We start from the raw sequence: 54,480 nt of genomic DNA on the forward strand, positions 1-54,480 counted from the left end.
TCAGAGTCGATCGCCGATGACAGAGCAACTGCCAATCTACTCATATGCAATCGCCCTCCCCCACAGGGGGGGAGGGAGAGTCCGTGACATGTTTTGAAATGCGATTCCCCGCGCCCTCACGCCTGTTTCACGTGAAACAAAACAAGAACGACACCCCTCAACCCCCGTCTCCCGAAGCCCCCTCGCCCACGGCTTCACACGCGAAGGGCGAAGGCGGCGCCTCGACGCCGCGCCAGCGGGCATAGGCCCAGGGGCGGTACCATGCCGCGCCCTCCGGCAGCCGCTCCGGCACGAGGTCGATCCCATGGGTGCCGAACGGCCCGCAGCGGCAGATCCGGGCAAAACCCATCCAGCCCCCCGGCCATAGCCCGTGCCGGGTGATGGCGGCGTCGGTATATTCGGAGCAGCTCGGCCAGTGGCGGCATTGGCGGCCGATCAGCCCCGACAGGGTGAGCTGATAGGCGCGGATCCCCCAATGCGCCGCGCGCCGGACCATGCCGTCAGGCGGCCTGCCGCTTGGCGGCGATCTGGTCGAGGGCGTCCACCACCGCGTCGAAGGTCAGGAGGGTCGAGGCGTGGCGCGCCTTGAACTCCCGCACCGGCTCCAGCACGGCAAGATCCGCCCAGGCGCCGTCGGGGGCCGGGCCGTTCTCCTTGAGCATCGCCCGCATGGCCGCGCGCACGCCGCGCAGCTCCTCGGCGCTGGCGCCGACCACGTGCCGGCCCATCAGCGACGAGGAGGCCTGGCCGAGCGCGCAGGCCCGGACTTCCTGGGCGAAGTCGGTCACCCGGCCATCCGCGCCGAGGACGAGATCCACCGTCACGGTCGAGCCGCACAGGCGGGAATGGGCGGTGGCGCTGGCATCCGGGTTCTCCAGCCGGCCGAGCCGGGGGATATCGGCGGCGAGTTCGAGGATGCGGCGGTTGTAGATATCGTCGAGCATCGGGTCCTCGGCCGTGGGTACAGGTCCCGTCGGGACGCTGCCGCGCGGTTCGCGCATTGCGCGTTGCCCCGCGAACGATGATATAGGCGCCTGACGGTCGCTTCGCGAGGAGGCGGACCGTCGACCAGGGTCGCGCCCACGGCCAAGGTGGTATCCACGGCTCTGGCCATTCCCGGGGCGCCGGCCTGAACCTTTTCAGGCCCGGGATCTTCCCTCACACGCCCGACGCGATTCCGCCGATGTACGCCAAGCCCGACAGCACCCCGATGAAGTCCCGCATTGCCCGGGCCGGAGATGCCATGGATGCCGCGCTCAAGTCCCTGTCCTATCCGAGCGACGGCCAGGGGTTTCACCGGAACGGGCAGGGTTTTCCCCCGAACGGGATTGACGGGCAAGGTCTAGACGGCATGCGCAATGACAATCGGCTGGTGGATGAGGCCCGTCCCGTCGAGGTCGCGCCGGAACCGGCCTCCGCCACCCGCGTCCCCGAGGGGATCGAGACCGGCCGCCCGAGCCGCGCCGAGGCCGAGGCCGCCGTGCGCACGCTCCTGCGCTGGGCCGGCGACGACCCGGCCCGCGAGGGTCTGCGCGACACGCCGGCCCGGGTGACCAAGGCCTACGAGCAGCTGTTCGGCGGCTACAGCGTCGATGCCGAGCAGCTGCTGGAGCGCGTCTTCGAGGAGGTCGAGGGCTATTCGGACATCGTGCTGGTGCGCGACATCCCGTTCCACTCGCATTGCGAGCACCACATGGTGCCGTTCATGGGGCTCGCCCACATCGCCTATTATCCGACCCGGGGCGTGGTCGGCCTGTCGAAGCTCGCGCGTGTGGTCGACACCTTCGCCCGCCGGCTGCAGACGCAGGAGACCATGACGGCTCAGATCGCCGACGTGATCGAGAGCATCCTCAAGCCCCGCGGCGTCGCCGTGATGGTGGAGGCCGAGCATCTCTGCATGGCGATGCGCGGCGTCCAGAAGGCCGGGGTCTCGACCATCACCAGCCAGTTCCGCGGCGTGTTCAAGGACGATGCCAGCGAACAGGTGCGCTTCCTGACCCTGGTGCGCGGCGGCGCCAAGTAGTCTACAGCACGCGCCGAGTCAGGGACCGCCTCTCTACGCCATGACCGCGAGCGACAGCGCCTTCGAGCCCCCCGGCCCCCGCGCCGCGGTTGAGGAAGGCTTGGCCTTCACGCCCCGCTTCGACCGGGACGGGCTGATCACCTGCATCGCGGTCGATGCCCGGGACGGCCGCGTGCTGATGCTCGCCCACATGAACGCCGAATCGCTGGCCCGGACGATCGAGACCGGCGAGGCGTGGTACTGGTCGCGCTCGCGGGCTGAGCTCTGGCACAAGGGCGCCACGAGCGGGCAGATCCAGCGCGTCGTCGAGATGCGGGTCGATTGCGACCAGGACGCCCTGCTGATCCGCGTCGAGGTCGGCGGCGACGGCGGCTGCTGCCATACCGGCCGGCGCGACTGCTTCTACCGCGCCGTCGTCCGGCAGCAGGATGGCCGCGCCGCCCTGGAGTTCGCCGGACGATGAGCGCGACCCTTGCCGCGACCGGGTGGCAAGATTGTCCCGCCGTCTCGTATTTCCAGCCCGGCGCCGTCGAGCCGATCCGGCCGCTGCCGAAGGCGGGGCCGCGGGTCGGGCTGGCGCTCGGGGGCGGCTCGGCCCGGGGCTGGGCCCATATCGGCGTGCTGCGCGCCCTGGAGGAGGCCGGCATCCATCCGACCGTGGTGGCGGGCTGCTCGATCGGGGCGGTGGTCGGCGCCTGCTACGCGGCCGGGCGCCTCGACCGGCTGGAGGCTTTTGCGCGGGCTCTGACTCGGCGCCGGGTGGTCGGGCTGATCGATCCGCGGCTGCCGGGTTCCGGCCTGATCGCCGGCAACCGCCTGCGCCAGCGGCTCCACGCCGATCTCGGCGAGCGCCGGATCGAGCGCCTGCCGATCCGGTTCGGCTGCGTCGCCACCGAGTACGGGACCGGCCGGGAGGTGTGCCTGACCGAGGGGCCGGCGGTGGACGCGGTGCGCGCCTCCTACGCGATCCCCGGCCTGTTCCCGCCGGTGAGCCATGAGGGCCGGCTGCTGATGGACGGCACGCTGGTCAACCCGGTGCCGGTGGCGCTCGCCCGGGCGCTCGGCGCCGACCTCGTGATCTGCGTGAACCTCAACGGCGACACCGGCGGCCCGGTGGTGCGCGAGGTCCCGGCCTACATCCCCCGCCGCGGCTTCCTGAGCGCGCTACGCGATCGCCTGCGAGGCTTCCCCCGCCCAGAGCCCGAGACCCCCGTGCCGGGCCTCGCCCGGGTGGTGCTCGACGCCTTCAACATCACCCAGGACCGGATCTCGCGCTCCCGGCTGGAGCGCGACCCGCCGGACGTGGCGATCGGGCCGGACGTGGCGAAGTTCGGACTGTTCGATTTTCACCGGGCGGATGAGGGGATCGCGCTCGGGTACCGGGCCGCGCGGGCGGCGCTGCCGCGGATCCGGGCTGTGGTGGCGGGGGCTGAGGCGCGGGCTTGAGGGCGTGCGGGGACGATTCCACCCGTCCCCTCCTTCGAAGCCTGCGCGGCCCTTCCGCAGGTACATCCTGATCCGAACCCGACACATGCCCTCCCTCCCCCCTCTGCGGGGGAGGGTGGCCCGCGAAGGGGGTCGGGTCGGGACGAAGTCCCGCGAGGGGGGGAGCGACGGTGCAGAATGAAACGCCGGCCTTCATGAAGGCTGCGCCCAGTCCGGAACCCGGGTCCCCTTGTAACAGCGCGCGGTGGTAGTGAAGGGCTGTTCCGGAAGGAACGCCCCACCCGGGGTGGGGGCCCGTCGGTTGGATCGTTTCCCCTCAGGCTGTCAGGGCTGCGGGAGAGCAGGATCGCCGACGGCTTCTTCCTCAGACCCGGATAGGTTGCCGGAACTTTGGGTTCGCTCTCCCGACCCGGCCTGACGCAGGGGCCACCCTCCCCCGCAGAGGGGAGAGGGGGATGCACGGATCCGTTCTTCGACGCGTCCATCACACACCGTTCGCCGCCCCCTTCCGCCCACCTGAGACGCGTGCGCGCAGGTGGAACGAACCTCGGCCGTGAAACTTTGGCCTCGGCGGGCGGCCGGGGGTTGAACGATGCGCGAGCTGGCGTGCGATGTGGCGGTGATCGGCGCCGGGACGGCGGGGATCGCCGCCTATCGCGCCGCCACCGAGGCCGGCGCCCACGCCGTCCTGATCGAGCGCGGCCCCGGCGGCACCACCTGTGCCCGCGTCGGCTGCATGCCCTCCAAGCTGCTGATCGCGGCCGCGACCGCCGCCCATGCGGCGCGCAACACCGATCTGTTCGGGATTCGCGTCTCGGATGTCACGGTGGACGGACCCGCCGTGATGGCCCGCCTCCGGTCCGAGCGCGACCGCTTCGTCGGCAGCGTCTTCGAGGGGCTGGACGGTTTCCCCGCGGAGGACCGCATCGATGGCAGTGCCCGGTTCATCGACGGCCGGACCCTGGCGGTCGGGGAGGATACGCGGATCCGGTTCCGGGCCGCGATCATCGCCACGGGGTCGAGCCCGACCGTGCCGAAACCCCTGCACGGTCTCGGCGAGCGCCTCCTCACCACCGATACCCTGTTCGAGATCCCCGATCTGCCGGACTCCCTCGTCGTCCTCGGGGCCGGTGCGGTCGGGATCGAGATCGCCCAGGCGATGGCGCGGCTCGGCGTCGCCGTCACGGTGCTCGATGCCGGCGACACGGTCGCGGGTCTGAGCGAGCCGGATCTCACCCGACAGGCCGCCGCGATCTTCGGCGGCGAGCTGGACCTGCATCTCGGCGCCACGCTGGAGCGGGCCGAACCGGAGGGCGACAGGGTGCGCCTCGACTGGACCGATCGCCATGGGCGCGGGCAGGTGACGCGGGCCGCGCGGATCCTGGCTGCCGCCGGTCGCGCGCCGAACCTCGGCGATCTCGATCTCGCCGCAGCCGGCCTGCATCGCGGCGAGGACGGTGTCCCGGCGTTCGACCACCACACCCTGGTCTGCGCGGGGGCGCCGATCCTGATCGCGGGCGATGCCGATGCCTGGCGGCCGGTGCTCCACGAGGCGAGCCGTCAGGGCAAGATTGCGGGCGCCAACGCAGCCGCCCTGGCGCTTGGGCGGCCGATCCAGGCGGTGGCGCCCTGGACGCGCCTGGCCATGGTGTTCACCCATCCGCAGGCTGCCGCGATCGGCGCGCCCTACGCGCCGGACGCTGACAACCGCGTGATCGGGGCGATGGATTTTTCCGATCAGGGCCGCGCCCGCGTCGAAGGCCGCAACCAGGGCGGCATCCGGATCTGGGCCGATCGGGACGGGCGGCTGCTCGGCGGCGAGATGTTCGGCCCCGCCGTTGAGCACCTCGCCCATCTCCTCACCGACGCGGTCGCGGACGGGCTCACCGCCCAGGATGTGATCGAACGGCCGATCTATCATCCGACCGTGGAAGAGGCGCTGACGACTGCGCTCACGAACCTGCCAAAGAAGAAAAACGGGTGCTGATCGTGTCGCGATCGCGAGCATTGCGCTCCGCCCATCTCATCGCCATACCCGTTTGATGATCTGCTTGGGTTCCTGATGCCGCCGAGTCCGGCCGACGACAGCACGATTGACCTCGATGCGCTCGCGCCCGATGCGATCGACCGCCTGGACCAGGGGGTGATCGGTCTGGACGCGGCCGGCGCGGTCGTGGCCTTCAGCGAAGGCGCGAGCGTGCTCTCGGGTTTCGCGCGCGAGGCTGTCCTGGGCCGTGACTATTTTCGCGATGTGATGCCCGGGGCCAACGTCCCGAATTTTCGGGGCCGCTTTCTCGCCGGTGCGCGCCGCGGTGCCCTGGACGAGCGGTTCGACTACGTGTTCGGCCGGGTGCCGCAGCCGCTGCGCGCCCGCATCCATATGCGCCACGGCACGATGGCGGGCGGGCCGCCGGTGACGTGGCTGACGATCGACCCGCTCGAGAGCCTGGGCGCCGGCCTGTCGCGGGAGGCCGTCCTGGCGGCGATCGGGCGGCGGGTCCGGGCCGAGCCGGTGGATGCCAGCCTGTGCGAGCGCGAGCCGATCCACATCCCGGGCTCGATCCAGCCCAACGCCGTGATGCTGGCCGCCGATGCCGGCACCCTGTCGGTCCTCGCCTATTCCGCCAATGTCGACGAGATCGTCGATCCGACCGCGCCGCCGCTCGCGGGGCGGCCGCTGGCCGAGATCCTGCCCGCGGGCTTCGTCGAGACCGTCCGGCGTCGGCTGGCGGAGGAGACCCTGGAGGACGGCCGCTCGGTGCGTGCCCGGCTCACCCTTCCGGGCCGTGACGCGACCTATTACGCGGTCGCCCACGCCCATGCCGGGCGGCTGATCGTCGAGCTGGAGCTGGAGCCGGATTCGGCCGAGGATTTCGCCACCGCCAGCCAGGTCGATACGGAACTCGCCGTCGGGCGCCTGCGGGAGGCCGAGACCCTCGCGGAGGCCGCCCGGATCGCGGCCCTGGAGATCCGGGCGCTCACCGGGTTCGAGGCCGTGCTGGTCTATCGGTTCGACGGGGACTGGAACGGCGAGGCGGTGGCCGAGGACAAGGTGCGCGACTGGTCGCGCAGCCTGCTCGGTCTGCGCTTCCCCGCCTCCGACATCCCCGCCCAGGCGCGCGCGCTCTACACCAAGGCCAGGAGCCGCTTCGTGATCGACCGCGACAGCGTGCCGGTGGGGCTGGTCTCGGCGGCGGGCGCCGGCAACGGCCCGATCGACCTGACCTTCGCGCAGCACCGGACGCTGTCGCCGATCCACCTGGAGTATCAGCGCAACCTCGGCGTGAACGGCTCCATGTCGATCTCCATCATGGTCGAGGGCCGCCTCTGGGGTCTGATGATCGGGCATCACCGCCGCCCGCACTACGTCACGCCCGAGACCCGCGCGGCCGCCACCGTGCTCACCGACGCCTTCGCCATGCGGGTGCAGGAGATCGAGTCCCGCCGGCTCTGGGCCGAGCGGCAGGCGCATCTCGACGTCGAGGGCCGCCTCGTGCGGCGGTTGACCCGCTCCGACGATTTCGTGGCCGCCCTGACCGAGGGCGGGATCACCCTGCTCGACCTGTTCAGCGCCACCGGCGCCGGGATCGTCTCGGGGGAGCGGGTCACGCTGATCGGCCGCACGCCGCCTGCGGAGCTCGTGACCGCGATCGCGGGCTGGCTGCGGGTGCAGGTGCCGGTGGGTGAGTACAGTTACAGCAGCAGCCGCTTCACCACCGAATACCCGGACGCGGCCCCGCATCGGGAGATCGCCAGCGGCCTGCTCGCCACCTTCGTGGACCAGTCGCGCGAAAACCTGCTCCTCTGGTTTCGCCCCGAGGTGCCCAGCACGGTCACCTGGGGCGGCGATCCGCGCAAGCCCGTGCTCGCCGGCAGCGGCCCGGTGGCGGTGCTGCCGCGGCGCTCCTTCGAGCGCTGGGTCGAGGAGCGCACGGGCTTTGCCGCCCCCTGGGCCGAGTGGCAGATCCAGCTCGCCGGATCCCTCGCGGAGGCGGTGGAGGGCGTGGTCCTGCGCCAGCGCCGCAAGATCGACGAGCTCACCAGCCTGCTCGCCGAGAAGGAGCGGCTGCTGGAGCAGAAGGACCTGCTCACCCGGGAGATCGACCACCGGGTCAAGAATTCCCTGCAGATCGTCTCGGCCTTCCTGCAGATGCAGCGCCGCCAGATCGCCGATGGCGAGGCCCGGCAGGCCTTCGCCGACACCTCGGCCCGGGTGATGAGCGTCGCCCGGGTGCATGACAGCCTGTATCAGGCCGAGCGCGTGGACGAGGTCGATCTGGGCCAGACGATCGAGAACCTGTGCAGCGACCTCGCGGAACTCGCCGGCGAGGGCCACGCGGTCGATCTCACCGCCGAGCCCGGCCTGATGGTGCCCTACCGCAAGGCGGTGGCGCTCTCGCTGATCGCCACGGAGCTCGTGACCAACGCCTTCAAGTATGCCGCGAAGCCGGCCGGCGGCGGCCGCGTCGCGGTCAGCGTCTCGGCCTCCGGTCCCGGCGAGGTGCAGCTCCGGGTCTGCGACGACGGCGGCGGCCTGCCCGATGACTGGGCCGACGCCAAGGCGCGCGGCAAGGGCTCGGGGCTCGGTATGAAGCTGATCCGGGCGATGCTCGACCAGATCAACGCCCGGCTCGACGTCGCCAACACGCCCGGCGCCTGCTTCACGATCACCGCGTGAGCCCCGACAACCCGATCCGGCGCGACGGCCTGCATGCGCGCCTGCGCGCCGCCACCGACCCGGCGCACCGCGCGCTGGAGGCCGGCCTCGACTGGCAGGCGCGGGTGGCGACGCTGCCGGGCTATCGCGACCTGCTGGCGCGGCTCCACGGCTTCCACGCCAGCTGGGAGCACGCGATCGGCGCGCAGCTCGCCGACGAGCCGTTCCTCGCGCCCCGGCGGCGCCTCGCGCTGCTCGCCGCCGATCTCGACCATCTCGGCCTCGCCCCGGCGGCGGTCGTGGCGCTGCCGCGACCTGAACCCATCGCGCTCGACGGCCCTGCGGCGGCGATGGGGGCACTCTACGTGCTGGAGGGCTCGACGCTCGGCGGCCAGCTGATCGGCCGGCACATCGCGGGCCTGCACGGCTTCAGCGAGACGGGGCTCACCTATTACCGCGCCCACGGCCCCCGGACCGGCGCCATGTGGGCGGCCTTCCGGACGCGGCTGGAGGATTTCGCCGACGATCCGGCGGCGGAAACCGCGCTGACCGGGGCGGCGGTGGCGACCTTCGCGGCGATGCGGGCGTGGCTCTGCGCGCCGCACGCCATGCCGGCCGCCGGCTGAGTCCGCGGGCTCATTCGGCCGCCAGCGCGTCCCGCTCCGCCTTCAGGTGGACGATCAGCCGCTCGGCGAGGCGGCTCGTCGGCCGACCGGCCGGCCGCAGCAGGAACGTCTCGATCGGCGCCTCGGGCCGGAACGGCCGCAGCACGATCGGCAGCCCGGTCAGCTCCCGGGCCGGCACCGGATCGACGATCGCGAGGCCGAGGCCCTGCGCGACGAGGCCGCAGCGCGCGGCGGTGTATTCGGCCATCATCTCGAAGCGTGGCGTCACGCCGGCTTCCGCGAAGGCCGCCTCGACGCTGGGTTGCACGGATCCGGCTCCGGCCGAGATCAGCGGCAGCCCGGCCAGATCCCGGGCGGTGATGACCCGCTTGCGTGCGAGGGCGTGCCGCCGCGGCAGCGCGCAGACGGCCGCCAGGGTAAGGAACGGTTCGGCCTCCACCGCCGCGTAGCCCGATCGCGGCCGTGCAAGGCCGAGGTCGCATTGCCCCGAGGCCGCCCAGGACCAGATCGTGTCCGGGCTCGGCACGTGGACCGCGATCCGGAGCCCGGGGCATTCCGCGTCGAGGCGCCGGAGCGCCCGGGGCAGGAGCCGGGAGGCCAGGGAAGGCTGGCAGGCGATCCGCAACGAGCCGGTGCCGCGCTCCCGGATCCGCCGGGCGGCGTGGTGCAAATGGTCCAGGCCCGCGAAGGTCTGCGCGACCTCATGCGCGAAGGCCTCGCCCTCCAGCGTCGGGATCGCGCTGCCATGGCCGCGCACGAAGAGCGGAAAGCCGAGATCCGCTTCGAGCTGGGTGATGGCCCGGCTGACATGGGGCTGACCGACGCCGAGGGCCTGCGCGGCCCGCGTCATGCCGCCGTGGCGGATCACGGCGCGGAACAGGTCGAGATGGGCCGGATTGATCATGCCGAGATTGCATGGACGCGTCGCCTCCGGGCATTTGACGGCATGGGCCGGACCGGCTGTCAATGCCGGCCCGATCCAGCCCCCGAAAGATCCGTCGATGCTCGCCCTTGCGTTCTCCGCCCTGCTCGCCGTCCTGGCGGGTGCCGGGCTCGTCGTGCAGCAGATCCTGAACGCGAACCTGCGGGTGGGGCTCGCCTCCGCCGCCTGGGCGGGGGTCGCCAGCTATACGGTCGGGCTCGCCTGCATGGCGCTCCTGGCCGCCACCCTGCGCGATCCCGTGCCGGCGGCGAGCATGGCCGGCCGCATCCCGTGGTGGACCTGGAGCGGCGGGCTGTTCGGGGCGCTGTTCATCGGGCTCGCGATCCTGCTCGTCCCGAAGCTCGGGGCCGCGACCTTCTTCGCGCTGCTGGTGACGGGCCAGATGCTCGCCTCGGTGCTGTTCGACCAGATCGGCCTGCTCGGCCTCGCGCAGCGGCCCATCGACCTGCCGCGCCTCGTCGGGGTGGGGCTGCTGATCGGCGGCGTCGTGCTGATCCGCCGGTAAGGGGCCGCGCCCGACCCTATCGGGCGCATCCTTTCCCGGACGCCTGGGATGCAGGGGGAGCTGATTCGAGAACCCGCACAGCAAGCGCCATGGAGCGGCACCGAATATGGACGCCGCACGTCTTTTCGCGCTGGATCTCGGGTCGCATTCCGCTGGCGCTCCATGCGCCCGGGGAAAGCGCGCCCGATCCTGCGAACGGGCGCGGGCAGCCCCTATGCCGTCTCGGCCAGCAGCCCGTCCACGAAGGCCGCGAGACCGGTGCGGCGGGCGCGCTTCAGCCGCTCGGCGGCCAAAATCCCCTGGAGCGCCCGGAAGGCGTTCTGCAGATCGTCGTTGACGATGACGTAATCGTACTCGACCCAGCGCTGGATCTCGGTCCGGGCATTGGCGAGGCGCTTCTCGATCGTCTCGGCCGAATCCTCGGCCCGGCGCTCCAGGCGCTGGCGCAGCTCGGCCATACTGGGCGGCAGGATGAACACCGTCACCACATCCTGGGCGAGCTTGGCGCGCACCTGCCGCGTGCCCTGGTAGTCGATGTCGAAGATCATGTCCCGGCCGGCGCCGAGCACCTTCTCCACCGGGCGGCGCGGCGTCCCGTAGAAATTGCCGTGAACCTCGGCCCATTCGAGCAGGTCGTCACGGGCGCGCAGGTCCTCGAAGGCCTCGCGGTCGATGAAGTGGTAGTGCCGCCCGTCGATCTCGGAGGGGCGCCGGGCCCGGGTGGTCACCGAGATCGACAGGTCGAGCGCCCAGGCGGGGTCCTGCGCCACCGCCCGCGTCAGCGTGGTCTTGCCCGCGCCCGAGGGCGAGGACAGGATCAGGATCAGCCCGCGCCGGGCGATGGAGTCCGAGACGCTGCCGGCCGGTTCGGTCATCGGCGGGGCTCCGCGGTGTTGCGCATCCGTATCCTCACGTCACTCGATGTTCTGGACCTGCTCGCGGAACTGCTCGACCACGGCCTTCAGGTCGAGTCCGATCCGCGACAGGCTGATGTCGTTGGCCTTGGCGCACAGGGTGTTGGCCTCGCGGCCGAATTCCTGGGCCAGGAAGTCGAGGCGCCGGCCGATCGCGCCGCCCGCCGCCAGGAGCTCGCGGGCGCTCGCCACGTGCGCCCGCAGCCGGTCGAGCTCCTCGCGCACATCCGCCTTGCCGGCGAGCAGCATCGCTTCCTGATGGAGCCGGTCCGGATCGAGTCCGCTGCTGCCGAGCGCCGCGATGGCCGCCTCCAGCCGGGCACGCACCGCCTCGGGCTGCCGGGCCGGGTTCTCCTCCGCGGCCTGGGTGAGCGCCGCGATCCGGTCGACCTGGGCGGTGACGACCTGTTCGAGCTGGCGCCCCTCGGCCCGGCGCGCCGCCACGAGATCCGCCACCAGCCGGGCCGCCCCCTCGGTCAGATCCCGGGTGAGGGCCGCGGTATCGGCCGTCTCGTCCTCGACCTCGACGACGCCCCGCAGGCCGAGCAGCCCGTCCATCGTGGCGGGGGCCACGCCCTCGGGGACCGGCACCCGCGCCACCGCCTGGGCGAGGCTCGCCAGCAGCGACTCGTTGATCCGCACCCGCGCGGCCGATTCCGGCTTGGTCAGGGTGAGGGTCAGCTGGCACTGGCCGCGGGAGAGGGCCTTCTGGAGGGCGGCGCGGGCCGCCTCGCCGGGGCCGTCCTGGCCGGCCGGCACACGGACGCGCACCTCCAGGCTGCGCCCGTTGACGCTGCGGACCTCCCAGGCCCAGTGGACCGATCCGGTCGCGCCCGCGATCCGGGCGAAGCCGGTCATGCTCGCGATCTGGGCCATGGCGAACCCCGTTGCGGAGAAGATCGGCGCCTGTAGCACGGATCGTCCCGCCGGGAAGAGGCGGTTGGGCGGTCGTGCCACGGATGACATGCGTGTGGACACCGGAACGGGGGCCAGGTCGCGGTCGTCCCGGCCGGCTAACCTGCGTCATGGCGTCGGCATCCGTCCACATCGGCTCGATCGCGGGGCCGTCGAGATCCTCAGCGTGAGGCCGTTCCCGAGGGAGAGCGCCGCCGCTCATCGAGAGGCATGCCATGGCGGCACCGGGCCTCCCGGCCGGCCCGGGTCCTTGATGGAATTTCCAAAAATACGTAATTTACGTAAAATGGTGGGGCGACCGATGCTGACCTTCGGAACCACGGATCTTCAGCGCAGGACAGCGGACGTTCAGAAGGCCGCTTTGAAGTCACCGGTCCTGCTGACCTATCACGACAAGCCCCGGTTCATCATGATGACCGTCGAGGAATATGCCCGGCGCCCGGGCGTCGATCTCGTGGCCGGGCCCGAGTCTTTGCCGGACAGTGCGGTGGCGCGTCTCCAGGCGATCGCGGAAGCGCATCCTGACGCCGAATGCGTGGTCGCTGGCGGCTTGGCAGCTTTGCTCGACGAGGAGACCGAGCGTGGCAGCCTCGCTCCCTGAGCCGGTTCCCGGGCTCGTCTTCCGCTACGATTATCTACGGCCCCGCCACCATGACGAAGGCGTCGAGAACCCGAAAGAGCGTCCGGCGTGCATCCTGCTGGTCCTCAAGGCCGGAGAGGTCCTGACCGGCGCGACTCTGATCGACGAGAGGTCCGGAAGAAACGTCGTGGACTACACGGCGAGCGAAGGCGACATCGTCATCGTCCCCATCCAGACCGACCCGCCGGATGCGGAGCACTGGGTATCGAACTCAGTCTGGACACCAAGGCTTACGTCGGCCTGCCCGGCGACAAGCCCTCTTGGGCCATCATCTCGGAGGTCAACATCGACCGGTGGCCGAATTCGGGACTGGGTCGCGTCCCCGGGACAGGTGCGTTCGCCTATCGACGGCACCTCCCGGGACCTGTCATGGCGGCCATCGCCAGAACCTTCCTCAAGCTTCGGGAGCGGAAGCTGGTTCGCGGGCTCACCCGTCATCCTTGACGGACAGGCCTGACGCTGGCCGACTTGCCATTCGCCGCCGGGAGGGACGCATCATGGGCGGTCCACGCCCCTGAATTGTCCATCTCGGACACTCGGAAGCGGGTCTTGAATGGCTCGCCGCGCCGATGCGCCTTCCTGTTCAGCAGCGTGGTGCGCGGCGGCCTCAGGCGTCGAACCTCAGCGCCGCCCCTTCGGTGCGGGCGTCGGCGCCGCGAGCGACGGCACGGTCTTGGGCGAGCCGAGATCGTAGCTGCGGTTCTTCAGCGGATCGAGCCGCGTGCCCTCGGAGGCGTCGAAGGCCCGGCTGGCCGGCGTGCTCGTGTCGAGGAAGGCGGCGTTCGTGCTCCCCGCGCCATCGCCGCCGGGAACGCCCCCCGGCGCGTAGGCCGAGGCACGGCCCGGGACGGCCGGATCCGGGCCCGGCTCGACCTTGTCGACCGCGTCCGGCGGCGCCTGCCGGCTCTTCTCCACCGCCCGCCACCGGGCGACGTTGCGCTGATGCGCCTCCAGCGAATCCGCAAACGCGTGGCCGCCGGTGCCGTCCGCCACGAAATAGAGGTCCTTGGTCCGGGACGGGTTGGCCACCGCCTCCAGGGCGGCCTTGCCGGGATTGGCGATCGGGCCCGGCGGCAGGCCCTCGATCACGTAGGTGTTGTAGGGCGTCGGCCGGTCGATCTCGGAGCGCATGATCCCGCGGCCCAGCGTGCCGCGCCCGCCCACGAGTCCGTAGACGATCGTCGGGTCCGATTGCAGCTTCATCCGCTTGTTCAGGCGGTTGATGAACACGCCCGCCACCCGGGGCCGCTCGTCGGCGCGGCCGGTCTCCTTCTCGACGATGGAGGCCAGCGTGACCATCTCGGCCGGGGTCCGCACCGGGACGTCGGCGCTGCGGCGGAGCCAGATCTGGTTCAGCACCTCGCGCTGCTTGGCCTTCATCAGGTCGATGATCTTCTGGCGCGTGGCGCCGCGCTCGAACTTGTAGGTGTCGGGCAGGAGCGACCCCTCCGGCGGGATCTCGTTGATCTCGCCGGTGAGCACGTCGTTGTCGTTGAGGCGGTTCACGATCTGCTCGGAGGTCAGGCCCTCCGGGAAGGTGATGGCGTGCTGGACCTGCCGGCCGGTGGCGATCGTGTCGAGCGCATCGGCGATGCTGGCATGGGCCTTGAACGCGTACTCGCCGGCCCGGAGCGCGGGCCGTCCGCCGAAGCGGGCGGCGAATTCGAACAGGCCGGTATGGTCGATCACGCCCTCGCGCTTCAGGGTCTCGGCGATCTCGGTGGTGCCGCTCGGCGGGATCACCACGACCTTGTCGGCGCCAAGCGGCCCCGCCTCGCGCACCTGCCGCTGGAACAGCGTGATGCCGATCATCGCCGCGATGGCGATGACCACCGCGAAGGTCAGCGCGCCGCTGACGACGCCGACGAAGCCGCTGCGCTCGCGCTCGGGCCGCTCCGGGGGCGGGGGCGCGACGGTCGGCTTGATCGCCTCGCCGGGCGAACGCGGCGAGAGCCGCTGCGGCAGGGCGGGCTCGTCCGTCGGATCCTGCACGATGCGTTCGGGCGCGGGCAACTTTGAGCGGCGGAAGAACATCGGGATCCTGTCTGGGTCCGCGCGGCCCGTCACGCATCGCGGGCCGGGATCGGCTGCCCGCAACCGGGTGCGCACGTCGAGGCCTGCGACCCTAGCCGGGTTTGTGGCGAAAATGCCGTTCCGCGGCGCGAAACGGTACGGATCGCCGCAGTCAGCCGGGAGGCTGGCAGGTCGCGCAGAAGAAGGTCGAGCGGTTGGCCTGCACGATCCGGGTGATCGCGCCGCCGCAGCCCGGCCGACTGCAGGCGAGGCCGACCCGGTCGTAGACCCGGAAGGCGTGCTGGAAGGCGCCCGCGCTGCCATCCGTGTGGGCGTAGTCGCGCAGGGTCGAGCCGCCGGCCTTCACGGCCTCCTCCAGCACCTGCACGATCGCCTTGGCGAGCGCATTGGCCCTGGGGGTCGGCCGCCCATCGGGTCGCGCGAGGCTGCCTGCCGGGGTCTCGGGATGCAGCCGCGCCCGGTGCAGGGCCTCGCAGACATAGATGTTGCCGAGCCCCGCGATGAGGCGCTGATCCAGGAGGGCGGCCTTCAGCGGCGTGATCTTGTGGCGGAAGAGCTGCGCGATCACCGCGCCGGTGAGTCCGTCGAGGGGCTCGACGCCCATCTTGGCGAAGTGGCGGCAGGTCGCGAGGTCCCGGCTCGGGACGAGGTCCATGAAGCCGAAGCGGCGGGCGTCGTTGTAGGTGACGGTGGCGCCGGTGCTCATCGCCATCACCACGTGGTCGTGCTTGGGCGTGCCCTGTGCCCCCTCCAGGTAGAAATCCCCCGGTGAGAGGTTGCTGCCATCGGGCAAAGCCACGTCGAACCGGCCGCTCATGCCGAGATGCATGATCAAGGTCTCGCCGGAATCGAGATCGGCGGTGAGGTACTTCGCCCGGCGCGCGAGCCCCGTCACGGTGCGGCCCTCCAGCCGGGCGGCGAAGCGCTCGGGGAAGGGGAAGCGCAGGTTGGGCCGGCGCAGGGTGACGCGGCTGAAGCGCGCGCCGACCATCGCGGGCTCCAGCCCGCGCCGCACCGTCTCGACCTCGGGAAGCTCCGGCATGTCTTTCGCTGTTCGCGGCGCCTCGTGCGCCGGCTTTTGGATATCGGCGGGATCGGTCGGCGCCGCAACGGCTCGGCCCCGCGCGGTTTGCCGCGCTCGCCCGCCATCGCACCGAACCTGATTGCCCGCTCGCAGCGCGCAAGTCTGCCCTATGCGTACAATCTAACGTCGTCGAGCGGCACCGCAGGCGCCCCGCGCGGCCGGGGGCGCCAAACCTACGCAGCAGATCGAGGGGAATCGTTTCAACAGTTCTAAAGTATTAGGAATGCAGTTCCAGAGGAGATCCAAGAAAAAATCAGGTGACATCTGCGTGTCTGGGTGCAGACTGCTTGGGAAACCTCAAGAAGACGGAGGGTTGCCCGCATCACGCCCGGTCGGAAAACCCATGTCTGGACTGGGCGCAACAGGCGATGTCGCAACGTGCAACGCAGGAATTGAACGATGTCGGATTCTTCCAACACCAATCCTAGTTATCTCATCGCGAATCAGATCGTCGGGAACGGTCCCGTCGATCTCCTGACGTCCAAGTACGCCTGGGCCTTCAAGGGTGAGAAGGCCAACGCCTGGACGGACAGGGACATCAGTGTTGGGAAAGGCGAGGACGGAGACAGCATCGTCTTCGCCTCGTTCGCCAGCAATCTCACGGGCGGGAACTACAGCGACAAAGAACATATCTTTCTGAGAGACACACAGTTCGGCTTTACGACCCTGGTCACGCCCAGCGACGCCAACGGCGCCAGTTACCAGCCGGTCATCTCCCGCGACGGCAAGAAGGTCGCCTACATCTCAAGAGCCACCAACATCGTGAACGGCGACACGAACGACCGGCCGGATCTGTTCGTGAAGGACGTGAGCTGGGAGGGGAATGGGTTGGTCCAGCGCGTCGACACGGGCTGGAACGGCAAGCAGGGCTACGGCGACGTGCTGTATCCGGCCCTCTCGCCGGACGGGTCGAAGATCGCCTTCTGCTACTCGGACAGCAGCATCCTCGACGGCACCGACCTGAGGACCTGGCACGTCTACGTGAAGGACCTCGTCACGGGCAACCTCAGCCGGATCTCCGAGGACGCGAGCCACAAGCCCGGCAACGGCGACAGCGTGTCGCCGCTGGCCTGGTCGGCGGACGGCACGCGGCTGGCCTTCATCTCCGAGGCGTCGAACCTCGTGGGTGGGGACACGAACGGCGCGCCTGATCTGTTCGTGAAGTATTTCAGCGACGGACACCTCAATCGCGTGGCGACGAACGTCGACAGGTATCACGGGCTGGCGTTCGATCCGAACGACAATAATTTTCTCGCATTCTCATCCGAATTAGTGCACGGTGATTCGAGTAAGCATACCGATGTGCTGATTGAAAATCTGAATACTGGGATCATTGACCGCGCTTCACTGGACAGAAACAACAATGAGTTGAACGGTGACAGCTTCGGTCCATCCTTCTCGGAAGATGGACAGACGTTGTTTTTTGCGACCAGTGCCGATATCGGCAACGTGGGCGACAGCAACAAGCATATCAACATTTATGCAAAAGATAGACACTCTAAAGATTTGACCTTGTTGTCGTCCGCGTCGGACGGGACGCCGGGCGATGGGAACAGCTATCCGGTGCTGGCCTCGCCAAAGCTAGGGGATAAGGTGTACTTCGCCTCGACGTCGAGCAATCTGGCGGCCAACGACGGCGGCACCGGCAACGACATCTTCGCGCGCACGATCCGCTCGACGGACACGATCGACATCCATCGGGCGGACTTCAGCAAATATGGGGCCGCGTGGAAGTACGGGAGCCTGCTGTTTACCGATCCGGACCGGGACGACACGCACACGGTGAGCGTGGCGAAGGCGGATGGCGACCTGGGCAACCTGTTTGCCGACGTGCGGAGCGAGCCGAACGGCGGCTACGGGGCGGTGGGCTGGCGCTACCGGCTGCTGGCCGAGGACTTCAAGAAGCTGGCGGCGGGGACGACGAAGGACGACACGTTCACGGTGACGATCGACGACGGTCATGGCGGCGTGGAGAGCCATGATGTGACGGTGCATCTTCACGCACCTGACGCGACGTCAGCGGCGAGCGTGAGCGTGCAGGAGAGCCACGGCTTGACCGGCTTGGAGATCTGATCAGGCCTGAGCGCAGCCGGCGATCCAATCGGCCCGGCACGGCGGCGGTCGTGCCGGGCTACTTAAATTTCGACTGCTGGGGGCGTGGCATGCCAGCGGCGCCTGTTTTGGCGCCGCACGATACAAGAAGCCCTGTGCGAGCGGTGATATGGCTCGCGCAGGGCTAGGTGTCGGCCGATACTTGAAGAGTCGATCAGGGCGTACCCCAGACGTGATCCCATACGCTCGTTGCAGCTTGCGCTGCTCGCATTTCTTCTTGAGTAAATTTTCCCGATGAACTGTCGGCGATCGCGCCGAGCGTTCCGCGGCTTAGCGTCAGGAAGCCGACCTTGATGCACCAATCGTCGAGGGAGCGCGGCGTATCAGCGGTTTCACCCAGCCGCTTGTAGGCCGCGTCCAGAAATCTGCGCGCGTCCGGCACGTTCTCCCACCAGTCCCGCACATCCTTGGGCGGCCTGTTTGCGGTGACGTTGTAGGTCTGGACTTCGACCGAGACGGTGACGATCGTCTGGCTCTGGACGGCGGTGCCGATCGGGTGAGCCTGGGCCGCGTTGTCGGCGGGCTGAGCGGCCGCGCCCCCGCTCGACCCCTCGCCGGACCCGCTGCTCCAGGCGTGGGCCTCGTCCGAAGCGCTGCCCTCGCTCGAAGCCTGCGCCTCAGCCTCTCCGTGGGCGCTGCTCTGGCCGAGCGCCACCTGGGCACGGGCCTGGGCCTGGGCGTGCACGAGGCCCAGGATCGCATCCGCCGTCCCGATGGCGAAGCTGCGGCCGGTGCGCGGGTCGGGCGAGCGGAATGCGGCGGTCGACGCGGTCGCAGCCTTTCCCGTCCGGTCGGCCGCCGCGGTCTGCACGACCTGCAGGGCGACCTCGGCCCGAGAGGCGGCCGCCGTTATCGCGTAAGTCATCGCTGGTCCCCCTTCGCTCCAGACCCGTGATCGACCACTCAAATCGCTGCTGAAACAAAATGTTTCTGCTTTTGACCCCGTTCAAGCAGAGCCTTGTGCATCAGGTCTGGCAGAAAACATCCATCAGTAATTGATAGAAATACGAATCAGCATCTTCAGGTTTGCCGAATTACGATGATAGTCGATCCGTTACGGGGTGCAAGATCGCTGAAGGTGTCTTCGTGCTTTGGGCCGACTTTCGCCTCGACGTCGAGCAATCTGGCGGCCAACGACGGCGGCACCGGCAACGACATCTTCGCGCGCACGATCCGTTCGACGGACGCGATCGACATCTACCCCGCCGCGTCCGGCAAGACGGACTGGAACAAGGATGGGTCGGCGTGGAAGTACGGCAGCCTGTTGCTTGCCGATCTGGACCGGGACGCTTCAGCGCCGCCGCAACCGCACGTAGAGCGCCCCCGCGCCGCCGTGATGGCGGGCCGCCTCCTCGAAGCCCAGCACGATCCCACGCAGCTCCCCACCCCGCAGCCAGTGCGGCACGCTGCGGCGGAGCACGCCGCGCTCGGCGAAGGCCTCCGAGTAGCCCGGGCCGCCCTTGCCGGTGACGACCAGCACATAGGCATGGCCGGCGGCCCGCGCCCGGAGCAGGAAGCCGGTGAGCGCGGCGTGCGCCTCGGCCTGCACCATCCCGTGCAGGTCGATCCGCGCCTCGATGGCGAGGCGCCCCCGCCGCAGGCCGACCTTCGCGGTCCGCTCGAGCCCGGCGCTCGGGGCGTTGCGCTGCGGCGGCGCCTGATAGGGCGCGGCGGTGGCCGGACGCGGCGGCTCCGGCGCCGGCTTCGGCGGAAGTTTCTTGGCGCGCGGCTTCTTCGCGACCGGCGCCGCGGTCGGTTTCAGGATCGGGGCCGTCAGCGCCGGCATGGTGGCGGTCGGCGTGGGCATCTCGGGGGCGGCCTCGGGCACCGGCGTGGCGCGGCCCGGCAGGGGCGTCACCAGCTTGGCGATCGCGTCCCAGAGGCGGGCCTCTCCGGCGGTGAGGCGGCGCCCGCGGCGGGGCGGCCTCATCGGGAGCTTCCGCCCGGCGCGGCCTTCGGCAGCAGCACCACGAAGCCGATGGCGTCGCGCAGGTTTCCGGCCACGATGCCGGCCTGCGCGCCGGTCCCGACGAACAGATCGCCCCGGGCCGGCCCGACGATTGCCGAGCCCGTATCGGCCGCGATGACGAGGCGTCCGCCCTCGCCGGGGGCCGCGCCCGGAAGGGCGCCTGCGAGCCAGAACGGCAGCCCGTAGCGCCAGAGGCCCGCATCCACCGCGAGGCTGCGGCCGGGGCTGAGCGGCGCGTTGGCCGCCCCCGGCGGGCCGAGGGCGGGATCCTCGACCGGGGCGAGGCGGAAGAAGATGTAGGACGCGTTCGCCCGGATCAGGCGTTTTGCGACGTCGGGATGCTCGCGCAGCCAGCCGGTCCAGCGCGCCAGCGTCAGGCCTTCGAGCGGCAGGTGCCCCTCCTGCACGATCAGCTTGGCCACCGCCGTGTAGGGCCGCCCGTTGCGCCCGTCGTAGAGCACCCGCACGGCCCGCCCGTCGGGCAGGCGCACGCGCCCGGAGCCCTGGACCTGCAGGACCAGCAGATCGACGGCATCGCGCAGCCACAGGATCGGCCGCGCCTGCGCGCCAAGCGCCCCATCCTCGATGGCGGCGCGGTCGGGATAGGGGGCGAACCCCTCCGCGGTGGCGCGGGCGGCGCGGAGCGTCGGATCGAGCCCGGGGCGGGTCTCGCCGGGGCCGAGGGACACGAGGTCGTCGGGCCGGGCGAGGACCGGCGTCGGGAAATCCGGCCGCGGATCGAGGGAGCCCGTCAGCTCGGGCTCGAAATAGCCGGTGAGAAAACCGGGTTGTCCGGGATCGGGCCGCTCGATCCGGAACGCGTCGAAGCGGTCGCGGAAGAAGGCGGCGGCATCGGGAACGGCGCCGCCCGCTGCCGCGCAGGCATCGGACAGGGCCGCCGGGTCGCCCGCGACGCTGGCGGGCTGCGGCAGAGCCGGTGCCGGAGCGGCGCAGACCCGGCGGAACGCGTCCAGGGCCGCGGCGGCGTCGGGACCGGGGAAACCCGGCAGCGCCTCGAAGGGTACGGGCTTCAGGGTCGCGTCGCCGACCACGGCCGGCGCGGCGGCCGATAAACCCGGCCCGCCGAGTACGAGGAGGGCGGCCGTGACGGCTCCGGGCCAGGTGCGCGGGATCCTGCGCGGGATCGTCACGGTGCAGCCGTCAGGCGGTCAGGCGCCGGCCTCGGTGGCCACGAGCTGCCAGTTCGGGTCGCGCGAGCCGAGGGTACGGGCGAAGGTCCAGACATCGGGCACCTCGACCACGGTCTCGGCGCTGCCGTCCACCACCTTGCCCTCCGCGTTGCGGGTGGCGGTGATCAGGTTCGACAGGAACCGCACGGTGATCTGCGCGACGCGGTTGCGCACCTCGACGGCCACGATCTCGGCCTTGTCGATCGAGACGAAGGTGGTTTCCAGGGTCTGGCGGTTGCGCTCGCGCTCGGCGATCGCCCGCTCGAAGGCCTCGCCGACTTCCTTGGACAGGAGGCCCCGCAGGGTCTTCCGGTCGCCCTTGGCGAAGGCGATCATGATGGCCTCGTAGGCCGCTTTCGCGCCCTCCAGGAAGGCGCGCGGATCGAAGCTCGGCTCGGCCTGGACACAGGCTTCGAGCCCGCGGGCGACCTCGGAGCCGGGCTCGGCGATCCCGCGCCAGTCGCGCGGCGCCGGGGCGGGCGCCGGAGCCGGGGGCGCCCGGTCGGCGCCCGGCAGGCGCACGACGTTGTCGCCCTCGCTGCGCGTCTGGGGCTCGGTTCGGCTGCGGTCGACCGGCTTGAACGGCGAGCGTTCCGCACCGGTCTTCTGGCCCAGCACCGAGCGCAGGCGCCAGATCACGAAGACTGCGAGCGCGAGGAAGATGATCGTCGTAACGTCGAAACTGTCCTGCATCACCGATCCGATGGTGGCCGCGGCGCGACCCTGTGCCCCTTGCTCAGGTCACGCGCGGTGCGGCGCCGGCAAAGCGCGCATAGTCCTGACGACTCATATCCGACCAACGCGCCGGGAGCGAGCCGGTTGTACCGGAGGGACCCAATACCGCGGTCGGATCTCGATATGGGTCGCGGTCGCCATCGGCGCCAGCGCCCCGCCGGCTCTCTCGACCCGCTCGCTTGTCGAGGCCCGGCGCGCGTGTTAGCGGCCCTGCCGTTCGGGGCAGTTCCGCGGCGCGATCCAGCGGCACCCGCTGAGACAACCCGCGCCGGCTCCGCCGGCCGATCGAGAAGGAAGACCCGCATGGCCGATTCTCCGGCAGCGAACGGCAACGGCGGCGGCATGCCGCAGGGCGATATGCCGATGATCAACGCCCTGGCGCAGTACACGAAGGATCTCTCCTTCGAGAATCCGAACGCGCCGCGCTCCCTGCAGCCCAAGGAGGGCCAGGGGCCGCAGATCAATATCCAGGTCAACGTCAACGCCTCCCAGCTCTCGGAGACCGACTTCGAGGTCGAGCTCAAGCTCGACGGCGATGCCAAGATCCAGAACGAGGTGCTGTTCGCCTTCGAGGTGACCTATGCGGGCGTGTTCCGCCTGCTGAACATCCCGGCCGACCAGATTCACCCGGCCGTGATGATCGAGTGCCCGCGCCTGCTCTTCCCCTTCGCCCGCCAGATCGTGGCCGAGGCGGTGCGGAACGGCGGCTTCCCGCCCCTCTACATCGATCCGATCGACTTCGTCGGCCTCTACCGGCAGAAGGTCATGGAGCAGCAGGGCGCACCGGGACCGCTCGCTTCCTGAGCCCGGATCCCGGCAGCCCTCAGCGGCCGCCGGGGCCACGATAGGCCGCCGCCAGGGCGCGCAGCGCATCCGCGGCCGGCCCCCTCAAGGGGCGGGCGTGCAGCATCACCCGGGTGAGCGGGAGTTCGGGCAGGCCCAGGCGCTCCCCGGCCTCCGCCACTCCAGCCGGCGCCGTGCTCGGCGCCAGCGCCGCCACCGCGAGCCCGGCCGCCACGGCGGCGCCGACCGCCGCGACGCCGCCGCCGACGAACACCTCCCGCCAGGGCAGGCCGGCCGCGTCGAGGGCCGCCTCGGCCGACATCCGGACATTGCAGGGACCCGCCAGGGTCGCGAGCGGCAGCGGCCGTCCCGTCCCGTCGGCCCAGGCGAAGGACGGGGCGGCGAACCAGCACAGCCGCTCCGCCGCCAGGACCGTGCCGCCCTCCGGCTCCTCCGCGTCATCGACGCCCGCACGCACCAGAACCGCGTCGAAGCGGCCCGCCACGAAGGCGGGGCGCAGGTCGCGTGACGGCAGGATCGTCACCTCCGGCACCACGCCCATCCCGTCGAGGCCGAGCCGGGCGAGCCGGCCCGGCAGATCGGGGCCGGCGACGTGATCGCTGATGCCGAGGCTGAGCCGCGGCGGAGGCGCGTCCGCGAGATCCGCCACCGCGCGGGCATGGGCTTCCAGGAGGAGCCGGGCCGAGGGCAGGAACTTGGCGCCGCGGAGCGTCGGGGCCACGTGGCGCGGCGTCCGGTCCAGGAGGCGCAGGCCCAGCCTGTCCTCCAGCCGCTTCACCCGCAGGCTGATCGCCGCCTGGGAGGTCGCCAGGGAATCGGCGGCGCGGGTGAAGCTCGCGAGATCGACCACCCGCACGAAGGCACGCACGCCCTCGATGTCCAGCAGGGTCTCGGCGCGCGGCAGCATGACGGATCCGTTATGGCAGATATAGCCGCCCATATCTTTCTGTAATTTACGGCGGCTGCAACCCTGCCTGCGGACGAACCCGGAGGACAGGATGATTCTCACCCGCTACCGCCACCCGCTGCCGGCCGATTACGACATGGCGCGCATCCGGGACCGCGTCGCGGCGCGCGGCCCGCTTTGGGACGACGCGCCGGGGCTGGTCTTCAAGGCCTTCACGATCGAGGACCGGGCGCGCGGCGCGGCCGCCAACGCCTATTCCTCACTCTACCTCTGGCATGACCCGGCCGCGGCGGCCGGCTTCTTTGCCGGGGCCGCCTTTCAGGCCGTCATCGAGACCTTCGGCCGGCCGCGCACGGAGGTCTGGCTACCCTTCACCGTCAGCCCGGGTGGCGCGGCGGGGGCTCGAAGCCTCGCCATCACCGAGCGGATCCTGGCAGCGGACGCCGACCTCGCCGCCGAGCGCCGCGCCGAGGCGGAGCAGGGCGGCGCTCTGGCCGCCGAGCCCGACGTGCTGGCGGTCGTGTCGGGGCTCGATCCCGCAGCCTGGCGCCTCGTGCGCTTCGTGCTGCGTGCCGATGGGCCGGCCGCCGGCACGCCGGAGATCGCCCATCTCGCCGCCCCCGGGATCGCGGTCCTGCGGGGCGCTCCCGCCCACGCAGCCTGAGGAGCCCGTCCATGCCCCTGACCCGCATCTCCCTGCGCGCCGGCACGAGCCCGGCATACCGCGCCGCCCTGATCCAAGGTCTCTACGCCGCCCAGCGCGAGACCTTCGCGGTACCGGAGGACGATCTGTTCGCCGTGATCCACGAGCACGACGCGACCGGCTTCGCCTTCGGGCGCCCGTATCTCGGCATCGCGCGGGACGCGGATCTGGTTCTGATCCAGATCACCGCCAATGCGACCCGCACGATCGACCCGAAACGCGCACTCGACGTGGCCATCGCCCGCAATCTCGCGCACGATCCCGGGGCGGCGCCCGGCAACGTATGCGTGAATCTCGTCGAGGTCGCACCGGACAACTGGTCGTTCGGCGACGGGCTCATGCAGTACGGGCCGCCGGTGTGACGCGAGGCAGGCTTGACCGCACGGGGGCTCCGGCCCAGTTCGTGCGGCCCTCGCAGATTTGCCGGTCGGAATGTCTCCCACGACGCATCTTTCCCTGATCAACGTCTTCATCGGCGATATCCAGGGCGGCCTCGGCCCCTTCCTCGGGACATGGCTGGCGCAGGCGGCCTCGTGGAGTCCGGCGCGGGTCGGCTTCGTCATCACGCTGGTCGGGTTCGGGACGCTGTTCCTGAGCGGCCCGTTCGGCGCCCTGGTGGACCGCTATCCCAAGCCCCGCCTGCTGATCGCGCTGGCCTGCGGCGGCATCCTGGCCGGCACGCTGCTGCTGCTGCCGGCGCGCAGCTTCGCTGCCGTGCTGTGCGCCCAGCTCCTGGCCGCGGCGGGCGGCACGCTGCTCCTGCCGGCGGTGGCGAACCTGACGCTCGGGATCGTCGGGAAGGACCGGTTTCCCAAGCAGCAGGGGCGCAACCAAGCGTTCAACCATGTCGGCATCCTGGTCGCGGCCGGCGGCATCAGCCTCGGGACCGGGTATTTCGGCCCGGCGATCGCCTTCTGGGTGCTCGGCGGCATGGCGCTGGCGGCGATCGTCGCCACGCTGACGACGCCGGCCGGCGCCTGGAACCGGCGGCGGGCGGTGGGCTGGCAGGAGGATGCGGAGGACGAGCCGGAGCGCAGCGGCATCCGGCAGGTCCTGGGCAACCGCCGCCTCCTCGTGCTGACCGTGGCGCTGACGCTGTTCAACCTCGGCAATGGCGGCATGCTCTCGCTGCTCGGCCAGAAGCTCGTGGCCACGGCCGCCGACGCCACGACCTGGACGGCGCGCTACGTGATGGTGGCGCAACTCGTGATGGTGCCGGTGGCTTTGTTCGCCGGCTCGCTCGCGGACAAGCGCGGACGGCGCCAGCTCCTGATGGTGGCCTTCGCGGTACTGCCGGTACGGGCCCTCCTGTCCGGCCTGATCGACGATCCGGTCTGGCTCATCGCGGCCGAGGTTCTGGACGGCGTGGCCTCGGGGATCGTCGGCGTGGCGGTGCCGGTGGTGGTCGCGGACCTGACCTGGGGCTCCGGGCGGACCCAGACGGCGCTCGGCAGCGTCAACGCGGTGCAGGGAGTCGGAGGCGCCCTGTCGGGCTGGTACGGCGGGTTGTCGTACGGCCTGTTCGGCTGGACCGGCGCGTTCCTCGCCCTCGGCGTGCCGGCGCTCTTCGCCCTGGGCCTCGTGATCTGGCTCGACGCCACGCCCGAACCCGGCCGCCGCCGCAAGCGACGGGAGCGGCGCGAAGCGGCGATGCAGGGGGCCTGAGCCCCTCCAATAACAAGAAAGCCCGGCCATGGGCCGGGCTTGGTTCAGGGTCTGTGAGGCCGTTCAGCCGATATGCGGGCTGCCGGTGGCGGCGGGGAACCGGTCGGCGAGCGCGCGGCGCAGCTTTTCCAGAGCCCGGTTCTCGATCTGGCGGACCCGCTCCTTCGAGATGCCGAGCCGCTGTCCCAGCGCTTCCAGCGTCGCCTGATCCTCGGCGAGCCGGCGCTCGCGCAGGATGCGCAATTCGCGCTCGGAGAGCACGGTCAGGGCCTGCTGGAGCCAGCTGAGGCGCCGCTCGCCATCGACCGTGGCGCTCACCGTCTCGTCCGGCAGGTCGGCGCCATCGACCAGAAAGTCCATCCGCTCCGAGGAGGCGTCGCTGTCCTCGCCCACGGGGGCATTGAGCGACATGTCGGGGCCGGACAGGCGGGCATCCATCAGGGCGACGTCGTCGCGGGAGACGCCGATCGCGCTGGCGATCCGGCGATGGATCTCGTCGCCGACATGTTCCTCGGTGGATTGCATCAGCCGGGCGCGCAGGCGGCGCAGGTTGAAGAACAGCGCCTTCTGAGCCGAGGACGTGCCGCCGCGCACGATCGACCAGTTGCGCAGGATGTAATCCTGGATCGAGGCGCGGATCCACCATGTCGCGTAGGTGGAGAAACGGACATCCCGCTCCGGCTCGAACCGGGCGGCGGCCTCCATCAGGCCGACATGGCCCTCCTGGACGAGGTCGGCCATGGGCAGGCCATAGTGACGAAAACGCCCCGCCAGGGCGATGACGAGGCGCATATGGGCCGAGATCAGACGGTGCAGGGCGCGCTCGTCACGCTCATCCTTCCACCGGACGGCGAGGCCGCGTTCCTCCTCCCGGGCCAGGAAGGGCGCCTCCATCGCAGTCCGGATGAACTGCCTACGTATTCCCGCGATCTCAGCCATTCCGCCTGCCTCTTGTTGTCGAGTGCTGTTGCGGCGCCGGACCTTCTGGCCGGCGCACAGGCGCCGCCGCGAAGCGACCCCAGGCCAGCCGACAACGGAAGGCTGAAGGAGAAAGTTCCGCCGTCTGCCCCGGAATGCGACAAGCGGACGGCCACGATTTCGTGTTCCGTTAAGGTGACATGGAGAGCGCGGGTCCAAAATCCAGGCTCAGGCCGGTGGAAACGCCGCGCCGGCGCGGGGTGGCAGCCTCCGTCCCTGAAACGCCCCATGAAAAAACCCGGCCGCAGGGGCCGGGTTCATCGCCGTCAGACTGGACATGCCGCTCAGGCGGCTTCCTCCTGAAGATCGTCGCCGTCGCCCTCGGCATCCGTCTCGGGCTCCGCCTCGCTCTTGGCCCGGCGGGGCGATTTCGCGAGGCTCTGCTCGATGAGCTTCAGCGCTTCCGTCTCGGTGATGCGGTTCACCGAGGAGATCTCGCGCACGATCCGGTCGAGGGCCGCCTCGTAGAGCTGACGCTCGGAATAGGATTGCTCGGGCTGCGCCTCGGAGCGGTAGAGGTCGCGCACCACCTCGGTGACGGCCAGGAGGTCGCCCGAGTTGATCTTCGCCTCGTATTCCTGGGCCCGGCGCGACCACATGGTGCGCTTGATCCGGGCGCGGCCAGTCAGGAGGTCGAGGGCCTTCTTCACCAGCTCCGGCTCGGCGAGCTTGCGCATGCCGACGCTGTTGGCCTTCGCGGTGGGTACGCGCAGGACCATCTTGTCCTTCTCGAACGAGACGACGAACAGCTCAAGCTTGTAGCCCGCAATCTCCTGCTCCTCGATCGCGGTGATGCGACCGACGCCGTGGGCCGGATACACGACAGCCTCGCCGGTCTTGAAACCTTGCCGGCCTGCGGTCGTCGTCTTCTTGGCTGTGGTCATGCGAGAAGGGCCTCCACTGGCGCGCAGCGTTCAACGCCGCACGAAACCGTGTTCTTCCGGGCGGGACACCCGGTTTGCCTCGCCGCTTCCGTGGCCCGCGCGTCGTGCGAGGGCCCGGGAATTCCCCGGCGCAGCCGTGCAAAAGCCTGGACCTTCCGCCGAAGCACCTTCGGCGGTCGATCGCGTACCACTCCTAACCCACGATGATCGAAGGTGTTTCAGCAGGAGGAAGCACGTCAGGCGCGAGCGACGGCAGGCAGATTGTCTACCACAATCCGGCGCGCAGAGCAAAGCATACTGAAAGACGTGCGCGCGCTCGTGCACGGCATCCATGCACAGCGTCACCGCGTTTTACACCCGTGCGGCCAGAGGGAAATGAGCCTGCCGCAGATCTGGCCTTCGCAGACTGCAGATCAGCCGCCCAGATCTCGACCTTCGACGACCCGGAACGATCCCTCGGTTCGGCCCATCCGGACGAGCCGTCGTCAAATCCTGTGGAGCGCCGTGCCCGCTCAGTCGCCCGAGCCGGGGTTCGGCGAGAAGTAGGCCTCAAGCTTACCGGACTTGCCGTCCCACTCCTTGGCGTCGGCCGGGGCTTCCTTCTTCTGCGTGATGTTGGGCCACGTCTTGGCGTAGTCGGCGTTGAGCTTCAGCCACGTGTCGAGGTTCGATTCGGTATCGGGCTTGATCGCCTCGGCCGGGCATTCCGGCTCGCAGACGCCGCAATCGATGCATTCGTCCGGGTGGATGACGAGCATGTTCTCGCCCTCGTAGAAGCAATCCACCGGACAGACTTCGACACAGTCCGTGTACTTGCACTTGATGCAATTGTCGGTGACGACATAGGTCATCGGATGTCTTCGTCCTCAACCACGACTTGGCCCGGGCGGAGCCTCGGGACGGCCCGCACGCCCGGGTGGCACTGCGAGGGAATGCCGGTGCAGCCCGGCTCGGAGCCGGGCTTCGGAGGCAACGGCCTTAGACTCTGGCTCCCGGACTGACAAGCGCGCGGGCGCCGCATCCCGGCCGCTGTTTCAGCGGCTGTGGCCCCGCCTCATCACTCGGAACGCTCCGGCGGGGCGGGATTGCCCGACAGGTCGTCGTAGAGCAGCCGCGCCTCCGGTGCCGGTCCCCGCCGCAGGCCGAGCCCGATCACCCGCACCGCCAGTGTGGCGTGGGGTGCGGCCACCGTCACCACATCGCCGATCGCGATGCCCTTGGCGGGGTTCTCGGCACGCAGCCCGTTCACCCGCACGAAACCGTCGGCGGCGAGCCGCGCCGCGAGGGAGCGGGTCCGCGCGAAGCGCGCGAACCACAGCCATTTGTCGAGGCGCTGCCGGTCCTCCCGCATGCGCGGGGGTCAGCGCTTCCCGCCGTCGCCGGCTTCGAGCTGCGCCTTGAGCGCCGCCAGCTTGGCGAAGGGCGAGTCCGGATCCGGCGCCCGCTCGCGCCGCGGCGGCCGCTGGTCGGGCCGCGGACCCGCATGGCGCTGCTCGGCATGCGGGTCGTTCCGGCGCTGGTCGTCCCGGCGCTCCGGACGACCGCCCTCGAAGCGGTCGCGGCGGGGGCCGCGGTCGCGCCCGGGCCGCGGGCCGCCCTCGCCGCCCTCGGCCCGGCGATGCTCCGGGCGGCCACCCTCGGGCCGGCCACCCTCCGGACGCGCCTGTCCCTGGTGCTGACCCTGCTGGCCGCCGTCGCGGCCGCGACCGGCGCCGCGCGGCCGGTTCTGCGGACGCTGATGGGCCGGGCGCTGATGGCGCTGGAGGTGCCAGACCTCGATCTGCGGGATCTCCCCGGCGGGCTCACCCTCGGCTGCGGCGGCCTCCGGGGCCGCCTCGGTCGTGGCGCTCGCCTCGACCGGTTCCACCGCGACGGACGCGGTTTCCGGCGCTGCCTCCGCCGTTGTGTCCGTGGTGGTCTCGGGCTCGGCCGTGGACGCCGCCCCGGACGAAGCCTCAGCCGTACCGCGATCCTCGGCCGCAGCCTGTTCCACCGCCGGCTCAGGGGCCGTAACCGTTTCTGCGGGGCTCCCAGCCTCGGCGGTCACCGGCTCGGCGGTCACCGGCTCGGCGGGCGCGTCGCCGGCCGTCCCGTCCCCAGAGCCGGCCTCCACCTCGTGGGTCTCCGCGGCGGAAGCCTCCCCTGCGGAACCCTCCGCGGCCGGGGCCTCGTCGCCGGTGGGCTCGGTGGCATCCGCCTGCGCGGTGACCGCCGCATCGGAGGAGGCCTCCGCGGCCGCCGTCGCCGCCGGCTTCGTGGCGGCGGCCGGGACCAGCGGCACCGTGATGGCCGGCCCGGGGCGGGTCTCCGCGGTGTAACCCAGCGACTTCAGGATCGAGGCGAAATCCTCGCCCGAGCAGCCGACCAGCGAGGTCATGCCGACGGTGGCCACGAAGCCGTCGCCGTCGGCGGTGCCGTCCGGCGCGGCGCCCGGCGTGGTTCCGGGCCGGTAGGCGATGGCCGGGCGGATCAGGTCGGCGAGCCGCTCCAGGATGTCGACGCGCACGGCGCGCTCGCCGCTGACCCGGAAGCCGGCGGCCCGATAGAGGCCCTTGGCGATCTCGCGATCGACCTTGATCGAGGTGCGGCCTGAGCCGGCCAGATGCGCGATCTCGTCGAGGCCGCGCTGGTCGAGGCCGCCGTTGCGCAGGGCCCAGAGCTGGGCCGCGAGCGTGCGCGGCGCCGGCTTCAGCAGGGCCGGAAGGAAGATGTGGTAGGCGCCGAACCGGACGCCGTGGCGGCGCAGGGCGCCGCGGCCATCCTGATCGAGGCTGCGCATCTCGTGCGCCACCTTCGAGCGCTCCAGGACGCCCAACGCCTCGACCACCTGATAGCCGATCCCCTTGGCGAGGCCGGTGAGGTCGGCCGCGGTCTCGATCTCCATCAGCGGCCCGAGCAGCCGCACGATGTGGGCCTTCAGCCACGCGTCGAGGCGGGCCTCGACCTTCTCGCGATGCGCGCCGGTGAGGCTCTCGTCGGCCAGCAGACGGATCTGCGGGGCGAACAGCTTCTCGCCGGGCTGGAGCTTGGCGACGGGCGCCCCGGTCCAGCGGATCGTGCCGTCATGCGAGAGCACGAGGGTCGAATCGGCGGTGGCGGCGAAGCGCTCGGCCCGCGACTCGATCTCCCCGGCGAGCGCCTTCTCGGCGGCGCTCCTCAGGGTCTTGGCCTCGTGGCCTTCGGCGCTGGCATCGGGAACGAACAGGAATCCGTGAAGGTGGCCGACATGCTGACCCTCGACGGTGACGTCACCGTCGGCGGTGATCTGGGCTTCGAGCATCGTGTTCTCTCTCAGGCGCCGCATCAGGACGCTGGTGCGCCGGTCGACGAAGCGGCTCGCGAGGCGTTCGTGCAGGGCGTCGGACAGTCTGTCCTCTACCCGACGCGTCTCGCCCTGCCAATGTTCTGGGTCGCGCAGCCAGTCGGGACGGTTCGCCACGAAGGTCCAGGTGCGGCCTTGCGCGATCCGGCGCGACAGGGTGTCGATGTCGCCGTCGGTCCGGTCGATCATCGCGACCTGCTCGGCGAACCACGTGTCGGGGATGCGCCCGGCCATGCCCTTCATGAGGAATCGGTAGAGCTGGGCCACGAGGTCGGCATGCACCTGCGGGTGGACCTTGCGGTAGTCGGGCACGCCGCAGGTATCCCAGAGCCGCCGGACCGCGGCGGCGCTGCGCGCCATGTCGCGGATATCCTCTTCCTTCATGAGGATCTCGAGGGCCTGCTGGTCCTCGCCCATGGGGGCGCGGGTCAGGCCCGATTCGCGCGGGTGCTCGTCGAGGCTCGCCTGAAGGCCCTCCAGGCTGCCGAAGCTCAGATCCGGGTTGCGCCATTGCAGGATGCGCAGGGGATCGAAATCGTGGCTCTCCAGCCGCTCGACCAGCTCGGCCTCGAAGGGCGGGCAGCGGCCGGTGGAGCCGAAGGTGCCGTCCGAGAGGTGGCGCCCGGCGCGCCCCGCGATCTGGCCCATCTCGGCGGGGGTGAGCTTGCGGAAGCGGGTGCCGTCGTACTTCCAGTTGGCCGCGAACGCGACGTGATCGACATCGAGGTTGAGGCCCATCCCGACCGCGTCGGTGGCGACGAGGTAATCGACGTCGCCCGCCTGGTACATCTCGACCTGGGCGTTGCGGGTCCGTGGCGACAGGGCGCCGAGCACCACCGCGGCGCCGCCGCGCTGGCGGCGGATCAGCTCGGCGATGGCGTAGACCTCCTCGGCCGAGAACGCGACGATCGCGGTGCGCCGGGGCAGGCGCGACAGCCGCTTCTCCCCCGCGAAGCTGAGCTGCGACAGGCGCGGCCGGGTCGTGGTGTGGACGTTCGGGATCAGGCTCTGGACCAGCGGCAGCATGGTCGAGGAGCCGATCAGCAGGGTCTCCTCCCGGCCGCGGACGTAGAGCAGGCGGTCGGTGAAGACGTGGCCGCGGTCCATATCGGCGGCGAGCTGGATCTCGTCGATGGCGACGAAGGCCACGTCGAGGTCCCGGGGCATCGCCTCGATGGTGCAGATCCAGTAGCGCGGCCGGTCCGGCTTGATCTTCTCCTCGCCGGTGACGAGCGCGACCTTCTCGGGCCCGACCTTGGCGACGACGCGCAGGTAGACCTCCCGGGCGAGCAGCCGCAGGGGCAGCCCGATCATGCCGGTCGGGTGCGCGAGCATCCGCTCGATGGCGAGATGCGTCTTGCCGGTGTTGGTCGGCCCGAGGACCGCCGTGACGCCGCGGGCGCGGGCGTCGCGGGACAGCGAGCGGCTGGACGGGGGGCGGAGCAGCGCGTCGATGGTCGGCGGTTCCTTCGAGGGGAAAGGCCGTCGCGGCGCCGTCGCGGCGCGGGCGGGGAGGGATGGTATCGGCCGGTCGCGTCAGGGACGATAGGGCCGGATCGGTCGTCCCTCATATGGGATGCCGCCGCCGCCAGGTCCAACGGGTCCGACCTGCGGCGTGACGAGCGGGTAGACGTCGATCCGCGTGGTCGGCGCCCCCGGCTGGGGCGCGAGGTCGGCGCAGAGCGTGTCGGGCATCGCCACGAGGGGGCCGCGGCGGTGCTCGACGATCTCGGCGGACGAGAAGGCGTCCCCGCCGCAACTCGATTCCGCGGTGTCGGCGCTCAGCGGCTGAGCGGAGACCGGGCCGGTGAGCGCGGTGACGGCGAGGGCGATTCGGAGGATTGGCGGGCGCATCCGCGCATTATCGCGCGGATCGTGAAGATTCATGCCACCGCCTGCGGCAGGCCGAGATAGCCATGCACGGCGTGCAGGACGCGCCGTTCCAAGGCGCCGCCGTCGCGCTCGCCGCGCTCCCCCGCGGCGTCGACCATGCCCCGCACGAGGGCGAAGAGGTCGCCCGCCGCGGTCTCGGGCTCGGCCGGCAGTGCGGCACCGAGGCGCGCCAGCAGGGCCAGCAGGGCGGTCGTCAGGTCCCCGGCGACGGAGCCCAGCGTGTCGGCGAGCTGGAGCCGGCTCTCCTCGCGGTCGAGCAGCAGGGCGAGGCGCGGCCGCGCCATCTGGTGCGCGACGCAGGCCCGGACGATCCGGCGGAGCCCGTCCTCCGGCGTCGCGGCGGCCGGCGCGGCGCGCACGGCCGCGGTCAGCAGGGCGGTCTCCCGGGCCACCAGGGCGGCGGTCAGGGCCTCCTTGCCGGGAAAGTACTGGTAGACCGAGCCGATCGAGACGCCCGCCCGCTCGGCGACGGCGTTGGTCGTGTAGCCGTCGAGGCCCCGCTCCTCCAGAACGCGAGCCGCACCTTCCAGGATCGTCCGCACGGTCTCGGCCGAGCGGGATTGTCCCGGACTTTTCCGGGGCTTGAGCGCCGGCCGGCGCGACCGTGCGGGGCTCATGAACGCGAGTTCGCCGCAGGCACGGTCGGGGGCATCATCGCGGCGTTCCGACAGACTTCTGGAGCGCAGAACCCCATGTCCGACAAGACCTTCGACCCCAAGCTCACCGTCTTCATGCTCGTGAAGACATCCCCCGAATGGCTCGCGATGTCGATCGACGATCGCTTCGCGCGGTTGCGCGGGGCTTTCGAGCCCATCCTGCGCCGGCACGCCGACGCCGTGCGGCTCCGCTTCTACGACGCCGAGTTCTACACCGCCCGGCTGACCGATCTCTGGGTTTGGGAGGCGGCCGACCACCATGCCTACGAGCTCGTCGTCGAGGCGCTGCGCGAGACCGCGTTCTGGGACCGGTGGTTCTCGATCGTCGAGATCATCCCGGCGGTCGAGAACGCCTACGCGACCAATTACGGCCGGGCGCCGCTGGCCGCCTGAGCGGTGAACGAGGGGGCGGCTCAGTCCACCCCTTCGACCAGCACCACCTCGCCGATTCCCGCCGGCCGGCGCTTGGCGATGGCGGCCTGGTATTCCGGCGAGAAATAATAGGCCCGCGCCGCCTCGTAGGATTCGAATTCCAGCACGACGTTGCGCGGCCGGGCCTCGCCCTCCAGCGCTTCGCTGCGGCCGCCGCGCACCAGCGGTGTGCAGCCGTACTTGCGCATGGCCTCGGAGGCCATGGCGGCGTAGTCCTTGTAGGCCTCCGGATCGGTGACCGTCATCCGGACGATGATGTAGCCCTTGGGCATGTCTGGCCTCCCTGCGCGACCGCCGCGCAGGGCGGCAGTGCCGGGAAATCCGCCGCCCGTCAAAGCCGGCGCGCTACTCTCCGGACAGGTTCGCCTGGACCACGCTCGCGCCGCCGGCTTCGGCGGTCCCCGTCGTGCCCGCACTCCCGCCCTGGCTCCAGCGCGTCGCCTCGATGATGTTCGTGCCGATCGTGGTGAGCACCGAGATGCGCAGGGGAAGCAGCACCCGCGTCCCCTCGACGGGGGCGAGCCAGACCGACATCTCGCGGTTCTCCTCCATGAACTTCACCCCAGGCCGGTCGGGCCGGTGTCCGGCCACCGCCTGGTAGCGGGCGGTGCACACCAGAACCGGGCCGGCATAGCCGGGCTTCTGCACCGGCCGGGTCTCGGCATAGCTGAGCACCACGTTGAAGCGGGTCGCGCCGTCGAAGACCGGCAGGGTCCGGTTGCAGTTCTCCGGGTCGAGCGGCTCGCCGCGCCCCTGCGTTGGCATCAGCAGCGCGCTCACCGGGTCGAGGATGCCGCGCTTGTTGGCGGGGGTCACCGGAACCCGGTCCTGCATGTCGACGAGCGGCGGCGTAATCTCGGTCTGCACGACGTTTCCGTGGGCCAGCGCCATCCGCACCGCGATGCCGGAGCTCGCCGTGTGGGTCGCGATCGAGAAGGCGCCCGGCTGCGGTGCCGCCGCGAAGGTGCCGGAGGCCCGGGCCGAGCCCTTGCCGCCGGTGATCGCGCCGACGAGGCCGGTGAGCACCGCCGACACGTCCATGAGGTAGCGGTCGCGCTCGAACGATCCGGCGAGCCGCGCGGTGCCGATCGGCAGGCCGGCGAGGTTGATGCTGTAATCGACCGCGACGGTCGCGGCGGCCGCCGCGCCCGGCCGCTTCGCCCGCGCCCGCGCCTCGGCCGGCCCCGTGAGGGTCGCGACCGCGAGGGCGCACACCGCGAGCCGTCCGACGGCGTGCGTCGCGCGTGGTCTGATCGTCCGATGGGCAGGCGTGGCGCTCATGATCCGGATCGCATCCCAGGACGAGCGGCTCAGGACCGGGTCCTGTCTCCGCCCTCTCGAACACACCCGCCCGGAGGCATCCTCGCGACGCCCGAAGCCGGGTGAGGCGCCTTCCTGCGGGTGGAAGAAGGCTATATCCCGGCATCGTGGTTAACAGACCGTTGGATCGCCGGAGCGGATGCGGTTCGGCGCATACCTTGACGCGGCGCCCCTCCGTCGCCTATAGGCTCGCGCCTTCAACAGGACTCCGCCGGACCTGGAACCGCAATGGGCGCCGCCCGCTGCGACGACGATCGCGCCGGCCGCGATCGGGTCTTCATCGAGCGGAACGAGACGGGATCTTAAGTCATCATGGCGCGCCGCTGCGAACTCACCGGCAAGGCCGTTCAGGTCGGCCACCTCGTGAGCCACTCGAACCGCAAGACCAAGTGCCGGTTCCTGCCGAACCTGTGCAATGTCACGCTCCAGTCGGATGCGCTCGGCAAGCGCGTGCGCCTGCGGGTCACCGCGCACGCCCTGCGCTCGGTGGAGCACCGCGGCGGGCTCGACGCCTTCCTGATCAAGGCCGGCGAAGGCGACCTGTCGCAGACCGCCCGCCTCCTGAAGCGCGAGATCCACAAGAAGCTCGCCGAGGCCCCGGCCGCCGCGGCCTGAGCCTTCGGGCTCACACGGTTCTCACCGGATAGGCGCGCGCCGCCGGGGCCCGGAGGTCCCGGCGGTTTTCGCGTGCGCGTTCCGGGGGTTGGGCGATCGCTCATTGCGCGTCCGGGCGGGCGATCCGCACCAGCCATTGCCGGATGACGGCCTGCTCCGCGTCTGCGAGATCCCCCAGCATGTCCGTCTCCAGGGCGTAGACGCGCCGCTTGGCGGCATCGAGCAGCGACTGCCCCGCATCCGTCAGCACGATCTTCTGGATGCGGCCGTGGATCTGGTGCGGCGCGCGCGCGATCAGCGCGGCCTTCAGCAGATTCGCCACGATGACGCTCATCGTCTGCGGTGTCAGGAGCGCGAGGCGCGCGAGATCCGCATTGCTGTGGCCGGGATAAGCCGCCAGCATCGTCAGCACGGAAAATTGCGGCAGGGTCAGGCCGAGATCGTCGAGGGCGCGCTCCACGCGGTTGCGGTGCGCCTGCGCAGCCTGACGGAGGAGGTAGCCCAGATGGCCCTCCATGCCGCGCTTGCCTTCACCAGCCTCAGGCAGTTCGCTCATGGTCCCTGCCCTTGCGAGATATCAGAGCGCTGATAACATGTTCGCGTTCTTACATTAGCGCGTTGAGTCGGAGGCGACCATGGGCCGTGCGGAACCATCGACGGATATACGAATGTCCTATGACGCGTTCCGAACCGCGCTGCCCGCCGCCCACACGGCCCTCCTGACACTCAGCAAGGCGATCACCGACACCGGTTTCGATCAGCGGCTCACCGAGATCGTCAAGATCCGCGTCTCCCAGCTGAATGGCTGTGCGTTCTGCGTCGCCTACCATCTCGACAGGGCGCGGCGGCTCGGGATCACTGAGGCCACGCTCGATCTCATCGCGGTCTGGCGCGACAGCCCCGCCTTCTCGGAGCGGGAGCGGGCCGCCCTGGCCTGGGCCGAACGGCTGACGATGATGGCTGGTCCCGAATCGTCAAGCTCCACGGAACCGCCGACGGCGCTGTTCGATCAGGCCGAGATCCTGCGCCTCGCCGTGGTGATCGCGACGATCAATGCCTGGAACCGCATCGCCGGTGGCCTGCATTTCCCGCCGTCGGCGCGGGCCGCCTGACGGAGCCCGGCGATGCAGACCCTCCGCGACACGACCTTCGCCGACGTGACCGACGCCGAGGCGGTGGCGGCCTGCTACCCGCTCTTGCGGCAGCTCCGGCCGCACCTGTCCGGGCCGGAGGAACTGGTGACGCGCTGGCAGAGCCAGGCCCGCGCGGGCTATCGGCTGATCACCCTCCTGCACGGAGACAGGCCGACGGCCCTGGCGGGCTTCCGGATTCAGGAGAACCTGGTTCACGGCCGGCACCTCTACGTCGACGATCTGGTGACCGACGCCGCGGCCCGGAGCTGCGGGTTCGGCGGCATGCTGCTGGAGCGCCTCGTTGGTCTCGCGCGCGCGGACGGGTGCGCGAAGCTCCTGCTCGACACGCCGCTCACCAACGTCCTCGGCCACCGCTTCTACTATCGGGAGGGTTTGGTGGCCGGCGCCCTCCGGTTCAACAGGACGGTGGCGGATGAGCGCCGCATCCCGGAAGCCGGTCCCCCGCTTCCAGGGTGATGTCCTGTCGCGCGCCGACAGCATCGCCCGAGCCGTGCTATCGGTCGATGCCGGAGCGGCGGCCGCCTCGAAGACGCCCGACGCGGTTCCGTCTGGCCCAGGCGATCTCCGGCGCGAAGACCTGCCTTAGAACTCCGTGGTGGCCGAGAGCAGGATCGTCCGCGGTGCGCCCGGGGCCAGCAGACCGCGGCCGGTGGTCGCCCAGTAATTCAGGCCGGTCACGTTGAGGACGTTGGCCTGCCACGTCACAGGCCTGTCCGCGACCTTGGACGTGTAGCGCAGGCCCAGGTCCAGCGTCGTCCAGGCCGGGATCTTCTGGCTGTTGGCCTGATCGTAGAACTGCGCCGCCGTGTGGATGACGCGGGCCGTCACGGTCAGGCCCGGCGCCAGCCAGGGCAGGTCGTACTCGCCGTAGAGGTTGAGTTGGGCGGCGGGGACGCCGATTGCCGCGTAGCCGTCATACCGGTGGTCCTGGGTCTTCAGGAGCCGCCCGTCGATCAGGCTGAGACCGCCGACCACCCGAACGCCCGGGACCGGCTCGCCGAAGACCGAGAATTCAACGCCGCGGTTGCGCTGGGTGCCGTCCAGCCGGAACCGCTTGTGCGCATCCACGAACCCGAAGGGCTGCTGCAGGTCGTAGGCAGCGAAGCCCAGGCCGAGGCTGCCGAGATCGACCTTCGCGCCGGCCTCGATCTGGTCCGAGCGGACGGCGCCGAAGGCCTCGTTGGCGTTGCTCGCCGTCGACGGCACCGAGGGCGCGGTCAGGCCCTCGCTGTAATTCGCGTAGAGCGACAGCCGCTCCCAGGGCTTCACCACAAGGCCGGCGCCCGGCGAGAATGCACCGCTGTCGGCGACGCCCGTGGCGGCGCCGGTGAGCGGGTCGAGCTGGCGGACGGTGATGCTCTGCCAGCGGCCGCCGAGGGTCAGCTGAACGCCGCCATCGAGGATCGACAGGGTGTCGGCGACGGCCACGCTCTGGTTGACACGGGCCGTAGTCGGCGGCGTTGCCCGGGTCTGGCCGATGCTGTTGCGCGGTGCGACCGGGTGCGGCGCGTAGATGTTGGCCACGATCGTCCCGCCGACCGGGTAGGAGATCTGGCTCTGGTCGTACCAGAGGCCGGTGGCGGCGAGGCCGAACTCGTGCCGGACCGGGCCCGTGTCGAGGCGGCCGCGCAGGCCGACCTCTGCGGTGTCGCCGTACGATCGATAGGGCAGGAAGCTGATCGGCTCGCGATAATCGCCGCGCGCGTTGAAGAGGGTCAGCGTGCCGCCGAAATATTCCTGATGGAACGTGCTGTGCCCGTAGCCGGCATAGAGGGTAAGCGAATCGGTCAGATCGTACTCGGCGCGCAGGGCGGACCAGAGATTGTCGCTGTCCCGATATTCCCAGCGCTGCTGCGGGTTGAGCCTGAGATCCGGCGCCCGGGGAATCGGGAAGTTCGGGCTCACCGTGCGGGTCCGGAAGGCGGCGTTGACGTCGGTCTTCTGAGTGCCGAGGTCCGCCGAGAGACGCAGCCGCTCGCCGCGATAATCGAGGGCGAGCGACGCGATGCTGAACTCCATGTCCTGACGGTCGATCGGCGTCGCGCCGAGCTGGTAGGCCCCGTTGAAGCGCAGGCCCCATTCGTTCGCCGGGCCGAAGCGCCGGCCGAGATCGACGGCCGTGTAGCTTTGCCCCCGGGAGATGTAGCTCTGCGTCACGCGGGTCAGGGGCTCGTCCGCGGCGCGCTTCGGGACCAGGTTGATCACGCCGCCGATGTTGCCGAAGAGCGGGGTGCCGGTCAGCAGCGTCCCCGGCCCGTGCAGCACCTCGACGCGCTCGACGGGCTCGATCGGCGGGTTGAAGGCATCGGCCACCCCGAAGAGGCCGTTGAACGCCACATCCTGCGCGTAATACGGGAAGCCGCGGATGAAGAAGCCCTGGATGCCGCTATAGGGTGGCACGTTCGTGCGCACCGCCGGATCGTTGGCGACCACATCCTGGACGGAATGCGCCTGCTGGTCGCGGGCCAGCCTCTCCGTGAAGCTCGACTGGCTGTAGGGCTGGTCGAAGGTGCTCCGGTTGCCGAGGAAGCCCAGGCGCGACCCGGATCCGACCTGACCCCCGGCATAGGCGGGCGGGGGTGGTCCGATCACGCCGACCGAGGCGCCGTAGCTTTGCGCGGGCCGTCCTTCCGTCGCGACGGAGAGTTCCTCAAGCTGGATCGCTTCCTCGGCCCGAACCGTCGTGGCCCAGCCGGTGGTCCCGAGCAGAGCCAAGGGCAGGCACAGTCCGGAGCATAGAGGAAGCCCTGCCCGTAACCCCATGATCCCACCGCTGGCCGCCGATCGACGAGGCCAAGTCGCCTCGCCGGCAGCATCGGTAAGTCAAAGTCGCGCATCAACCACGATGCGCGTGAAAAAATCGGGGTTCCTGTTCTCGTCAATGCGGCGTTGCGTACCGGTAACGACTTAGAAAGAGTCGAATTATGATCTGTTTATCGTAGGGGGGTCTTCAAGGTCGCGGCTCGATCTTTGGTTGTGTTCGGCCGGGTCGAGGCCAGGGCGCCGCTCCCCCACGCCGCCGCCCCGCCGAATCGGCGCGGGAATGTGGCCGCGTCGTCACCGAAGCGGTCGCCCCGGCTTCAGCGCCGCCCGCCCGCCGCCCGCAGCATCCGCCCCGTCGGAGCCGACGCCCCGTCCTCCTCGAACAGTTCGGCGAGCTTCTCGGTCATCGCGCCGCCAAGCTCCTCGGCGTCGATGATCGTCACGGCGCGGCGATAGTAGCGCGTCACGTCGTGGCCGATGCCGATGGCCAAAAGCTCCACCGGCGAGCGGGTTTCGATCTCCTCGATCATCCAGCGCAGGTGCCGCTCCAGGTAGTTGCCGGCATTTACCGACAGGGTCGAATCGTCCACCGGCGCGCCGTCGGAGATCACCATCAGGATCTTGCGCTGCTCCGGCCGGCCGAGCAGGCGCTTATGCGCCCAGTCCAGCGCCTCGCCGTCGATGTTCTCCTTGAGCAGCCCCTCGCGCATCATCAGCCCGAGGTTCTTCCGCGCACGCCGCCAGGGGGCGTCCGCCGACTTGTAGACGATGTGGCGCAGGTCGTTCAGGCGGCCGGGATTCGGCGGCTTGCCGGCGGCGAGCCACGCCTCGCGGCTCTGGCCGCCCTTCCAGGCCCGGGTTGTGAAGCCCAGGATCTCCACCTTCACGCCGCAGCGCTCCAGCGTCCGCGCCAGGATGTCGGCGCAGGTCGCCGCCACGGTGATCGGCCGGCCGCGCATCGAGCCCGAATTGTCGAGGAGCAGCGTGACGACCGTATCGCGGAAGTTGGTGTCCTTCTCCTGCTTGAAGGAGAGGGGCTGGTAGGGGTCGATGACCACGCGGACGAGCCGGGCCGGGTCGAGCTGACCCTCCTCCAGGTCGAAATCCCAGGCCCGGTTCTGCTGCGCGAGCAGCCGCCGCTGCAGCCGGTTGGCGAGGCGCCCGACCACGCCCTGGAGATGCGAGAGCTGCTTGTCGAGATAGGAGCGCAGGCGCGACAGCTCGTCGGCGTCGCACAGCTCCTCGGCGTGGATGACCTCATCGAACCGGGGGTTGAACACCCGGTATTCGGGCCCGCGCGCCTCGTTGCCCTGCCGCTGGGGCGGGCGCGACGCCTCGGAGGCCTCCTCCGATTCGGCGTCCTCGGATTCCTCCGGCAATTCGCCCGAGGGCGCGTCGGCGGATTCCTGGGCGCCCTCCTCGATCTCGTCGGAGGCTTCTTCCGAGGTCTCGATCTCGGCGCGCTCGCCCTGACTCTTCTCCTCGGAATCGCCCTCGCTCGGGTTCTGCTCGTCGTCCTGGGCGTCGTTCTCGTCGTCATTTTCGTCGTCCTCGGCGTCGAACGGCGTCTCGTCCGACATGTCGAGCGAGGTCAGGAGCTCGCGCACCGAGCGGGCGAACTTGCGCTGGTCCTCGATCGAGCCGAGCAGGCCGTCGAGGTTCGGGCCGGCCTTGGCCTCGACATGCTCGCGCCACAGCTCCACGATCTTGGCCGCGGCCTCGGGCGGCTTCTGACCGGTCAGGCGCTCGCGCACCATCAGGGCGACGGCGTCCTCCATCGGGGCGTCGGCCCGGTCGGTGATGTTCTCGTACTTGCCGCCGCGGTGGTAGCGGTCCTCCAGCATCGCGGCAATGTTGCTGGCCACGCCCGTCATCCGGCGCGAGCCGATCGCCTCGACCCGGGCCTGCTCCACCGCATCGTAGACCGCCCGCGCCGCGCTGTTCTCGGGGGCGAGGCGGCGGTGCACCGCCACGTCGTGGCAGCCGAGGCGCAGCGCCATGGCGTCGGCATTGCCGCGCAGCACCGCCACATCCTGCGCCGAGAGCTTGCGCGGCGGCTCGGGCAGCCGGGCCTTGTCGCCGGTGAGCGCCGGCCGGTCGGTGGCGTAGGTGACCTCGACCTCGGAGCGCCGGGCAATGGCGCGCAGGCACCCGGCCACCGAGCGCTTCAGGGGCTCGGCCACGGGTTCGCGGCGCTCGCCGGGCTTGCGGTTGGAGATGGACATGCGGGCTACCGGTCGTCGTCGAACGCGAAGGGGCGGTTCAGAATCTCGTCCCAGCTGTAGGGACAATCCGCGGGCAGGGACTTGAGCGAGCGCTTCATCTCGCGGGCGGCCCGGATCCGGCCGAGACGGTAGCCCTCCGAGACAGCCTCGGCGATCCGCGATTTCAGACCGGGATTCTTGCGCAGCTGCCTGTCGATCCGCACCCGCTGCTCTGCGATCGTCAGCGACCAGCTTCGGCTGCGCCGCTCGGGCTGATGATCCCATTTGAGGGCATGGGCCAGCAGCACGTCGATCGCGCTTTCGAGCTTATCATATTGCTCCGAGCCCACGTCGCTCAGCTCCTCGGCGATGTTGTCGAGGTCGAGCGCATCCACCCGGCCGGCGCGGAGCAGTGCCACCTGCTCCTGCACCCAGGTGTAGAGGTCGTCCGCGTAGTGCGTGCGAGTGGGGACCGCCGCCGCCGTCTCCATCACATCTGCTGTCTCGGGCGGATGCACCATCGCGTCCTCCAGGCGGCCCGAATTCGGCGATTCGGGCGCGCCGCTGTGGGACGGTTCCCTCCGAAGCGTCTCGATCATGCGGATCTACCTCTTCGCCGAGTCGAGATCGAAGGGGCGCGCCCGGATGTCCTCCCAGGTATAGGGACAGACGGATGGAAACTCGTCCGGCGTCAGATGGGTCTCGTCGGCAGCCCAATCGCGGGCATCGGGGTAGGCGTCTGCCAGAGCCTCCGCGAGCCGTGCCTTGAGACTCGGGCTCTCCTTCAAAAGGCGGTCGAGCCGGCGGCGTTGCTCGCGGATCGAATAAATCCAGCTCGGCGTACGGTGCTCCGGCTGCTGATCCCACTTCAGCATGTGCATCACGAGGACGCGCAGGCAGCTGTAGAGCTTGGAGAATTCGCGCTTCGACAAATCCTCCAGCTCCTCCGCGACACGCTCGACATCGATCGCGTCGAACCGGCCGGCGCGGAGCAGGGCGACCTGCTCCTGCACCCAAGCGCAGAGATCCTCCTCGTAGCGCGTGCGGACGGCTCTGGACGAGGCGTCCACGTCCATCACATCGGTCTCGACCGGGCGCGCCACGGGCTCCTCCATACGGGTCAGCTCAGCGCGACGTTCACCGCGCTCTCGGGCAGCTCCTTGCCGAAGGCACGCTGGTAGAACTCGGCCACCAGCGTCCGCTCCAGCTCGTCGCACTTGTTGAGGAAGGTCACCCGGAAGGCGAAACCGATATCCTTGAAGATGTCGGCGTTCTCGGCCCAGGTGATCACCGTGCGCGGGCTCATGACGGTCGAGAGGTCGCCGTTCATGAAGGCGTTGCGGGTCAGGTCCGCCACGCGCACCATCCGGTTGACGATGTCGCGGCCCTGGTCGCCCTTGTAGTGCGTGGCCTTCGACAGGACGATGTCGACCTCGCGGTCGTGCGGCAGGTAGTTCAGCGTGGTGACGATCGACCAGCGGTCCATCTGGCCCTGGTTGATCTGCTGCGTGCCATGATAGAGGCCGGACGTGTCGCCCAGCCCCACCGTGTTGGCGGTGGCGAACAGCCGGAAGGCCGGGTGCGGGCGGATCACGCGCTTCTGATCGAGCAGCGTCAGCCGGCCCGAGAGCTCCAGGACGCGCTGGATCACGAACATCACGTCCGGGCGGCCGGCATCGTACTCGTCGAACACGAGGGCGACGTTGTTCTGCAGCGCCCAGGGCAGGATGCCGTCCTGAAAGGCGGTGACCTGCTTGCCGTCCTGCAGGACGATCGCGTCCTTGCCGACGAGGTCGATGCGCGAGACGTGGCTGTCGAGGTTGATGCGGATGCACGGCCAGTTCAGCCGGGCCGCGACCTGCTCGATATGGGTCGACTTGCCGGTGCCGTGATAGCCGGTGACCATCACGCGGCGGTTGCGCGCGAAGCCGGCGAGGATCGCGAGCGTCGTCTCCCGGTCGAAGATGTAGTCTGGATCGAGATCGGGAACGTGCTCCTCGGACTCGGCATAGGCCGGGACCTTGAGGTCGAGGTCGATGCCGAAGACCTCGCGGACGGAGACGGTGCGGTCGGGGAGCCGGGCGGGCGTGTCGTCAGAGCGCATTCGGAACCTCGTGAGGCGCGGACGCTCCACTCCCTAACAGTGAAGCATCCGCGCGGAAGAACGTCGAGCCGGGCCTCCGCGGCGGGGCGGAGCCATTCTTAGACGGCGCCGCGCTGCCGCGCCACCGATCCGGCCTGGACACCATATAGGGCTGCGCGGCGGGGTTTTCCCTAGTGGGAGATAGAACCGACGTGCATGCATCGTGCCGGTCAGCAGAGGCCGGCGGCCCGGAGCACATCGTGGGCGCGGATGATGTCGCGCAGCCGCTCCTCGAAGGAGCGGTCGCCGCCGTTGGCGTCGGGGTGGAAGCGCTTCACCAGCACCTTGTACTGCGCCTTGATGGCGGCCGTGTCGGCACCCTCTTCGAGCCCCATCACATCGAGGGCGCGGCGCACCGTGGCGGAATGGCGGGGCTTCTCCGGCTCGGGCTGGCGGGCGCGGCGGCGCGTGTCGCCGACGCCCTCGCCGCGCAGGATGCCGAGCGGATCGACATAGGCCCAGTCGCGGGCCGGCTCGTCCGCCGGCTTGGCCTGCCCGGTCCGGTTCACGCCCATCGCCCAGGTCGGGCGATGGCCGATGATCGCGTCCTTCTGGTAGGCCTGCACGGCGGCGTCGTTCATGCCGTCGAAGTAGTTGTAGGTCGCGTTGTAGGCGCGGACATGGTCGATGCAGAAGCGCCAGTACTGGCCCTCCGCCTTGCGGCCCTTCGGCGCCCGGTACAGGCCCGGCTGCGCGCAGCCCGGGTTCTCGCAGGCGGCCTCGGCGGCGGGCTTCGGCTCGTCGCAGGACGGTTTGATCCGGATGCTGTCGAACAGGCGCGAGTTGAGATCCATGACGGGCCGATTATGAGGGGGCGGACCTGAGACACAAGGGCGTCGGGCCTGATGACGCATGCGCGGGATCGGGCTTGACGGACGAGAGGGACGCGACGCGATGGCGGACGGAGCGAACGGGGGCGGTACGCTCCGGGATTGGATGGAGGCGCGGCTGCGGGAGCAACTCGCGCCGGTGCGGCTCGACGTGATCGACGAGTCGCACCTGCATGCCGGCCATGCCGGGGCCCGGCCGGGGGGCGAGACGCATTACCGGCTCGACATCGTCGCCTCCGCCTTCGCGGGCAAGAGCCGCGTCGAGCGGCACCGCTTGGTGAACGCGCTGATGGAGGAGGCGTTCAAGCGCGGGCTCCACGCCCTCGCCCTGCGGGCGCGCACGCCGGACGAGGCGGCCTGAACCCCAAGGGCACCGACACCGTTGTGAATGGCCGAACGGGGATCACGAGAGACGATATGGCGATCCTGGTCCCTGTTCGCATCCCCGCCCGCGCCGGTGACGACCCCGTCCGGAGGCCGCCATGTCGCTGCGGGTGACGCCGCGCATCGCCATCGCGGACGATGAGATCGAGATGTCGTTCCTGCGCGCCTCGGGGGCGGGCGGCCAGAACGTCAACAAGGTCGAGACGGCCGTGCAGCTCCGCTGGCCGGTCCTCGCGTCGGCCTCCATCGACGACCGGGTGAAGGCGAACCTCGTGCGGCTCGCCGGGCGGCGGATGACCAAGGACGGCGTCCTCGTGCTCACCGGGCAGCGGCACCGCACGCAGGAGCGCAACCGGGCGGAGATCCTGCAGCGCCTCGTCGATCTCGTGGCCGAAGCCGCCAAGCCGCCGCCGCCGATCCGCCGGCCGACGAAGCCCACGCGGGGCTCGCAGGAGCGGCGCATCGGCGCCAAGAAGAACCGCGCCACGATCAAGCAGGGGCGGGGTAACGTCCGGGATTCCGAGGGCTGACGGAGGTTTCGGCCGGCTCTGATCGGATAGCGGCAGGTATGACGACCGCAAACTGCGCCGTGGTTATCGCCGATCCTCACTCCCTGTCTGACTCACGGATCTACAGTCCTTCATCCGAGTCTGAAATCTTCGGAAAAAAGGCGCTTTCCCCTCCCCCTTGCGGGGAGGGGCTAGGGGCGGGAGTGGTGCAGAAGGCCCCGCGCCGCTCGATCCTGCACCACCCCCACCTCCAACTCCTCCCCGCAAGGGGGAGGAGAGCGCTACGCCATTGACCTGGAGCGCGCTCCAGCACGTACACAGCTCCGGCACCAACGAATCGTGCCGATGAAGATCAGCGACTTCTCCAGACGCAGCGGCCTCAGCATCGATACCCTTCGCTATTACGAGCGGATCGGCTTGCTGCCGCGCACCGCCCGCGACGGCGGCGGACGGCGCAGCTACGGGGCGGATGATCTCGCCTGGGCGTGCTTCCTCAGCAAGCTCCAGGCCATGGACATGCCGATCCGTGAGCGGCTTGCCTACAGCCGCCTGCGATCGCAGGGCGACGCCACCCTCGGCGCCCGCCGTTCCATGCTCGAAGCGCACCGGGCAGCCCTCTTCGCGCGCCAGGAGGAGCTGTGCGGCCTGATCGCGGCGCTCGACGCGAAGATCGCGCATTACCGCGATCGCGAAATCCAGAGTGGAGACAACCGATGATGGTCGATCGACGCACCGTGATGGCCGGCGCGGCGGCGCTTCCGCTGGCCGACGGATCGGGACCTCCGGGCCGATCGGCAACCCAGGATCGCTACCAGCGCGGCCTCGAGCAACTCAAAGCCGTCAGCGGACCACAGGGCGCCGCGGTGGTCGAAAGCCTGAACGACATCGCCCCTGATCTCGGCCGCTACATCGTCGAGTTCGCCTATGGCGACGTGTTCGCGCGTCCGGGCCTCGATCTGAAGACCCGGGAACTCGCCACGGTCGCGGCCCTGGCCGCGATGGGCACGGCCGCGCCGCAACTGAAGGTGCATATGCGGGCGGCCTTGCGAGTCGGGGCCTCGCGCCAGGAGATCGTCGAGACCGTGATGCAGATGATTCCCTATGCGGGCTTCCCGGCCGCGCTCAACGCCATCGGCATCGCGCGGGATGCCTTCGCTACCGAATGAGCCAGAACAGGTCGAAGGCCGGGAGCGTTAGCGTTCCGTGGCCTTCGACCGGATGCCTCAATGGATCGCGTCGATCACTGCGGCCTTCGGGCTCGCGTCCGGGGCCGGTGACGAGCCCGCCACCAGGGGGCTGCCCGGCTTGGCGATGGTCAGCGTGATCGCGATCAGCGCCAGGATCGCCGCCAGGGCCGCCGGGAACAGGAAGGCCGATTCGCCGTAGCGGAAGTCGAGCAGGCCGCCCAGCACCGCGCCGGTGCTGAGGCCGGCCCAGAGCGGCGCCTGGATCCAGAACGAGGGCGCCACCGTCCCGAGCAGGAGGTTGGCGCAGCCGGTGCCGAAGCGCACCACCGCGCCGGTGACGTAGGTCAGCGCGATGGAGCGGCCGCCCTCGTCCTGCAGCGTCGCGTTCTGGAGCCCCAGCGCCAGCACGATCGGATAGGCGTGGAGCGGATACGCGAAGGTGCCCCACGGCATCAGCAATCCGCCGGCCAGCAGCAGCGCCTGGAGGGTCAGCAGCACGGCGAGCCGCCAGCGCCCGACCCAGGCGGCGATCAGTGTGCCCAGGAAGGCGCCGAAGCAGAAGATGCAGATCGTGCTGGCAACCCGGGTGACGTTCTCCCAATCGGCATTGGCCACCGCCACGCCGAAGCGCGTGGTGTTGCCCGACATGAACGACATGAACAGCTGCGAGAATTCCAGGAAGCCGATGGAATCCGCACAGCCCGCCAGCAGGGCCAGCGCGACGGCGAAGGGGATACGGGTCCGCGGATCGGCCGGAAAGGACCTGTCGGCCGGCGGGTTGGGCTTGCGCTCCGGCACGCCGATCCCCGTCCGGTTGCCATAATCCGCCATGCTGTTCCCCCGATCAGCGGCCGCGCCTGTCGCGACCGACTGACAATGGACGAATAGCGAGACCGTTTCATGCCGCAGTGCGGCGTAACACAACGACGCGGCCCGGCACCGGCAGGCCGGCTTCCCGTCGGACATCGGCCGAACGCAGGGTGAGGGTCTCGAGGCCGGCTGCGGCAGAGGCCGCCACGATATGGTCGTCCGCGTGGGCGTAGCGCCCGTCGGCGCCCAGGACGGCGCCGGACCCGTCATGGGACTGCACCGTGAAGGCGGCGAACCCACCCGGCCGCAGGGCGCGGCTGATCCCCGCCAGGACGGGGCCGAGATCCGCCAGGTAGATCAGCACGTCGGCGGCGAGGCAGAGGCCGGCGGAGCTTTCCGCCTCCCCGGCCAGGAACGCACCGAGTTCGCCCTCGACAAGGCGGTCGTAGAGCGGCCGGCCCTGCCACGTCTTGGCGCGCGCCAGGGCCAGCATGCCCGGCGAGAGGTCGACACCCGTCAGGTGATCGACCCGCTCGCGGATCGCCGCCCCCATCAGGCCGGTGCCGCAGCCGAGATCGAGGGCCGTGCCGAAGCGCGCGGGCACATCGGTGAGGGCGTCGCGGACCAGGTCCGGGCCGATATAGCCGAGGCCTCCGACCAGATGGCGCTCGAAGCGCGGTGCGTAGCCGTCGAACAGGGCCTTCACGTAGGCCGGCGAGAGGGCCGGCAGGCCGTCGCCCGCGCCGAGGCGGACGAGCTGGGCGCGGACGCCGAGCGTGTCGTCCGGGTCGATGTCGAGGGCGCAGGCATAGGCCCGGGCCGCCGCGTCCCACAGCGCCGGGTCGCCGCGCGAGCCTGCCAGCCCCTCCCGCGCCCGGCCGAGCAGCAGCCAGGCCGGGGCGTAGCGCGGGGCGATCTCCAGAACCTGCTCGGCGAGATCCGCGGCGGCCGCGTGGTCGCCCTCGTCCAGGCAGGCTTCCGCGTAACGATAGCGGCGGTCGGCGAGGAGGTCGCCGGAACTGTGCTGCGAGGCCATGCGTCTGCCGGTTCGGGGGCGCCTATATACCGGGGCCACCGGCGGACTCCACCGGCAGCACGGACCCGATGCCGATACGCGCGAGCGATCTCCTCACCCTGACCCGCGAGGGTCTCTACTGCCCCCTCGGGCGCTTCCACGTCGATCCGACCTGGCCGGTGGAGCGCGCGCTGATCACCCACGGCCATGCCGACCATGCCCGCTCGGGCCATCGCCACGTGCTGGCGACGCCCGAGACCCTGCGGATCATGGCGGTGCGCTACGGCGCGGACTTCTGCGCGCATCGGCAGGAGGCGCGTCTGGGCGAAGACATCCGCGTCGGCGACGTCACCGTGCGCTTCGCCCCCGCGGGCCACGTCCTCGGCTCGGCCCAGATCGCCATCGAGCGCGAGGGCGCCCGGGTGGTGGTTTCGGGCGACTACAAGCGGGCGCCGGACCCGACCTGCCTGCCGTTCGAGGTGGTGCCCTGCGACGTGTTCATCACCGAGGCGACCTTCGGCCTGCCGGTCTTCACCCATCCCGACACGCGCGGCGAGGTGCGCAAGCTCCTCGACTCGGTGAGGCTCTTCCCGGAGCGCGCCCACATCGTCGGCGCCTACGCGCTCGGCAAGGCGCAGCGGGTGATGGCGCTGCTGCGCGAGGAGGGCTGGGACCGGCCGATTCATCTGCACGGCGCGATGGAGAAGCTCACCGCCCTCTACAAGGCGGAGGGCATACCGCTCGGCGACACGCCGAAGGTGGTGGCGGCCGAGCGCAAGGATCTGCACGGGGCGATCGTGATCTGCCCGCCCTCCTCGATCCAGGATCTGTGGTCGCGCAAATTCCCCGACCCGGTGACCTGCTTCGCCTCCGGCTGGATGCGGGTGCGCGCCCGTGCCCGCCAGAAGGGCGTGGAACTGCCGATGGTGATCTCCGACCATTCCGACTGGCCGGACCTGTGCCGCACCATCCGCGACACCGGCGCCGGGGAGGTCTGGGTGACCCACGGGCAGGAGGACGCGCTGGTCCATTGGTGCGGGACGCAGGGCATCCGGGCGAAGCCGCTGCATCTTTTAGGATATGGCGACGATGGCGAGGCCGAGCCGGCTTCGACCGAGGCTTCGGAGGCGGCCGCGTGAACGACTTCGCCCACCTCCTCGACCGCCTCGCCTACGAGCCGCGCCGCAACGCCAAGCTGCGGATGCTGCAGGATTACTTCGCGCGCACGCCCGATCCGGAGCGCGGCTACGCGCTCGGCGCGATGACCGGCACGCTGAGTTTTCGGGAAGCCAAGCCGGCTCTGATCCGGGGGCTGGTGGAGGAGCGGATCGACCCGGTGCTGTTCCGGCTCTCGCACAATTACGTGGGCGACCTCGCCGAGACGACGGCGCTGATCTGGCCAACCTCGCCCTTCCCTCCCCCCTCTGCGGGGGAGGGTACCCTGCGCAGCAGGGGGGGAGAGGGGAGCGACGGTGCAGAACAGAACATGGGCCTTCATGAAGGCCGCGCCTCGTCCGGAAGCGGGGTTCCCCTCTCCCGACCCGGCCTGACGGCCGGGCCACCCTCCCCCGCAGAGGGGGGAGGAGATCCGCCCGCCGGCCTCGGCCACAACAACCCCCCGCCGCATGTCCCGACCCTGGCCGAAGTCGTGGAGACCCTCGCGACCATCCCCAAGCGCGAACTGCCCCGCCACCTCGCCGGCTGGCTCGACGCCCTCGACGAGACCGGACGCTGGGCGCTGCTGAAGCTCGTCACCGGCAATCTCCGGGTCGGCGTCTCGGCGCGGCTCGCCAAGAATGCGGTCGGCGCGCTGGGCGGCCACGATGCGGACGCCGTCGAGGAAGTCTGGCACGGGCTGACGCCGCCCTTCGAGACCCTGTTCGCCTGGGTCGAGGGCCGGGCCGAGCGGCCGGAGACCCTGAACCCGGCCCCGTTCCGGCCGCCCATGCTGTCCCACCCGATCGAGGAGGAGGCCGACCTGGAGAAGCTGGAGCCGGAGGCGTTCTCGGCCGAGTGGAAATGGGACGGCATCCGCGTCCAGCTCGTCGGCGGCCGCGACCGGGCGGGAGCGCAGGTCGGAAAAATCTATTCCCGCACCGGCGAGGACATCACCGGGGCCTTCCCCGATCTCGCCGAGGCCATCACGTTTACCGGCACGCTCGACGGTGAGTTGCTGATCCTGCGCGAGCGCCGGGTGCAGAGCTTCAACGTGCTGCAGCAGCGCCTGAACCGGAAGGCGGTGACGGCCAAGCTCCTCGAAGACTTCCCCGCCCATGTGCGCGCCTACGACCTCCTGACCCTCGACGGCGACGACCTGCGGGCCGACCCATTCGTCGAGCGTCGGGAGAAGCTGGAAGCCCTGGTCACCCGCCTCGACCATGCGCGCATCGACATCTCGCCCCTGGTGCCGTTTGCCGACTGGGAGGCGCTCGCCGCCGCGCGGGCCGATCCGGCCTCGGTGGGGGCGGGCGACGATGCCGAGGCGATCGAGGGCATCATGCTCAAGCGCCGCAACAGCCCCTACCTGCCGGGCCGGCCGAAGGGCCCGTGGTGGAAGTGGAAGCGCGAGCCCCACATCGTCGATGCCGTGATGATGTACGCCCAGCGTGGGCACGGGAAGCGCTCGTCCTTCTACTCGGACTACACGTTCGGGGTCTGGCGGGAGGCGCCCGAGGGCGGCGACGAGCTGGTGCCGGTCGGCAAGGCCTATCACGGCTTCACCGATGCCGAGCTCGCCAAGCTCGACCGTTACGTCCGCAACAACACCACCAAGCGGTTCGGACCGGTGCGCGAGGTCGCCCACGGGCGCGAGGCCGGGCTCGTGCTGGAGATCGCCTTCGAGGGCGTGCAACGCTCGACCCGGCACAAGTCGGGGGTCGCGATGCGTTTCCCCCGGGTCAGCCGGATCCGCTGGGACAAGCCGCCCGCGGAGGCCGACCGGATCGACGTGCTGGAACGCATCCTCGCCCGGGGCGAGCGCGAGGTGGAGCCGGGCGCAACCATGCTGGAGAAGGCGGGATGAGGCAGGGCAAAATCGGTCCGGTGGAAATGCTGGCCGCCGGCGCGGTGCAGCGCCATGCCAGCGGGCGGCTCACCATCGCGACTTCGGGGCAGGGCTTTACGGACTTTACCGACGCGGTATCGGCGTTCGTCCGCGATAGCGGTCTCCGGAACGGGCTGGTGACGGTGTTCTGCCGGCACACCTCGGCCTCGCTCACCATCCAGGAGAACGCCGACCCCGACGTTCAGACCGACCTGATGACCGCCCTCGACGGCCTAGCGCCGCGCCATGCCGGCTACGTCCACGGGGCCGAGGGGCCGGACGATATGCCGGCCCATATCCGCACGCTGGTGACCGATTCGGCCCTGAGCATCCCCCTGGTCGACGGCCGTCTGGCGCTCGGCACGTGGCAGGGGCTCTACCTGATCGAGCATCGCGACCGGCCGCACCGGCGCGAGATCGTGCTGAGCGTGATCGGGGCGTGATCGGGCTCCCGTTCGGCAACAGCCGGCAACACACCGCCGGTTAACCATAGTCCCGTTACGGTTTCCCGTCGGACGGTTCGCCGCCGCTCCGACATACGGAGACCCCGATGAGCCTCTACGCCGCGCTCGCGAACTCGATTTCCGGCGCCTCGGCCCAGTCGCTGGCGCTCAACAACATCTCGGGCAACATCGCCAACACGCAGACGGCGGGGTTCAAGACCACCGAGACGCGCTTCGCCGACATGCTGGCGCAGACCGAGGCCGGGACGCAGCCGGCGGGCGGCGTGGCGAGCAACACGCGCGACACGCTCGGCATCCAGGGCAAGCTGCAATCCACCGGGGTCTCGACCAACCTCGGCATCTCCGGCAACGGCTATTTCATCGTCCGCGCCAATACCGGCACCGACCAGAGCCCGACCTTCACCGGCCAGACCGCCTACACGCGGCGCGGCGATTTCGCCCCGGATGCCAACGGCTACCTCGTCAACGGCGCCGGCTACTACCTGTTCGCCGGCCCCTCGGCGACGGCGCCGGTCACGGTGCCGACCGGCGCCAACACCCTGGCGGACCTGTCGGTCTCGTCCGCCGGCGCCCTCACCGGCACCGCCGCGGATGGCAGCACCGTGCCCCTCGGCACCCTGACGCTGGCGCAGTTCGGCACGCAGGAGAACCTGACCTCCCTCGACGGCGGCACCTACGTGGCCAATGGCCAGTCCGAGACGCCGAGCTATGGCCTCAACGGCGCGACCCTGACGGCCGGTTCTGTGGAGCAGTCGAATGCCAGCATCTCGGACCAGTTCTCGAAAATGATCGAGACGCAGCAGGCCTATACGGCCAACACCAAGGTCATGAGCACCGCCGACCAGATGCTGCAGGACGCCATCGCGATGTACGCGTGAGCGCCGGTTTGACAGGGAGTCCAGGTTTCCAAAGGGCTTCGTCCCGACCTTTCGAAACCACGACAGGAGCCATCCGCACGACGCGGAGACGATCGCGTCACAGGATCTTGAGCGGATCCTTCTCGGGCGGGGGCGGCGCCACGTCGGCGCGGTTCCACCAGCCGCCGCCGAGGGCCACGAACAGGGCCGCCGTGTCGGCGTATTGCGTCGCCCGCGCGCCCGCCGAGGTCACCAGCGCCGAGAGATAGCCCTGCTGGGCGATCAGCACCTGCGAGGAGGTGACGGCGCCCGCGGTGTACTGCTTGCGGATCAGCCCGAGGCTCTGGTTCGTGGCGCTCACCGCGGCATCGGCGGCCGCCACCGCCTTGGCGTCGGCCTGGAGCGCCCGCAGGGCGTCGGCGACGTTCTGGAAGGCGGTGATCACCGTCGCCTTGTACTGCGCCTGCGTCTCGGTCAGCGATTCCTCGGCCGCCCGCTGGCGCCGGAACAGGGTGCCGGCGTCGAAGATCGGCGCGGTGACCTGCCCGGTGATCGTGAAGAAGGCCGCACTCGGGTTGGTCACCTGCGAGATCCGCGTGGAACTCGACCCGCCGGTCGCCGTCAGATTGAATTGCGGCAGGCGGTTGGCCACGGCGACGCCGACATTGGCGCTCGCCTGCTGCACCAGGGCCTCGGCGGCCTTCACGTCGGGGCGCTGCTGCACCAGCCGCGAGGGCAGGCTCACCGGCAGCTTGGTCGGAAGCCGCAGGGCCGAGAGCTCGAAGGTCTCGCTGATCTCGTCGGAGGGCAGGCGCCCGGCGAGCGCGGTCAGCAGGTTGCGCTGCTGGGCGAGCGCCTTCTCCAGCGGCGGCAGGAGCTGCTGCGACAGGGCGAGTGCCGCCTGCTGCTGCACCACGTCGGCGCCGGCGATCTGACCGAGCGAGAGCTGCTTGTTGTAGAGCTGCAGGATCTCGGTCTGCGCCTGGATGACCTTGCGGGTCGCCTCGATCTGCGCCCGCAGGGACGCCTCCTGGATGGCGGCCGCCACGACGTTGCCGGTGAGGCTCAGATAGGCCGCCTCCAGCTGGAAGCGCTGGTTCTCGGTGGTGGCCTCCAGGGATTCGATCTGGCGCCGGTTCCCGCCG

The 54,480-nt window shown here is 70.4% G+C and carries 57 protein-coding genes (1 of these 57 only partly in view); 25 read left to right on the forward strand and 32 right to left on the reverse strand.

Annotated features, from left to right (window positions below; genetic code table 11):
• Nucleotides 1–157: 157 nt before the first annotated feature.
• Together yidD and FVE89_RS17440 are read right to left on the reverse strand one after the other, a co-directional pair.
• Nucleotides 158–496, reverse strand: coding sequence for a membrane protein insertion efficiency factor YidD (gene yidD, locus FVE89_RS17435; protein WP_160535222.1), 339 nt, complete (start codon nt 494–496; stop codon nt 158–160).
• Between the two features lie 4 nt (nt 497–500).
• Complete coding sequence (locus FVE89_RS17440) at nt 501–944, reverse strand: iron-sulfur cluster assembly scaffold protein (protein ID WP_160535223.1); 444 nt, start codon at nt 942–944, stop codon at nt 501–503.
• A gap of 266 nt (nt 945–1,210) precedes the next feature.
• Here FVE89_RS17440 and folE point away from each other — a divergent pair, with 266 nt between their 5' ends.
• From folE to FVE89_RS17470, 6 genes are all read left to right on the forward strand, one after another.
• Entirely contained in the window at nt 1,211–2,023 is an 813-nt protein-coding gene (gene folE / locus FVE89_RS17445) for a GTP cyclohydrolase I FolE (RefSeq protein ID WP_246730954.1), read from the forward strand.
• Between the two features lie 40 nt (nt 2,024–2,063).
• Nucleotides 2,064–2,486 carry a phosphoribosyl-AMP cyclohydrolase gene (gene hisI, locus FVE89_RS17450; protein WP_160535225.1) on the forward strand — a complete coding sequence of 141 codons (423 nt, stop codon included), beginning with the start codon at nt 2,064–2,066 and terminating at the stop codon, nt 2,484–2,486.
• On the forward strand, nt 2,483–3,469 hold the full coding sequence (locus FVE89_RS17455; protein ID WP_160535226.1) for a patatin-like phospholipase family protein: 987 nt from the start codon (nt 2,483–2,485) through the stop codon (nt 3,467–3,469). Before hisI ends, FVE89_RS17455 begins: the two co-directional genes overlap by 4 nt.
• A 592-nt stretch (nt 3,470–4,061) precedes the next feature.
• A complete protein-coding gene (locus FVE89_RS17460; RefSeq protein WP_160535227.1) occupies nt 4,062–5,456 on the forward strand; it encodes a dihydrolipoyl dehydrogenase in 1,395 nt (464 codons plus the stop codon).
• Nucleotides 5,457–5,531: 75 nt separating this feature from the next.
• Nucleotides 5,532–8,147 carry a histidine kinase dimerization/phosphoacceptor domain -containing protein gene (locus FVE89_RS17465; RefSeq protein ID WP_160535228.1) on the forward strand — a complete coding sequence of 872 codons (2,616 nt, stop codon included), beginning with the start codon at nt 5,532–5,534 and terminating at the stop codon, nt 8,145–8,147.
• 14 nt (nt 8,148–8,161) lie between these two features.
• On the forward strand, nt 8,162–8,752 hold the full coding sequence (locus tag FVE89_RS17470; protein WP_160535274.1) for a biliverdin-producing heme oxygenase: 591 nt from the start codon (nt 8,162–8,164) through the stop codon (nt 8,750–8,752).
• Between the two features lie 10 nt (nt 8,753–8,762).
• On the opposite strand, the gene FVE89_RS17475 is transcribed toward FVE89_RS17470, so the two are convergent.
• Entirely contained in the window at nt 8,763–9,656 is an 894-nt protein-coding gene (locus FVE89_RS17475; RefSeq protein ID WP_160535229.1) for a LysR family transcriptional regulator, read from the reverse strand.
• Between the two features lie 97 nt (nt 9,657–9,753).
• Between FVE89_RS17475 and FVE89_RS17480 the strand changes: the two genes are divergently transcribed.
• The gene (locus FVE89_RS17480; protein ID WP_160535230.1) at nt 9,754–10,200 is read left to right on the forward strand and encodes a DMT family transporter; all 447 of its coding nucleotides are present in this window, start codon (nt 9,754–9,756) and stop codon (nt 10,198–10,200) included.
• A gap of 212 nt (nt 10,201–10,412) precedes the next feature.
• On the opposite strand, the gene gmk is transcribed toward FVE89_RS17480, so the two are convergent.
• Nucleotides 10,413–11,075, reverse strand: a complete 663-nt coding sequence (gmk, locus tag FVE89_RS17485) for a guanylate kinase (protein ID WP_160535231.1) — start codon at nt 11,073–11,075, stop codon at nt 10,413–10,415.
• A gap of 39 nt (nt 11,076–11,114) precedes the next feature.
• Nucleotides 11,115–11,990: a YicC/YloC family endoribonuclease gene (locus FVE89_RS17490; protein WP_160535275.1), complete on the reverse strand. Its 876-nt coding sequence runs from the start codon at nt 11,988–11,990 to the stop codon at nt 11,115–11,117.
• A gap of 292 nt (nt 11,991–12,282) precedes the next feature.
• Between FVE89_RS17490 and FVE89_RS17495 the strand changes: the two genes are divergently transcribed.
• Entirely contained in the window at nt 12,283–12,630 is a 348-nt protein-coding gene (locus FVE89_RS17495; RefSeq protein ID WP_160535232.1) for a type II toxin-antitoxin system Phd/YefM family antitoxin, read from the forward strand.
• A gap of 660 nt (nt 12,631–13,290) precedes the next feature.
• On the opposite strand, the gene mltG is transcribed toward FVE89_RS17495, so the two are convergent.
• Together mltG and mutM are read right to left on the reverse strand one after the other, a co-directional pair.
• Nucleotides 13,291–14,703 carry an endolytic transglycosylase MltG gene (gene mltG / locus FVE89_RS17500; protein ID WP_160535233.1) on the reverse strand — a complete coding sequence of 471 codons (1,413 nt, stop codon included), beginning with the start codon at nt 14,701–14,703 and terminating at the stop codon, nt 13,291–13,293.
• Between the two features lie 151 nt (nt 14,704–14,854).
• The gene (gene mutM, locus FVE89_RS17505; protein ID WP_160535234.1) at nt 14,855–15,745 is read right to left on the reverse strand and encodes a bifunctional DNA-formamidopyrimidine glycosylase/DNA-(apurinic or apyrimidinic site) lyase; all 891 of its coding nucleotides are present in this window, start codon (nt 15,743–15,745) and stop codon (nt 14,855–14,857) included.
• Nucleotides 15,746–16,186: 441 nt separating this feature from the next.
• Here mutM and FVE89_RS17510 point away from each other — a divergent pair, with 441 nt between their 5' ends.
• Nucleotides 16,187–17,860 carry a VCBS domain-containing protein gene (locus FVE89_RS17510; protein WP_160535235.1) on the forward strand — a complete coding sequence of 558 codons (1,674 nt, stop codon included), beginning with the start codon at nt 16,187–16,189 and terminating at the stop codon, nt 17,858–17,860.
• Between the two features lie 193 nt (nt 17,861–18,053).
• On the opposite strand, the gene FVE89_RS17515 is transcribed toward FVE89_RS17510, so the two are convergent.
• The 5 genes from FVE89_RS17515 to FVE89_RS17535 form a co-directional block, all read right to left on the reverse strand.
• Entirely contained in the window at nt 18,054–18,710 is a 657-nt protein-coding gene (locus FVE89_RS17515; protein ID WP_160535236.1) for a hypothetical protein, read from the reverse strand.
• Between the two features lie 209 nt (nt 18,711–18,919).
• Nucleotides 18,920–19,096, reverse strand: a complete 177-nt coding sequence (locus tag FVE89_RS17520; RefSeq protein WP_160535237.1) for a hypothetical protein — start codon at nt 19,094–19,096, stop codon at nt 18,920–18,922.
• Between the two features lie 94 nt (nt 19,097–19,190).
• A complete protein-coding gene (locus tag FVE89_RS17525; protein WP_160535238.1) occupies nt 19,191–19,829 on the reverse strand; it encodes a Smr/MutS family protein in 639 nt (212 codons plus the stop codon).
• Nucleotides 19,826–20,920 (reverse strand): MltA domain-containing protein, encoded by a 1,095-nt coding sequence (locus FVE89_RS17530; RefSeq protein ID WP_342390064.1) that lies wholly within the window; start codon nt 20,918–20,920, stop codon nt 19,826–19,828. Before FVE89_RS17530 ends, FVE89_RS17525 begins: the two co-directional genes overlap by 4 nt.
• A 117-nt stretch (nt 20,921–21,037) precedes the next feature.
• The gene (locus FVE89_RS17535) at nt 21,038–21,751 is read right to left on the reverse strand and encodes a Tim44/TimA family putative adaptor protein (protein WP_160535239.1); all 714 of its coding nucleotides are present in this window, start codon (nt 21,749–21,751) and stop codon (nt 21,038–21,040) included.
• A 345-nt stretch (nt 21,752–22,096) separates the two neighbouring features.
• On the opposite strand from FVE89_RS17535, the gene secB reads away from it, so the two are divergent.
• Nucleotides 22,097–22,597, forward strand: a complete 501-nt coding sequence (gene secB / locus FVE89_RS17540) for a protein-export chaperone SecB (protein ID WP_160535240.1) — start codon at nt 22,097–22,099, stop codon at nt 22,595–22,597.
• 19 nt (nt 22,598–22,616) lie between these two features.
• Here the strand turns inward: secB and FVE89_RS17545 are convergent, their stop codons facing one another.
• Entirely contained in the window at nt 22,617–23,504 is an 888-nt protein-coding gene (locus tag FVE89_RS17545) for a LysR family transcriptional regulator (protein WP_160535241.1), read from the reverse strand.
• 91 nt (nt 23,505–23,595) lie between these two features.
• Here FVE89_RS17545 and FVE89_RS17550 point away from each other — a divergent pair, with 91 nt between their 5' ends.
• The 3 genes from FVE89_RS17550 (at nt 23,596) to FVE89_RS17560 (ending at nt 25,872) form a co-directional block, all read left to right on the forward strand.
• The gene (locus FVE89_RS17550) at nt 23,596–24,168 is read left to right on the forward strand and encodes a DUF4865 family protein (protein WP_160535242.1); all 573 of its coding nucleotides are present in this window, start codon (nt 23,596–23,598) and stop codon (nt 24,166–24,168) included.
• 11 nt (nt 24,169–24,179) lie between these two features.
• Nucleotides 24,180–24,569, forward strand: coding sequence for a tautomerase family protein (locus tag FVE89_RS17555; protein WP_160535243.1), 390 nt, complete (start codon nt 24,180–24,182; stop codon nt 24,567–24,569).
• Between the two features lie 70 nt (nt 24,570–24,639).
• Entirely contained in the window at nt 24,640–25,872 is a 1,233-nt protein-coding gene (locus tag FVE89_RS17560) for an MFS transporter (RefSeq protein WP_160535244.1), read from the forward strand.
• A 63-nt stretch (nt 25,873–25,935) separates the two neighbouring features.
• Here FVE89_RS17560 and FVE89_RS17565 read toward each other — a convergent pair whose 3' ends face one another.
• The 7 genes from FVE89_RS17565 to FVE89_RS17595 all read right to left on the reverse strand — a co-directional run bounded on the left by FVE89_RS17565 (nt 25,936) and on the right by FVE89_RS17595 (nt 33,566).
• Nucleotides 25,936–26,811, reverse strand: a complete 876-nt coding sequence (locus FVE89_RS17565; RefSeq protein ID WP_012320644.1) for an RNA polymerase factor sigma-32 — start codon at nt 26,809–26,811, stop codon at nt 25,936–25,938.
• Between the two features lie 323 nt (nt 26,812–27,134).
• Nucleotides 27,135–27,734 carry a CarD family transcriptional regulator gene (locus FVE89_RS17570; protein WP_160535245.1) on the reverse strand — a complete coding sequence of 200 codons (600 nt, stop codon included), beginning with the start codon at nt 27,732–27,734 and terminating at the stop codon, nt 27,135–27,137.
• A 512-nt stretch (nt 27,735–28,246) separates the two neighbouring features.
• Entirely contained in the window at nt 28,247–28,585 is a 339-nt protein-coding gene (fdxA, locus tag FVE89_RS17575) for a ferredoxin FdxA (RefSeq protein WP_091718611.1), read from the reverse strand.
• A gap of 206 nt (nt 28,586–28,791) precedes the next feature.
• The gene (locus FVE89_RS17580; RefSeq protein WP_160535246.1) at nt 28,792–29,085 is read right to left on the reverse strand and encodes an RNA-binding S4 domain-containing protein; all 294 of its coding nucleotides are present in this window, start codon (nt 29,083–29,085) and stop codon (nt 28,792–28,794) included.
• A 9-nt stretch (nt 29,086–29,094) separates the two neighbouring features.
• Nucleotides 29,095–32,391: a helicase-related protein gene (locus FVE89_RS17585; RefSeq protein WP_160535247.1), complete on the reverse strand. Its 3,297-nt coding sequence runs from the start codon at nt 32,389–32,391 to the stop codon at nt 29,095–29,097.
• Between the two features lie 201 nt (nt 32,392–32,592).
• Nucleotides 32,593–32,910: a hypothetical protein gene (locus FVE89_RS17590; protein ID WP_160535248.1), complete on the reverse strand. Its 318-nt coding sequence runs from the start codon at nt 32,908–32,910 to the stop codon at nt 32,593–32,595.
• A gap of 29 nt (nt 32,911–32,939) precedes the next feature.
• A complete protein-coding gene (locus FVE89_RS17595; RefSeq protein WP_160535249.1) occupies nt 32,940–33,566 on the reverse strand; it encodes a TetR/AcrR family transcriptional regulator in 627 nt (208 codons plus the stop codon).
• A gap of 75 nt (nt 33,567–33,641) precedes the next feature.
• Between FVE89_RS17595 and FVE89_RS17600 the strand changes: the two genes are divergently transcribed.
• Nucleotides 33,642–33,998, forward strand: coding sequence for a darcynin family protein (locus tag FVE89_RS17600; RefSeq protein ID WP_160535250.1), 357 nt, complete (start codon nt 33,642–33,644; stop codon nt 33,996–33,998).
• Between the two features lie 20 nt (nt 33,999–34,018).
• On the opposite strand, the gene FVE89_RS17605 is transcribed toward FVE89_RS17600, so the two are convergent.
• Together FVE89_RS17605 and FVE89_RS17610 are read right to left on the reverse strand one after the other, a co-directional pair.
• Nucleotides 34,019–34,309: a DUF1330 domain-containing protein gene (locus tag FVE89_RS17605; RefSeq protein WP_160535251.1), complete on the reverse strand. Its 291-nt coding sequence runs from the start codon at nt 34,307–34,309 to the stop codon at nt 34,019–34,021.
• Between the two features lie 73 nt (nt 34,310–34,382).
• Nucleotides 34,383–35,318 (reverse strand): DUF3108 domain-containing protein, encoded by a 936-nt coding sequence (locus FVE89_RS17610; protein WP_160535252.1) that lies wholly within the window; start codon nt 35,316–35,318, stop codon nt 34,383–34,385.
• Nucleotides 35,319–35,669: 351 nt separating this feature from the next.
• Between FVE89_RS17610 and rpmB the strand changes: the two genes are divergently transcribed.
• Nucleotides 35,670–35,972: a 50S ribosomal protein L28 gene (gene rpmB / locus FVE89_RS17615; RefSeq protein ID WP_091778228.1), complete on the forward strand. Its 303-nt coding sequence runs from the start codon at nt 35,670–35,672 to the stop codon at nt 35,970–35,972.
• Nucleotides 35,973–36,072: 100 nt separating this feature from the next.
• Here the strand turns inward: rpmB and FVE89_RS17620 are convergent, their stop codons facing one another.
• A complete protein-coding gene (locus FVE89_RS17620) occupies nt 36,073–36,528 on the reverse strand; it encodes a MarR family transcriptional regulator (protein WP_160535253.1) in 456 nt (151 codons plus the stop codon).
• Nucleotides 36,529–36,640: 112 nt separating this feature from the next.
• Here FVE89_RS17620 and FVE89_RS17625 point away from each other — a divergent pair, with 112 nt between their 5' ends.
• Together FVE89_RS17625 and FVE89_RS17630 are read left to right on the forward strand one after the other, a co-directional pair.
• The gene (locus FVE89_RS17625) at nt 36,641–37,084 is read left to right on the forward strand and encodes a carboxymuconolactone decarboxylase family protein (protein WP_160535254.1); all 444 of its coding nucleotides are present in this window, start codon (nt 36,641–36,643) and stop codon (nt 37,082–37,084) included.
• A gap of 12 nt (nt 37,085–37,096) precedes the next feature.
• The gene (locus tag FVE89_RS17630; RefSeq protein ID WP_160535255.1) at nt 37,097–37,582 is read left to right on the forward strand and encodes a GNAT family N-acetyltransferase; all 486 of its coding nucleotides are present in this window, start codon (nt 37,097–37,099) and stop codon (nt 37,580–37,582) included.
• A 126-nt stretch (nt 37,583–37,708) separates the two neighbouring features.
• On the opposite strand, the gene FVE89_RS17635 is transcribed toward FVE89_RS17630, so the two are convergent.
• From FVE89_RS17635 to FVE89_RS17660, 6 genes are all read right to left on the reverse strand, one after another.
• Nucleotides 37,709–39,841: a TonB-dependent siderophore receptor gene (locus tag FVE89_RS17635; RefSeq protein ID WP_246730950.1), complete on the reverse strand. Its 2,133-nt coding sequence runs from the start codon at nt 39,839–39,841 to the stop codon at nt 37,709–37,711.
• Between the two features lie 365 nt (nt 39,842–40,206).
• A complete protein-coding gene (gene cobT / locus FVE89_RS17640; protein WP_160535257.1) occupies nt 40,207–42,114 on the reverse strand; it encodes a cobaltochelatase subunit CobT in 1,908 nt (635 codons plus the stop codon).
• A 5-nt stretch (nt 42,115–42,119) separates the two neighbouring features.
• A complete protein-coding gene (locus tag FVE89_RS17645; RefSeq protein ID WP_202130894.1) occupies nt 42,120–42,584 on the reverse strand; it encodes a DUF29 domain-containing protein in 465 nt (154 codons plus the stop codon).
• Between the two features lie 114 nt (nt 42,585–42,698).
• Nucleotides 42,699–43,196 (reverse strand): DUF29 domain-containing protein, encoded by a 498-nt coding sequence (locus FVE89_RS17650; protein ID WP_342389690.1) that lies wholly within the window; start codon nt 43,194–43,196, stop codon nt 42,699–42,701.
• 17 nt (nt 43,197–43,213) lie between these two features.
• Nucleotides 43,214–44,197, reverse strand: a complete 984-nt coding sequence (cobS, locus tag FVE89_RS17655) for a cobaltochelatase subunit CobS (RefSeq protein WP_160535258.1) — start codon at nt 44,195–44,197, stop codon at nt 43,214–43,216.
• A 209-nt stretch (nt 44,198–44,406) separates the two neighbouring features.
• Entirely contained in the window at nt 44,407–45,030 is a 624-nt protein-coding gene (locus FVE89_RS17660; RefSeq protein ID WP_160535259.1) for a DnaJ domain-containing protein, read from the reverse strand.
• Between the two features lie 100 nt (nt 45,031–45,130).
• Between FVE89_RS17660 and FVE89_RS17665 the strand changes: the two genes are divergently transcribed.
• From FVE89_RS17665 to FVE89_RS17680, 4 genes are all read left to right on the forward strand, one after another.
• The gene (locus tag FVE89_RS17665) at nt 45,131–45,427 is read left to right on the forward strand and encodes a BolA family protein (protein WP_160535260.1); all 297 of its coding nucleotides are present in this window, start codon (nt 45,131–45,133) and stop codon (nt 45,425–45,427) included.
• A 121-nt stretch (nt 45,428–45,548) separates the two neighbouring features.
• On the forward strand, nt 45,549–45,980 hold the full coding sequence (gene arfB / locus FVE89_RS17670) for an alternative ribosome rescue aminoacyl-tRNA hydrolase ArfB (RefSeq protein WP_160535261.1): 432 nt from the start codon (nt 45,549–45,551) through the stop codon (nt 45,978–45,980).
• A gap of 324 nt (nt 45,981–46,304) precedes the next feature.
• Complete coding sequence (locus tag FVE89_RS17675) at nt 46,305–46,676, forward strand: MerR family transcriptional regulator (RefSeq protein WP_160535262.1); 372 nt, start codon at nt 46,305–46,307, stop codon at nt 46,674–46,676.
• Nucleotides 46,673–47,125, forward strand: a complete 453-nt coding sequence (locus FVE89_RS17680; RefSeq protein ID WP_160535263.1) for a carboxymuconolactone decarboxylase family protein — start codon at nt 46,673–46,675, stop codon at nt 47,123–47,125. Before FVE89_RS17675 ends, FVE89_RS17680 begins: the two co-directional genes overlap by 4 nt.
• A 57-nt stretch (nt 47,126–47,182) precedes the next feature.
• Here the strand turns inward: FVE89_RS17680 and FVE89_RS17685 are convergent, their stop codons facing one another.
• Nucleotides 47,183–47,977 (reverse strand): YoaK family protein, encoded by a 795-nt coding sequence (locus FVE89_RS17685; RefSeq protein ID WP_160535264.1) that lies wholly within the window; start codon nt 47,975–47,977, stop codon nt 47,183–47,185.
• 67 nt (nt 47,978–48,044) lie between these two features.
• Entirely contained in the window at nt 48,045–48,992 is a 948-nt protein-coding gene (locus FVE89_RS17690; RefSeq protein WP_160535265.1) for a methyltransferase domain-containing protein, read from the reverse strand.
• A 68-nt stretch (nt 48,993–49,060) separates the two neighbouring features.
• On the opposite strand from FVE89_RS17690, the gene FVE89_RS17695 reads away from it, so the two are divergent.
• From FVE89_RS17695 to FVE89_RS17710, 4 genes are all read left to right on the forward strand, one after another.
• Nucleotides 49,061–50,110, forward strand: coding sequence for a ligase-associated DNA damage response exonuclease (locus FVE89_RS17695; RefSeq protein ID WP_160535266.1), 1,050 nt, complete (start codon nt 49,061–49,063; stop codon nt 50,108–50,110).
• On the forward strand, nt 50,107–51,993 hold the full coding sequence (locus tag FVE89_RS17700; RefSeq protein ID WP_160535267.1) for a cisplatin damage response ATP-dependent DNA ligase: 1,887 nt from the start codon (nt 50,107–50,109) through the stop codon (nt 51,991–51,993). The genes FVE89_RS17695 and FVE89_RS17700 overlap by 4 nt, the downstream gene beginning before the upstream one ends.
• Complete coding sequence (locus tag FVE89_RS17705; protein ID WP_160535268.1) at nt 51,990–52,457, forward strand: secondary thiamine-phosphate synthase enzyme YjbQ; 468 nt, start codon at nt 51,990–51,992, stop codon at nt 52,455–52,457. Before FVE89_RS17700 ends, FVE89_RS17705 begins: the two co-directional genes overlap by 4 nt.
• A gap of 107 nt (nt 52,458–52,564) precedes the next feature.
• Entirely contained in the window at nt 52,565–53,356 is a 792-nt protein-coding gene (locus FVE89_RS17710; RefSeq protein ID WP_160535269.1) for a flagellar hook basal-body protein, read from the forward strand.
• A gap of 97 nt (nt 53,357–53,453) precedes the next feature.
• Here FVE89_RS17710 and FVE89_RS17715 read toward each other — a convergent pair whose 3' ends face one another.
• Nucleotides 53,454–54,480, reverse strand: partial view of an efflux transporter outer membrane subunit gene (locus FVE89_RS17715; RefSeq protein ID WP_246730952.1) — the 3' portion only. 503 nt of this gene lie beyond the right edge of the window; 1,027 of the gene's 1,530 nt are visible here — the last part of the coding sequence; its start codon lies off the right edge, out of view; it ends in the stop codon at nt 53,454–53,456.

Source organism: Methylobacterium sp. 2A (assembly GCF_009806555.1).
Classification (GTDB): domain Bacteria; phylum Pseudomonadota; class Alphaproteobacteria; order Rhizobiales; family Beijerinckiaceae; genus Methylobacterium.

Bases quoted from the DNA above. Each gene is read 5' to 3' on its own strand.
- yidD (WP_160535222.1), bottom strand. From the start codon at position 496: ATGGTCCGGCGCGCGGCGCATTGGGGGATCCGCGCCTATCAGCTCACC.
- FVE89_RS17440 (WP_160535223.1), bottom strand. From the start codon at position 944: ATGCTCGACGATATCTACAACCGCCGCATCCTCGAACTCGCCGCCGAT.
- folE (WP_246730954.1), top strand. From the start codon at position 1,211: ATGAAGTCCCGCATTGCCCGGGCCGGAGATGCCATGGATGCCGCGCTC.
- hisI (WP_160535225.1), top strand. From the start codon at position 2,064: ATGACCGCGAGCGACAGCGCCTTCGAGCCCCCCGGCCCCCGCGCCGCG.
- FVE89_RS17455 (WP_160535226.1), top strand. From the start codon at position 2,483: ATGAGCGCGACCCTTGCCGCGACCGGGTGGCAAGATTGTCCCGCCGTC.
- FVE89_RS17460 (WP_160535227.1), top strand. From the start codon at position 4,062: ATGCGCGAGCTGGCGTGCGATGTGGCGGTGATCGGCGCCGGGACGGCG.
- FVE89_RS17465 (WP_160535228.1), top strand. From the start codon at position 5,532: ATGCCGCCGAGTCCGGCCGACGACAGCACGATTGACCTCGATGCGCTC.
- FVE89_RS17475 (WP_160535229.1), bottom strand. From the start codon at position 9,656: ATGATCAATCCGGCCCATCTCGACCTGTTCCGCGCCGTGATCCGCCAC.
- FVE89_RS17480 (WP_160535230.1), top strand. From the start codon at position 9,754: ATGCTCGCCCTTGCGTTCTCCGCCCTGCTCGCCGTCCTGGCGGGTGCC.
- gmk (WP_160535231.1), bottom strand. From the start codon at position 11,075: ATGACCGAACCGGCCGGCAGCGTCTCGGACTCCATCGCCCGGCGCGGG.
- FVE89_RS17490 (WP_160535275.1), bottom strand. From the start codon at position 11,990: ATGGCCCAGATCGCGAGCATGACCGGCTTCGCCCGGATCGCGGGCGCG.
- FVE89_RS17495 (WP_160535232.1), top strand. From the start codon at position 12,283: ATGGAATTTCCAAAAATACGTAATTTACGTAAAATGGTGGGGCGACCG.
- mltG (WP_160535233.1), bottom strand. From the start codon at position 14,703: ATGTTCTTCCGCCGCTCAAAGTTGCCCGCGCCCGAACGCATCGTGCAG.
- mutM (WP_160535234.1), bottom strand. From the start codon at position 15,745: ATGCCGGAGCTTCCCGAGGTCGAGACGGTGCGGCGCGGGCTGGAGCCC.
- FVE89_RS17510 (WP_160535235.1), top strand. From the start codon at position 16,187: ATGTCGGATTCTTCCAACACCAATCCTAGTTATCTCATCGCGAATCAG.
- FVE89_RS17520 (WP_160535237.1), bottom strand. From the start codon at position 19,096: ATGTCGATCGCGTCCGTCGAACGGATCGTGCGCGCGAAGATGTCGTTG.
- FVE89_RS17525 (WP_160535238.1), bottom strand. From the start codon at position 19,829: ATGAGGCCGCCCCGCCGCGGGCGCCGCCTCACCGCCGGAGAGGCCCGC.
- FVE89_RS17535 (WP_160535239.1), bottom strand. From the start codon at position 21,751: ATGCAGGACAGTTTCGACGTTACGACGATCATCTTCCTCGCGCTCGCA.
- secB (WP_160535240.1), top strand. From the start codon at position 22,097: ATGGCCGATTCTCCGGCAGCGAACGGCAACGGCGGCGGCATGCCGCAG.
- FVE89_RS17545 (WP_160535241.1), bottom strand. From the start codon at position 23,504: ATGCTGCCGCGCGCCGAGACCCTGCTGGACATCGAGGGCGTGCGTGCC.
- FVE89_RS17550 (WP_160535242.1), top strand. From the start codon at position 23,596: ATGATTCTCACCCGCTACCGCCACCCGCTGCCGGCCGATTACGACATG.
- FVE89_RS17555 (WP_160535243.1), top strand. From the start codon at position 24,180: ATGCCCCTGACCCGCATCTCCCTGCGCGCCGGCACGAGCCCGGCATAC.
- FVE89_RS17560 (WP_160535244.1), top strand. From the start codon at position 24,640: ATGTCTCCCACGACGCATCTTTCCCTGATCAACGTCTTCATCGGCGAT.
- FVE89_RS17565 (WP_012320644.1), bottom strand. From the start codon at position 26,811: ATGGCTGAGATCGCGGGAATACGTAGGCAGTTCATCCGGACTGCGATG.
- FVE89_RS17570 (WP_160535245.1), bottom strand. From the start codon at position 27,734: ATGACCACAGCCAAGAAGACGACGACCGCAGGCCGGCAAGGTTTCAAG.
- fdxA (WP_091718611.1), bottom strand. From the start codon at position 28,585: ATGACCTATGTCGTCACCGACAATTGCATCAAGTGCAAGTACACGGAC.
- FVE89_RS17580 (WP_160535246.1), bottom strand. From the start codon at position 29,085: ATGCGGGAGGACCGGCAGCGCCTCGACAAATGGCTGTGGTTCGCGCGC.
- FVE89_RS17585 (WP_160535247.1), bottom strand. From the start codon at position 32,391: ATGCTCGCGCACCCGACCGGCATGATCGGGCTGCCCCTGCGGCTGCTC.
- FVE89_RS17590 (WP_160535248.1), bottom strand. From the start codon at position 32,910: ATGCGCCCGCCAATCCTCCGAATCGCCCTCGCCGTCACCGCGCTCACC.
- FVE89_RS17595 (WP_160535249.1), bottom strand. From the start codon at position 33,566: ATGAGCCCCGCACGGTCGCGCCGGCCGGCGCTCAAGCCCCGGAAAAGT.
- FVE89_RS17600 (WP_160535250.1), top strand. From the start codon at position 33,642: ATGTCCGACAAGACCTTCGACCCCAAGCTCACCGTCTTCATGCTCGTG.
- FVE89_RS17605 (WP_160535251.1), bottom strand. From the start codon at position 34,309: ATGCCCAAGGGCTACATCATCGTCCGGATGACGGTCACCGATCCGGAG.
- FVE89_RS17610 (WP_160535252.1), bottom strand. From the start codon at position 35,318: ATGAGCGCCACGCCTGCCCATCGGACGATCAGACCACGCGCGACGCAC.
- rpmB (WP_091778228.1), top strand. From the start codon at position 35,670: ATGGCGCGCCGCTGCGAACTCACCGGCAAGGCCGTTCAGGTCGGCCAC.
- FVE89_RS17620 (WP_160535253.1), bottom strand. From the start codon at position 36,528: ATGAGCGAACTGCCTGAGGCTGGTGAAGGCAAGCGCGGCATGGAGGGC.
- FVE89_RS17625 (WP_160535254.1), top strand. From the start codon at position 36,641: ATGTCCTATGACGCGTTCCGAACCGCGCTGCCCGCCGCCCACACGGCC.
- FVE89_RS17630 (WP_160535255.1), top strand. From the start codon at position 37,097: ATGCAGACCCTCCGCGACACGACCTTCGCCGACGTGACCGACGCCGAG.
- cobT (WP_160535257.1), bottom strand. From the start codon at position 42,114: ATGTCCATCTCCAACCGCAAGCCCGGCGAGCGCCGCGAACCCGTGGCC.
- FVE89_RS17645 (WP_202130894.1), bottom strand. From the start codon at position 42,584: ATGGAGACGGCGGCGGCGGTCCCCACTCGCACGCACTACGCGGACGAC.
- cobS (WP_160535258.1), bottom strand. From the start codon at position 44,197: ATGCGCTCTGACGACACGCCCGCCCGGCTCCCCGACCGCACCGTCTCC.
- FVE89_RS17660 (WP_160535259.1), bottom strand. From the start codon at position 45,030: ATGGATCTCAACTCGCGCCTGTTCGACAGCATCCGGATCAAACCGTCC.
- FVE89_RS17665 (WP_160535260.1), top strand. From the start codon at position 45,131: ATGGCGGACGGAGCGAACGGGGGCGGTACGCTCCGGGATTGGATGGAG.
- arfB (WP_160535261.1), top strand. From the start codon at position 45,549: ATGTCGCTGCGGGTGACGCCGCGCATCGCCATCGCGGACGATGAGATC.
- FVE89_RS17675 (WP_160535262.1), top strand. From the start codon at position 46,305: ATGAAGATCAGCGACTTCTCCAGACGCAGCGGCCTCAGCATCGATACC.
- FVE89_RS17680 (WP_160535263.1), top strand. From the start codon at position 46,673: ATGATGGTCGATCGACGCACCGTGATGGCCGGCGCGGCGGCGCTTCCG.
- FVE89_RS17685 (WP_160535264.1), bottom strand. From the start codon at position 47,977: ATGGCGGATTATGGCAACCGGACGGGGATCGGCGTGCCGGAGCGCAAG.
- FVE89_RS17690 (WP_160535265.1), bottom strand. From the start codon at position 48,992: ATGGCCTCGCAGCACAGTTCCGGCGACCTCCTCGCCGACCGCCGCTAT.
- FVE89_RS17695 (WP_160535266.1), top strand. From the start codon at position 49,061: ATGCCGATACGCGCGAGCGATCTCCTCACCCTGACCCGCGAGGGTCTC.
- FVE89_RS17705 (WP_160535268.1), top strand. From the start codon at position 51,990: ATGAGGCAGGGCAAAATCGGTCCGGTGGAAATGCTGGCCGCCGGCGCG.
- FVE89_RS17710 (WP_160535269.1), top strand. From the start codon at position 52,565: ATGAGCCTCTACGCCGCGCTCGCGAACTCGATTTCCGGCGCCTCGGCC.